Origin of the sequence: Dethiosulfatibacter aminovorans DSM 17477, assembly GCF_900142005.1 — a bacterium.
Lineage (GTDB): Bacteria > Bacillota > Clostridia > Tissierellales > Dethiosulfatibacteraceae > Dethiosulfatibacter > Dethiosulfatibacter aminovorans.
Genome location: NZ_FQZL01000008.1, coordinates 57,672 through 115,342 on the forward strand (window position 1 = coordinate 57,672; position 57,671 = coordinate 115,342).

59 protein-coding genes, 1 pseudogene and 1 riboswitch (1 of these 61 only partly in view) are annotated in these 57,671 nt (G+C 40.5%); of the genes and pseudogenes, 46 read left to right on the forward strand and 14 right to left on the reverse strand.

The window, feature by feature from the left end:
- The 4 genes from lpdA to trhA form a co-directional block, all read left to right on the forward strand.
- Positions 1-837, forward strand: the 3' portion of a protein-coding gene (lpdA, locus tag BUB05_RS06560; protein ID WP_073048795.1) for a dihydrolipoyl dehydrogenase. It extends 570 nt beyond the left edge of the window; 837 of the gene's 1,407 nt are visible here — the last part of the coding sequence; the start codon falls outside the window, past its left edge; its stop codon occupies positions 835-837.
- Between the two features lie 208 nt (positions 838-1,045).
- Positions 1,046-1,130, forward strand: a riboswitch (cyclic di-GMP riboswitch).
- 126 nt (positions 1,131-1,256) lie between these two features.
- Positions 1,257-1,604: a hypothetical protein gene (locus BUB05_RS06565; protein ID WP_073048796.1), complete on the forward strand. Its 348-nt coding sequence runs from the start codon at positions 1,257-1,259 to the stop codon at positions 1,602-1,604.
- 33 nt (positions 1,605-1,637) lie between these two features.
- Positions 1,638-2,546, forward strand: a complete 909-nt coding sequence (locus BUB05_RS06570; RefSeq protein WP_094762772.1) for an HD-GYP domain-containing protein — start codon at positions 1,638-1,640, stop codon at positions 2,544-2,546.
- A 183-nt stretch (positions 2,547-2,729) separates the two neighbouring features.
- The gene (trhA, locus tag BUB05_RS06575) at positions 2,730-3,359 is read left to right on the forward strand and encodes a PAQR family membrane homeostasis protein TrhA (protein ID WP_073048798.1); all 630 of its coding nucleotides are present in this window, start codon (positions 2,730-2,732) and stop codon (positions 3,357-3,359) included.
- A gap of 146 nt (positions 3,360-3,505) precedes the next feature.
- Here trhA and pepT read toward each other — a convergent pair whose 3' ends face one another.
- Positions 3,506-4,732, reverse strand: a complete 1,227-nt coding sequence (gene pepT / locus BUB05_RS06580) for a peptidase T (RefSeq protein ID WP_073048799.1) — start codon at positions 4,730-4,732, stop codon at positions 3,506-3,508.
- Between the two features lie 246 nt (positions 4,733-4,978).
- On the opposite strand from pepT, the gene BUB05_RS06585 reads away from it, so the two are divergent.
- On the forward strand, positions 4,979-5,479 hold the full coding sequence (locus BUB05_RS06585) for a GNAT family N-acetyltransferase (RefSeq protein ID WP_073048800.1): 501 nt from the start codon (positions 4,979-4,981) through the stop codon (positions 5,477-5,479).
- 52 nt (positions 5,480-5,531) lie between these two features.
- On the opposite strand, the gene BUB05_RS06590 is transcribed toward BUB05_RS06585, so the two are convergent.
- Together BUB05_RS06590 and BUB05_RS06595 are read right to left on the reverse strand one after the other, a co-directional pair.
- Positions 5,532-5,960 carry a Fur family transcriptional regulator gene (locus BUB05_RS06590; RefSeq protein WP_073048801.1) on the reverse strand — a complete coding sequence of 143 codons (429 nt, stop codon included), beginning with the start codon at positions 5,958-5,960 and terminating at the stop codon, positions 5,532-5,534.
- Positions 5,961-6,181: 221 nt separating this feature from the next.
- On the reverse strand, positions 6,182-6,724 hold the full coding sequence (locus tag BUB05_RS06595; RefSeq protein ID WP_073048802.1) for an NADH peroxidase: 543 nt from the start codon (positions 6,722-6,724) through the stop codon (positions 6,182-6,184).
- A 196-nt stretch (positions 6,725-6,920) separates the two neighbouring features.
- Between BUB05_RS06595 and BUB05_RS06600 the strand changes: the two genes are divergently transcribed.
- A complete protein-coding gene (locus BUB05_RS06600; RefSeq protein WP_073048803.1) occupies positions 6,921-7,139 on the forward strand; it encodes a hypothetical protein in 219 nt (72 codons plus the stop codon).
- A complete protein-coding gene (locus BUB05_RS06605) occupies positions 7,117-7,434 on the forward strand; it encodes a YbjQ family protein (RefSeq protein ID WP_073048804.1) in 318 nt (105 codons plus the stop codon). Before BUB05_RS06600 ends, BUB05_RS06605 begins: the two co-directional genes overlap by 23 nt.
- Before the next feature lie 239 nt (positions 7,435-7,673).
- Here BUB05_RS06605 and BUB05_RS06610 read toward each other — a convergent pair whose 3' ends face one another.
- Together BUB05_RS06610 and proB are read right to left on the reverse strand one after the other, a co-directional pair.
- Entirely contained in the window at positions 7,674-8,918 is a 1,245-nt protein-coding gene (locus BUB05_RS06610; protein WP_073048805.1) for a glutamate-5-semialdehyde dehydrogenase, read from the reverse strand.
- 1 nt (position 8,919) lies between these two features.
- Positions 8,920-9,729, reverse strand: a complete 810-nt coding sequence (proB, locus tag BUB05_RS06615; RefSeq protein ID WP_073048806.1) for a glutamate 5-kinase — start codon at positions 9,727-9,729, stop codon at positions 8,920-8,922.
- A 236-nt stretch (positions 9,730-9,965) separates the two neighbouring features.
- Here proB and BUB05_RS06620 point away from each other — a divergent pair, with 236 nt between their 5' ends.
- A complete protein-coding gene (locus BUB05_RS06620) occupies positions 9,966-10,478 on the forward strand; it encodes an ECF transporter S component (protein ID WP_073048807.1) in 513 nt (170 codons plus the stop codon).
- 101 nt (positions 10,479-10,579) lie between these two features.
- On the opposite strand, the gene BUB05_RS06625 is transcribed toward BUB05_RS06620, so the two are convergent.
- Positions 10,580-10,903: a cupin domain-containing protein gene (locus BUB05_RS06625; protein ID WP_073048808.1), complete on the reverse strand. Its 324-nt coding sequence runs from the start codon at positions 10,901-10,903 to the stop codon at positions 10,580-10,582.
- Positions 10,904-11,084: 181 nt separating this feature from the next.
- Here BUB05_RS06625 and BUB05_RS06630 point away from each other — a divergent pair, with 181 nt between their 5' ends.
- The 37 genes and pseudogenes from BUB05_RS06630 (at position 11,085) to BUB05_RS06815 (ending at position 49,185) form a co-directional block, all read left to right on the forward strand.
- The gene (locus BUB05_RS06630) at positions 11,085-11,777 is read left to right on the forward strand and encodes a Crp/Fnr family transcriptional regulator (RefSeq protein ID WP_073048809.1); all 693 of its coding nucleotides are present in this window, start codon (positions 11,085-11,087) and stop codon (positions 11,775-11,777) included.
- 329 nt (positions 11,778-12,106) lie between these two features.
- The gene (locus tag BUB05_RS06635; protein ID WP_073048810.1) at positions 12,107-12,529 is read left to right on the forward strand and encodes a MarR family winged helix-turn-helix transcriptional regulator; all 423 of its coding nucleotides are present in this window, start codon (positions 12,107-12,109) and stop codon (positions 12,527-12,529) included.
- A gap of 9 nt (positions 12,530-12,538) precedes the next feature.
- Positions 12,539-14,266 carry an ABC transporter ATP-binding protein gene (locus tag BUB05_RS06640; protein ID WP_073048811.1) on the forward strand — a complete coding sequence of 576 codons (1,728 nt, stop codon included), beginning with the start codon at positions 12,539-12,541 and terminating at the stop codon, positions 14,264-14,266.
- Complete coding sequence (locus BUB05_RS06645; protein WP_073048812.1) at positions 14,263-16,140, forward strand: ABC transporter ATP-binding protein; 1,878 nt, start codon at positions 14,263-14,265, stop codon at positions 16,138-16,140. The genes BUB05_RS06640 and BUB05_RS06645 overlap by 4 nt, the downstream gene beginning before the upstream one ends.
- Before the next feature lie 137 nt (positions 16,141-16,277).
- Positions 16,278-17,666, forward strand: coding sequence for a sigma-54 interaction domain-containing protein (locus BUB05_RS06650; RefSeq protein ID WP_073048813.1), 1,389 nt, complete (start codon positions 16,278-16,280; stop codon positions 17,664-17,666).
- A gap of 479 nt (positions 17,667-18,145) precedes the next feature.
- The gene (gene nhaC, locus BUB05_RS06655) at positions 18,146-19,570 is read left to right on the forward strand and encodes a Na+/H+ antiporter NhaC (protein ID WP_073048814.1); all 1,425 of its coding nucleotides are present in this window, start codon (positions 18,146-18,148) and stop codon (positions 19,568-19,570) included.
- 67 nt (positions 19,571-19,637) lie between these two features.
- The gene (locus BUB05_RS06660) at positions 19,638-20,306 is read left to right on the forward strand and encodes a cobalamin B12-binding domain-containing protein (RefSeq protein ID WP_073048815.1); all 669 of its coding nucleotides are present in this window, start codon (positions 19,638-19,640) and stop codon (positions 20,304-20,306) included.
- Positions 20,307-21,728: pseudogene (mtbB, locus tag BUB05_RS06665) on the forward strand ([dimethylamine--corrinoid protein] Co-methyltransferase).
- A 171-nt stretch (positions 21,729-21,899) separates the two neighbouring features.
- The gene (gene pylSc / locus BUB05_RS06675; protein WP_073048817.1) at positions 21,900-22,742 is read left to right on the forward strand and encodes a pyrrolysine--tRNA(Pyl) ligase large subunit; all 843 of its coding nucleotides are present in this window, start codon (positions 21,900-21,902) and stop codon (positions 22,740-22,742) included.
- Between the two features lie 15 nt (positions 22,743-22,757).
- Complete coding sequence (gene pylD, locus BUB05_RS06680; protein WP_073048818.1) at positions 22,758-23,561, forward strand: 3-methylornithyl-N6-L-lysine dehydrogenase PylD; 804 nt, start codon at positions 22,758-22,760, stop codon at positions 23,559-23,561.
- 101 nt (positions 23,562-23,662) lie between these two features.
- Positions 23,663-24,724, forward strand: coding sequence for a methylornithine synthase PylB (pylB, locus tag BUB05_RS06685; protein WP_073048819.1), 1,062 nt, complete (start codon positions 23,663-23,665; stop codon positions 24,722-24,724).
- Positions 24,717-25,853 (forward strand): 3-methylornithine--L-lysine ligase PylC, encoded by a 1,137-nt coding sequence (gene pylC, locus BUB05_RS06690; protein WP_073048820.1) that lies wholly within the window; start codon positions 24,717-24,719, stop codon positions 25,851-25,853. The genes pylB and pylC overlap by 8 nt, the downstream gene beginning before the upstream one ends.
- 82 nt (positions 25,854-25,935) lie before the next feature.
- On the forward strand, positions 25,936-26,274 hold the full coding sequence (pylSn, locus tag BUB05_RS06695) for a pyrrolysine--tRNA(Pyl) ligase small subunit (RefSeq protein ID WP_073048821.1): 339 nt from the start codon (positions 25,936-25,938) through the stop codon (positions 26,272-26,274).
- A 66-nt stretch (positions 26,275-26,340) separates the two neighbouring features.
- Entirely contained in the window at positions 26,341-26,640 is a 300-nt protein-coding gene (locus BUB05_RS06700; protein ID WP_073048822.1) for a hypothetical protein, read from the forward strand.
- Positions 26,641-26,645: 5 nt separating this feature from the next.
- On the forward strand, positions 26,646-27,410 hold the full coding sequence (locus BUB05_RS06705; RefSeq protein ID WP_073048823.1) for a helix-turn-helix transcriptional regulator: 765 nt from the start codon (positions 26,646-26,648) through the stop codon (positions 27,408-27,410).
- An 80-nt stretch (positions 27,411-27,490) separates the two neighbouring features.
- Positions 27,491-28,639, forward strand: coding sequence for an amidohydrolase family protein (locus tag BUB05_RS06710; protein WP_073048824.1), 1,149 nt, complete (start codon positions 27,491-27,493; stop codon positions 28,637-28,639).
- Positions 28,640-28,780: 141 nt separating this feature from the next.
- Positions 28,781-29,938, forward strand: coding sequence for a M20 family metallopeptidase (locus BUB05_RS06715; RefSeq protein WP_073048825.1), 1,158 nt, complete (start codon positions 28,781-28,783; stop codon positions 29,936-29,938).
- Between the two features lie 112 nt (positions 29,939-30,050).
- Complete coding sequence (locus BUB05_RS06720; protein ID WP_073048826.1) at positions 30,051-30,743, forward strand: response regulator transcription factor; 693 nt, start codon at positions 30,051-30,053, stop codon at positions 30,741-30,743.
- 3 nt (positions 30,744-30,746) lie between these two features.
- Positions 30,747-32,117 carry a sensor histidine kinase gene (locus BUB05_RS06725; RefSeq protein ID WP_073048827.1) on the forward strand — a complete coding sequence of 457 codons (1,371 nt, stop codon included), beginning with the start codon at positions 30,747-30,749 and terminating at the stop codon, positions 32,115-32,117.
- A gap of 344 nt (positions 32,118-32,461) precedes the next feature.
- The gene (locus tag BUB05_RS06730) at positions 32,462-32,707 is read left to right on the forward strand and encodes a hypothetical protein (RefSeq protein WP_139257950.1); all 246 of its coding nucleotides are present in this window, start codon (positions 32,462-32,464) and stop codon (positions 32,705-32,707) included.
- A 20-nt stretch (positions 32,708-32,727) separates the two neighbouring features.
- Positions 32,728-34,482: a TolC family protein gene (locus BUB05_RS06735; protein ID WP_073048829.1), complete on the forward strand. Its 1,755-nt coding sequence runs from the start codon at positions 32,728-32,730 to the stop codon at positions 34,480-34,482.
- 132 nt (positions 34,483-34,614) lie between these two features.
- The gene (locus tag BUB05_RS06740; RefSeq protein WP_094762774.1) at positions 34,615-35,727 is read left to right on the forward strand and encodes an HlyD family secretion protein; all 1,113 of its coding nucleotides are present in this window, start codon (positions 34,615-34,617) and stop codon (positions 35,725-35,727) included.
- Entirely contained in the window at positions 35,727-36,908 is a 1,182-nt protein-coding gene (locus BUB05_RS06745; RefSeq protein WP_073048830.1) for an ABC transporter permease, read from the forward strand. Before BUB05_RS06740 ends, BUB05_RS06745 begins: the two co-directional genes overlap by 1 nt.
- Positions 36,859-38,043 carry an ABC transporter permease gene (locus BUB05_RS06750; RefSeq protein ID WP_073048831.1) on the forward strand — a complete coding sequence of 395 codons (1,185 nt, stop codon included), beginning with the start codon at positions 36,859-36,861 and terminating at the stop codon, positions 38,041-38,043. Before BUB05_RS06745 ends, BUB05_RS06750 begins: the two co-directional genes overlap by 50 nt.
- Before the next feature lie 129 nt (positions 38,044-38,172).
- The gene (locus tag BUB05_RS06755) at positions 38,173-38,397 is read left to right on the forward strand and encodes a 4Fe-4S binding protein (protein WP_073048832.1); all 225 of its coding nucleotides are present in this window, start codon (positions 38,173-38,175) and stop codon (positions 38,395-38,397) included.
- A 145-nt stretch (positions 38,398-38,542) separates the two neighbouring features.
- Complete coding sequence (locus BUB05_RS06760) at positions 38,543-39,205, forward strand: DUF6144 family protein (protein WP_073048833.1); 663 nt, start codon at positions 38,543-38,545, stop codon at positions 39,203-39,205.
- 33 nt (positions 39,206-39,238) lie between these two features.
- On the forward strand, positions 39,239-40,375 hold the full coding sequence (locus BUB05_RS06765; RefSeq protein ID WP_073048834.1) for a DUF362 domain-containing protein: 1,137 nt from the start codon (positions 39,239-39,241) through the stop codon (positions 40,373-40,375).
- A gap of 133 nt (positions 40,376-40,508) precedes the next feature.
- Complete coding sequence (locus tag BUB05_RS06770) at positions 40,509-41,336, forward strand: EFR1 family ferrodoxin (protein WP_073048835.1); 828 nt, start codon at positions 40,509-40,511, stop codon at positions 41,334-41,336.
- A gap of 108 nt (positions 41,337-41,444) precedes the next feature.
- Entirely contained in the window at positions 41,445-41,765 is a 321-nt protein-coding gene (locus BUB05_RS06775; RefSeq protein WP_073048836.1) for a nucleoside triphosphate pyrophosphohydrolase, read from the forward strand.
- A gap of 20 nt (positions 41,766-41,785) precedes the next feature.
- Positions 41,786-42,982: a hypothetical protein gene (locus BUB05_RS06780; RefSeq protein ID WP_073048837.1), complete on the forward strand. Its 1,197-nt coding sequence runs from the start codon at positions 41,786-41,788 to the stop codon at positions 42,980-42,982.
- A 193-nt stretch (positions 42,983-43,175) separates the two neighbouring features.
- Positions 43,176-43,580, forward strand: coding sequence for a PadR family transcriptional regulator (locus BUB05_RS18845; protein WP_073048838.1), 405 nt, complete (start codon positions 43,176-43,178; stop codon positions 43,578-43,580).
- Positions 43,581-43,595: 15 nt separating this feature from the next.
- A complete protein-coding gene (locus BUB05_RS06790; protein ID WP_245819772.1) occupies positions 43,596-44,567 on the forward strand; it encodes a biotin synthase BioB in 972 nt (323 codons plus the stop codon).
- A complete protein-coding gene (locus BUB05_RS06795; RefSeq protein ID WP_245819774.1) occupies positions 44,557-45,531 on the forward strand; it encodes an ABC transporter substrate-binding protein in 975 nt (324 codons plus the stop codon). The genes BUB05_RS06790 and BUB05_RS06795 overlap by 11 nt, the downstream gene beginning before the upstream one ends.
- An 80-nt stretch (positions 45,532-45,611) precedes the next feature.
- Positions 45,612-46,403, forward strand: a complete 792-nt coding sequence (locus BUB05_RS06800) for an ABC transporter permease (RefSeq protein ID WP_073048840.1) — start codon at positions 45,612-45,614, stop codon at positions 46,401-46,403.
- The gene (locus BUB05_RS06805) at positions 46,393-47,163 is read left to right on the forward strand and encodes an ABC transporter ATP-binding protein (protein WP_073048841.1); all 771 of its coding nucleotides are present in this window, start codon (positions 46,393-46,395) and stop codon (positions 47,161-47,163) included. The genes BUB05_RS06800 and BUB05_RS06805 overlap by 11 nt, the downstream gene beginning before the upstream one ends.
- A 472-nt stretch (positions 47,164-47,635) precedes the next feature.
- Complete coding sequence (locus tag BUB05_RS06810; protein ID WP_073048842.1) at positions 47,636-48,439, forward strand: 4Fe-4S binding protein; 804 nt, start codon at positions 47,636-47,638, stop codon at positions 48,437-48,439.
- 11 nt (positions 48,440-48,450) lie between these two features.
- Complete coding sequence (locus BUB05_RS06815; RefSeq protein ID WP_073048843.1) at positions 48,451-49,185, forward strand: hypothetical protein; 735 nt, start codon at positions 48,451-48,453, stop codon at positions 49,183-49,185.
- 48 nt (positions 49,186-49,233) lie between these two features.
- Here BUB05_RS06815 and BUB05_RS06820 read toward each other — a convergent pair whose 3' ends face one another.
- From BUB05_RS06820 to BUB05_RS06830, 3 genes are read right to left on the reverse strand one after another with little or no spacing between them, the layout of a single operon-like run.
- A complete protein-coding gene (locus tag BUB05_RS06820; RefSeq protein ID WP_073048844.1) occupies positions 49,234-50,037 on the reverse strand; it encodes an ABC transporter ATP-binding protein in 804 nt (267 codons plus the stop codon).
- Positions 50,030-50,935, reverse strand: a complete 906-nt coding sequence (locus BUB05_RS06825; protein WP_073048845.1) for an ABC transporter permease — start codon at positions 50,933-50,935, stop codon at positions 50,030-50,032. Before BUB05_RS06825 ends, BUB05_RS06820 begins: the two co-directional genes overlap by 8 nt.
- Positions 50,936-50,950: 15 nt before the next feature.
- On the reverse strand, positions 50,951-51,931 hold the full coding sequence (locus BUB05_RS06830; protein WP_073048846.1) for an ABC transporter substrate-binding protein: 981 nt from the start codon (positions 51,929-51,931) through the stop codon (positions 50,951-50,953).
- Between the two features lie 520 nt (positions 51,932-52,451).
- Here BUB05_RS06830 and BUB05_RS06835 point away from each other — a divergent pair.
- Positions 52,452-54,092, forward strand: coding sequence for a GGDEF domain-containing protein (locus tag BUB05_RS06835; protein ID WP_073048847.1), 1,641 nt, complete (start codon positions 52,452-52,454; stop codon positions 54,090-54,092).
- Between the two features lie 40 nt (positions 54,093-54,132).
- On the opposite strand, the gene BUB05_RS06840 is transcribed toward BUB05_RS06835, so the two are convergent.
- From BUB05_RS06840 to BUB05_RS06860, 5 genes are all read right to left on the reverse strand, one after another.
- The gene (locus BUB05_RS06840) at positions 54,133-55,017 is read right to left on the reverse strand and encodes a damage-control phosphatase ARMT1 family protein (protein ID WP_073048848.1); all 885 of its coding nucleotides are present in this window, start codon (positions 55,015-55,017) and stop codon (positions 54,133-54,135) included.
- A gap of 93 nt (positions 55,018-55,110) precedes the next feature.
- On the reverse strand, positions 55,111-55,746 hold the full coding sequence (locus tag BUB05_RS06845; RefSeq protein ID WP_073048849.1) for an iron-sulfur cluster assembly scaffold protein: 636 nt from the start codon (positions 55,744-55,746) through the stop codon (positions 55,111-55,113).
- Between the two features lie 2 nt (positions 55,747-55,748).
- Complete coding sequence (locus BUB05_RS06850) at positions 55,749-56,918, reverse strand: cysteine desulfurase family protein (RefSeq protein WP_073048850.1); 1,170 nt, start codon at positions 56,916-56,918, stop codon at positions 55,749-55,751.
- A 10-nt stretch (positions 56,919-56,928) separates the two neighbouring features.
- Positions 56,929-57,348, reverse strand: a complete 420-nt coding sequence (locus BUB05_RS06855; RefSeq protein WP_073048851.1) for a DsrE/DsrF/DrsH-like family protein — start codon at positions 57,346-57,348, stop codon at positions 56,929-56,931.
- A gap of 12 nt (positions 57,349-57,360) precedes the next feature.
- A complete protein-coding gene (locus tag BUB05_RS06860; protein ID WP_073048852.1) occupies positions 57,361-57,582 on the reverse strand; it encodes a sulfurtransferase TusA family protein in 222 nt (73 codons plus the stop codon).
- Positions 57,583-57,671: the final 89 nt, after the last annotated feature.

Here is a 57,671-nt window from a genome sequence, read left to right on the forward strand (position 1 = left end):
AGACTTGGGGTCAAGGTTACTATAGTGGAAATGCTTCCTGAAATAATCAGCAATATGGACAGGGATATAGTCAAATACCTGGTTTATGAATTGAAGAATCTGGGAGTTGAAATACTGACGGGAACCAAGGTAGAGAAATTTGAATCTTCAGACGAGAGAGTTAAGATATATGTATCATCAGGTGATGGGGAAAAAATAATCGAATCTGAGAAAGTGCTTCTTTCCATTGGAAGAAAACCTGTAGTTGATAATCTTGGACTTGAAACCATAGGTGTAAAGGTTGACAGGGCAATAACAGTCAATGAAAACATGGAAACCAATGTGGATAACATTTATGCGGTGGGAGACTGTATTGGTGGAGTTATGCTTGCCCATGTAGCATCTGCCGAGGGAGTAGTAGCGGTGGAATCCATATTAAAAAAGAGATCAAAAATGGATTTCAAAACAGTTCCATACTGTGTTTATACCAAGCCTGAGCTGGCATCAGTCGGGATGACAGAAAGAGAAGCTAAAGAAGCAGGCATTGACTATTCTCTGGGATGCTTTCCTCTAAGAGGAAATGGAAAATCACTCATTCTTGGTGAAACTCATGGGCTTGTCAAGTATATAGCAGACAATTCGACGGGAGAAATAATCGGAATTCACATTGCAGGGCCAAAGGCTACGGAACTCATAGTGGCAGGTTCTCTTGCAATTAGGCTTGAAGCTACCGTTGATGAAGTGCTTTCGACAATTCATGGTCATCCTACAGTCGCGGAATCGCTTCAAGAAGCTGCCCATGCAGTATTTGGCCAGGCAATACATATGCCTACAAAAAATCAAAACAATATCAGGTAGGCAGAATCGGTGTTTTCGGCTGCCTGTCTGGGTTGTTTGATCTGAAGAAAGTTAAATGTGAAGAACTCACTTAAGCGTTGGAATTTTGGTTATAGAATACTGTGAATAATTGTAAAATTTCATAAGTAATATTGATTTACTGTTCATAATACGTTATAATGATTGATGAACCAGAAAAGTTCATATATTTCTTCATTTATTTATTAAATGTGGAAAAAGGCAAATCCGGTGAAAACTGGAGACGCAAAAACACAGGTCTAAGGAGTAATATCTATGACGGCTGGTTTACCCAATTTAAGCAGTGGAGATTTTCTGTACATTGGGTATCCGATGTATTTTTTTGCAATGAAATTTATTGTCAGAAAAATCAGAGGATATCTGTGAACCGGGAGATTTCGCTCGAAAAACTAGGAGGAAGTATGAAAAAAAGAATTTTGGTATTATTTATGGTGGTTGCAATGCTTTTGGCAACCTCGGTTAGTGCGTTCGCTGTAGACATAGAAGCACTTGCCAACGAAATGGTAGCCACGGCAAATGCAGAAATCGATGAATTGATTGCTGACGCACAATTAGAAGCAGAAGCAGTTGAAAGTAATGGTGAGCTTAAGGAAATCATTGCTCAATTGGTAGAGGATACCAATGGAATCTCAGAGGCGGCAATTGAAAAAGCGGCAGAAGAAGGGATAATTCTCGAATGTGTATTGGTTAAAGTTGAAATTGGTCACAAAAATGTAAAAATCGACCCACTTGTAGTAGGGGGCTGGTAAAAAGCATATGCGGGGGTAATATTCAGAGGTGAAATGATGGAAGGATTGCACATTTGTAAAAGAGATGAATATTTGGAAAAAAGTGCACAGGAAAACGGATCGATTTCGTTGCTGGCAAAAGGTCACAACAATGAAATCATGAGGCAGATAATCAAGAAAGGAAACATGGCATATATCAATCCGGGAAATTCCGATGAACTTCTTGAATTTCTGTATATTCTGGATGGCAGCATAACTCTGCATGTAAAGGATGAAAAACTTGTACTGAAAACCGGAGACTACTTTTACGTAAACAGGCTCAAGGAACTTGCCCAGTTTGAAACCAATGAAGATACGGAGATGCTGTATTTTTCCAATCAGCCGGTATTCTTCAATATCAGCAAGAGGCTTAACGACCTGAGAGAAATTGCAAAAAAAAGTCAGGAGAAGGATTTGTATACCCATGACCATGGAGCAAGGGTGCAGCATTATGCGGTTATAATCGCAAACAAGCTGAATCTTCCCAAAGAAAAGATTGAAAATATTTTCTTTGCATCCCTGTTTCATGACATAGGCAAGATAGAGGTTCCTGATTATGTGTTGAACAAGCCGGGAAAACTCACCGAAGAGGAAATGGAATACATAAAAAAACATCCAATAACGGGTATGGAAATGGTCAATGACACATATTATGAAGACCTGAGCAAAATAATTCTACAGCACCACGAGTGGATGAACGGTGGAGGATATCCCAACGGCATAAAAGGGGATGAAATATGCATTGAGGCTAGAATAATTGCAGTAGCAGATGCCTACGATGCACTGACAACAAACAGGTCATACAGGAAAGGATTTACAGCACAGAAAGCCGTAGAAATACTGAACTCGGAAGCCGGCTGGAAATACGATCCTGAAGTACTCGGAAAGCTCATGGAAGCATTGAATGAAGAAAAAATAGTCTAAACATTAAAGTACTTGTACCGCCAGCTCGTCAGTTGGCGGGTTTTTTATAGCTTGGTTAAAAATTAACTGAAATTCATTCTAATTCTTTGCATATATTATAACCTGGTAGTATAATTAGGATGTAAGAAATAAGAGAACATTCCAGCTTCGAAAAGCTGAAATTCATAATCGGAGGGGATTTAGATGAGGGAGCCAGTTTCTACAATAACGCATTTTGTTGGTGCCATACTTTCAGTAGTGGGACTGGGATTTTTAATATATAAAGGATACATGTCGGGAAGCACAGTGGTCCTTGTCAGTTTTATTATCTTTGGAATCAGCATGATACTTTTGTATTCGGCAAGTACAACCTATCACTGGATTAAGGTGAAGGACAGCATAATCCAGGTGTTTAGAAAGGTAGACCATATGATGATTTTCGTATTGATAGCAGGTACATATACTCCAGTATGCCTTGCAGTCCTTAAAAGCACCTTGGGATACGTCATACTGTCAATTGTATGGGGACTAACTGTAGTTGGAATAGTACTGAGCTTAGTTTGGATAAACATGCCCAGAAAGCTTACAGCAACCATCTATATTGCAATGGGATGGCTCTCTGTAATATTGATCTACCAGCTTGTGAAAGTGATGCCCGTTGCATCCTTGGTATTCCTCATACTAGGCGGTATTGCATATACCATAGGAGGAGTCATCTATGGAGGGAAGATTCCCATATTGAATTTCAAGGGATTCGGGTTCCATGAAGTGTTCCACCTATTCGTACTGGCAGGAAGCACCTTCCACTATCTTATGGTAATCAGCTTGGTGTAAATAAATCATAATACTAAACTTCAAGAGGTAAAACTTTTAAGTTGTGTCAAGAAAGCGCTTATAAAGTCGAGAAAGAAAGTTTTCTTAAGCTGGAATAAAAAAACGGCATGATCAATGAAATTAATCAGCCGTTATTTTTGTTGAGTTTATTGGGCATATTTACATATGATTCCCTTGATGACTTCCACTGCTTTTTCCATGGACTGGATAGGTATATATTCGTATTTTCCGTGATAGTTGTGCCCTCCTGTGAAGATATTCGGAGTAGGAAGTCCCTTGTATGAAAGCATGGCTCCGTCTGTTCCACCCCTTATTGGCTTTACGATCGGTGTTATTCCAAGCTCTTCCATTACTTCCTTTGCGGTTTCGACTATATGGAAGGTGGGTTCTATCTTTTCCCTCATGTTGTAGTATTGTATCTTAAGATCCATTTCAACGGTGTTTTCACCGTATTTGGAATTAAGGTAGGATACGGTATTCTCAATGAGTCCGTTTCTTGCATTGAACTTTTCAATGTCGTGATCCCTGATTATGAATCTCATATTGAAGCTTTCAACATCTCCTCTGCAGTCCAGAAGGTGGAAATACCCTTCATATCCTTCAGTGTATTCAGGTTTCTGTTCCTTGGGCAGCATTCCCTCCAGTTCAAATCCTATTCTTTGTGCACTTATCATCTTGTTCTTTGCAGATCCCGGATGTACGTTTCTCCCGTTGATCCTGATTTTTGCCTGGGAAGCATTGAAGGTTTCGAACTCAAGCTCTCCAATTCCGCCTCCGTCTACTGTATATGCAAAGTCCGCATCAAATTTTTCAAGATCAAAATGGACAGTTCCTCTTCCTACTTCCTCGTCTGGAGTGAAGGCTATCTTTAGCGGACCGTGCTTTACATGGGGGTTTTCAATGAAATATTCAAGTACAGTCATGATTTCGGCTATACCGGCCTTGTCGTCTGCCCCCAGCAGGGTTGTCCCGTCAGTTACTATTATGTCGTTTCCAATATAATCCTTTATCTCAGGAAAGTCTGAGACCCTTATTGTTACACCTGTATCTTCATTCAATACTATGTCGCTGCCATCGTATTTTTCCAATATCCTTGGATTCACGTTTGCTCCAGTCATGTCTGTTGCCGTGTCCATATGGGCAATGAATCCTATAGAAGGAAGGGACTTGTCAGTATTTGCAGGAAGTACAGCCATTACATTGCAGTATTCGTCAAGGCTCACATCTTCAAGACCAAGCTCCTTAAGTTCTTCAACAAGAATTCTGGCAAGGTCAAACTGTTTTTCAGTACTTGGTGAATTTTCATTTTCTTCATTTGACTGTGTATCAATCTTTACGTATCTTAAAAATCTTTCAACTAGTTTACTGTTCATTTCATCCTCCAATTTGCCTTTAGTTCATGAAAGTTAATAACCTTATTATATATCAAAAGTAACATTAATTCATTAATGTTACGAATTGTTAAAATGAAAACGTATAATATTTCTTAATAGAAACAATTGTTTCAAAATATTAGCAAAAAGTTAATAGAAATTAAATTGGATTTATTTTTAACTGCTCTATAATGATTTTATAAAGAAATGACTTTGTAGAAATTCAATAATCAAGGGGTGATTACTTTGACTCACAACAGCAAGTTAATAATAAACAAGATGGACGGATTATCGTGGGAAGAAGTGTTGACCTGGGAATATTCGGAAGATTTAAAAATACTGGATTTTCATGAAAATGAGATAGATCATAAAAGATTGAGGAATGGGCAGTTTTATTCCGTAAGGGACTCAAACTACGACCTTGTGGGGTATTACTGTTTTTGTGAAGATGCAAAATTTAAAAAGGGATATGAATACAATGTCTATGATGACTTTACATGTACGGACATAGGCATAGCACTAAATCCCAAGCTTTGCGACATGGGATATGGATTCATATTTCTTGTAAAGGCGCTGGAATTTGCAAGGGATAACTTCTATACGGACATGTTCAGGGCCACCGTTCCCATTTGCAACAAAAAGATTATAAGGATTTATGAAAAAGCCGGCTTTTCCATAGGAAAGGTATTTGAACATGAGGTTGGCAATAAAAAAATGAAATTTGCCGTTATGACTGTTACTCTTTAAACGGAAAATTTCATCTATAGCTGGTTGTAATGTTTAAAAATATGATTGGAATTTAGTTTTCTGATTTTTTCTTGCAGGAGATACAGGTTCCTCTCATGAATACCTGGAATTCATCGATGTCATATCCTGACAGTTCCTTGAAATTGTGGGTTGTGAAGTCTACAGGAATATCATATACCATTCCGCACTTGTTGCATTTGAAATGGGCATGGTTTGTAATATCCGCATCGTATCTGACTTCGTTTCCCTCTACATGTATGGGAATTGCTATACCTTTGTCTACAAAGAGATGAAGCGTATTATAGACTGTTGTCTTTGACAGTGTAATGAGTTCCGGACTCAATTCGTTGAAAATTTCATCCACTGTAGGATGGGACCTGTTTGCTGACAGATACTTGTAGATCATTATTCTTTGCAGTGAAGGTTTTATTGAATAATCTTCAAGATAGGTTTTGATTTTTTCAATTGTTGTTGGATACATAATATCACCTGACTAAATTATTATTTGTTAACCCCGATAGTTTAATCTGAAATTCTTTTACTATTATAAATAATCAATAATGAACTGTAAATATCATAAGTTCAATACAGAGACAATTAAGACTTATGACAGCCTGATACTCATCTTGAATAACCTGATGCCATAAGTCTTTTAGTTCATTAACAATTCAGTTTTATTCAGCTGCAAAGGAGAGTGAAGTTTTACTTTCCGAAGTATCTTTCCAGAAGTCCTCTGAAGCCCATTCCGTGTCTTGCTTCGTCTTTGGCCATTTCGTGTACCGTATCGTGTACAGCGTCAAGGTTAAGTTGTTTGGCAAGAGTGGCAAGCTCTTTCTTTCCTGCGCATGCTCCGTGCTCTGCTTCAGCCCTCATCTTGAGGTTCTTCTTGGTTGAATCTGTTACTACCTCTCCAAGAAGCTCTGCAAACCTTGCTGCATGGTCAGCTTCTTCGAAAGCGTATCTTTTGAAAGCTTCAGCAATTTCAGGATAGCCTTCCCTGTCTGCCTGTCTGCTCATTGCCAGATACATTCCAACCTCGGTGCATTCTCCCATGAAGTTCTCTCTTAGTCCTTCAACTATTCTAGGATCTGCATCCTTTGCTATTCCTATTATATGCTCATCAGCAAAACTGTCGTCATCCTGCTTCTCCATAAACTTTTCCGGTCCTACCTTGCAAACTGGGCATTCAGCCGGTGGAGCTTCTCCTTCGTGAACATAACCGCATACTGTACATACAAATTTCATATTGATATCCTCCGTTGTTTTAAGTTTGATTTGTAATGATTACAAACTTATAATAACTACATTTTGATGAAATGTCAAGGGCTTTTGTGAAATTTTTCGTAATTTTTTTCTTTCTGAATTTGGAAAGGGAAACAAGTGCCTTTCCAAGTTGAATGGATGTTTACTTTAAGGTATAATTAGAAAAGGAGGTATGGTCATGAAATCTAAGCTAGGTTTGCTGATTGCACTGATTTTCATTGCTTTCTATATAATTGCATTCTTGTCGCCATGGAAGATATTCTATGACTTGGACAAAACATTCTATGTCATGTTTCTTGTCTGCTTCATATTGGCAATTATCATAGTTGTGATGATCATTTGTGAAAGAATAAAGGTATACAGGGAGGAAAAAGATGATATTGATAAATACAGATAAAATTCCCGGAAAGGAAATAACAGAGGTACTTGGTCTAGTGAAGGGAAGTACAATAAGGGCAAAGCATATTGGGAAAGATATAGTGTCAGGGCTAAGGATGCTTGTCGGTGGTGAGATGAGGGAATATGCCGAAATGCTTGAAGAGGCAAGGAGCATAGCTCTTGCAAAGATGGCAAAGCAGGCCGAATCCCTTGGCGCCGATGCAGTAGTCAACATAAGGTTCTCAACATCAGCGGTCATGCAGGGTGCTGCTGAAATACTTGTCTATGGAACGGCCGTCAAGGTAAGTGACTAGAATGGAAAGACATATCTCCAAGTCACGATTCATATTCATAGGACGTTCATTCGCTATATAATTATATGAATAGTCACAGGATGTCCGTATTTAAGAATTAAGGTTACGGGGTTAAATAACGAAAATAATACCGCAGGTCAGTGAGGTCTCGACTTCGAGGTTCGTTAATCATCATTAATGATTATAGATTAACGTTCCGAGGGAGTAGGGAACTGACCTGCGGTATTATTTGAGTGGCATTATCTTATCTGTCCGTTTCCAAAGATAATGTATTTCGTTGAAGTGAGCTCCTCCAGTCCCATTGGACCTCTTGCATGAAGTTTTTGGGTACTGATGCCGATTTCTGCACCGAAGCCGAATTCTTCACCGTCTGTGAATCTTGTAGATGCATTCACATAAACTGCAGCTGCATCAACTTCATCCAGAAATTTCTGTGAATTTTTATAGCTGTCTGTAACTATGGCTTCCGAGTGACCTGTACCGTATAAGTTTATATGGTCGATGGCTTCTTCCAGTGAATCCACTATCTTGACTCCGATAATCATGTCAAGGTATTCAGTAGACCAGTCTTCATCCGTTGCAGCAACAATGTTGTCGGAGAAGGGCTTGAGTTCTTCATCCCCTCTTATTTCAACTTCCTTTGCAGTGTAGACTTCAAATATCCTTGGAAGGAATTCGTCGGCAACATCCTTATGTACAAGAAGCTTTTCAGCTGCGTTGCATACCCCGGTTCTGTGTGTCTTTGCATTGTCTGCTATTTTTACAGCCATATCAAGGTCGGCACTCTTGTCGACATAGATGTGGCAGTTTCCAATTCCCGTTTCAATTACAGGTACCGTACTGTTGTTTACAACAGCCTGTATAAGACCTGCTCCTCCTCGTGGTATCAGAAGGTCCAGATACTGGTTTAATTTCATCATTTCGTTTGCAGTTTCCCTGGATGTATCTTCCACTATCTGTATTATTTCTCTTGGGAGATCCATTTCCTCAAGGGTGTTCTGGACTATATTAACCAAAGCGATGTTTGAATTGATGGCTTCCTTGCCGCCTCTCAGGATTACTGCATTGCTTGTCTTGAAGCACAGGCCGAAGGCATCTATTGTTACATTTGGCCTTGATTCGTAGATTATTCCTATTACTCCGAATGGAACTCTTTTCTTCCCTATCTTAAGACCGTTTGGTCTTTCCTTCATATAGAGTACTTCTCCCACTGGATCATCAAGGTCGGATATCTGAGTAAGTCCCGAAGCCATTCCTGCGATTCTCTCCTCGGTGAGAAGAAGCCTGTCTATGAGTGATTCCTTGATTTCAGCCTTCCTTGCATTTTGAATATCCATAGCGTTTTTTTCAAGTATATAGCTGCTGTTTTTTACCAGGTTTTCTGCCACCTTCAGCAGTATTCTGTTCTTTTCTGTTGTTTTAAGCTTTGACAGCACTGCAGATGCAGCCTTGCTGTTTTTTCCCTTTATTGTAAGTTCAGACATTTTATTCATCCTTTCCCTTTGTGCTGAAAAAAGTTCCTATTTCATTTCCAGCCAGAATATCATATATTATTTTTACATCCTCACCGCTTGCGATTACCGTATGAATTCCTTCCTTCATAAGGTGTTCTGCAGCGCGTATCTTCGTGTACATGCCACCTGTTCCAACTATGCTTGAAGAATCTCCTGCAATACTGTAAAGCTCCTTGTCAATCTTGTCAACAAATGATATGAGTTTTGCATCTGGGTTGTCAACGGGTGATGAATCGTACAAACCGTCAATGTCCGACAACATGAGCAATGCATCCGCCTTTACAAGTATAGCGGTCATAGATGAAAGAGTGTCATTGTCTCCAATCTTGCTTCCTTCCAGTTCGTCTGTAGCAACGGAGTCGTTTTCATTTGCTATTGGAATCACTCCCATTTCAAGCAGAGTGGAAAGTGTGTTTTCAACATTCCTTCTCTTTATTTTGTCGGTAATTACGTCTTTGGTAAGGAGGAGTTGTGCAATTGTCTGGTTGTACTCGTTGAAGAACTTCTGGTAGAACTGCATCATTAGTGCCTGTCCAACTGCAGCCGTTGCCTGTTTTTCCTTTAGTTCCACAGGTTTTTCCTTCAAGCCGAGTCGGCTCATTCCAGCACCGACGGCTCCTGATGATACCAGTACAATTTCCCTGCCGCTGTTTCTTAAATCAGTAAGGACCCTTGCAAGGTTTTCCAGCTTTTTGAAATTTATTGTTCCATTGCTGTATGTAAGGGAAGTTGTCCCAATCTTTACTACTATTCTTTTGGCATTTCTAAGTTCAGTTCTCATTTAAAATCCTCTCTAGTCCTAGCTCAGGAAAGTTAAATGGATACTTTCCTTTACAGTTTGAATAATACTAAATATATTACAATATTTTCATATTTTTTTCAATGGATATATTGATATTTACGCTATTTAAGAAATATTTGTAAAATAATGAACTTGCAGTAAATGGATGTTTACTTGAATTGTTGCATATGCTATTATATAAAAGCAATCATAATTTATTATATCTGGAGGATCAAATGTACAAAAGAAAAAGAAGAAGTTTAAAATCCACGGAATCACTGGTTTATCTGGCGGTGCTCATTGCATTATCATATATAGGATCATTGATAAAAATCGGTCCAGGAGGAAGCATAGCCCTTGACTCAATGCCTGCATTCTTTGCAGCACTTCTCATGGGACCTTCAGCCGGAGCTGTAGTTGGTTTTATAGGACATTTGCTTACTGCTGCAACCGGGGGATTCCCGTTTACCATTCCTATCCATTTCATAGTAGCATTTGAAATGGCTGCAATCTGCTGGATATTCGGAATAATGGCAGAGAGAATGAATATAGTAATACCGGCAGTAACAGCCACTGTACTTAATGGGGTTGTAGCAACGTTCATATCAGTTTATGCCATGGAGCTAATGGGAGTAGTACCTTCCGCGATTGGTATGTTCAAGATGCTTGTCGGACCGCTGACAATCGTGTCTGCAGTGAATGTTGTCCTTGCAGTAGTGTTGTACAGGATATTGAGGGACAGGATATAGTCTGGAAAACATATAAATGAAATATAGTGTTGGCAAGAAAGCAAGAGACAACAGTAGAAACTGTCATCTCTTGCTTTTTAGTTTGTAAATTATATATGTGATTATTTCGGGTAATTATACGGGCTTGGAGCCTTGATGACAAACATTTCCATTACTTCTTCATTTTCGTTGAATACATCCATCCTGGTATCATATGGAATATTGAGAATGGTTCCCTTTCCATACTTGTTTGGATCCTGGTCTCCAAGCTTGACTGTAAGGATTCCTCTTATTACGATCATATAAACGTTGGAATTGGAATTATGGATCGGAAGTGCTCCTCCCTTGGGTAATACCATATGGTTAAGGTCTGTATTTCCGTCGCTTATTATTCTTTCGATTGCCTTTGTGTCTGCTGTAGAATATTCAAATAATTTTTCTATCATTTCTTCCTCCTGGTTTTATATTACAGCTTTAGTTGAATTAGCACGAAACTTGTTCTAAGATAAAATGTCATTATTATTCTTTTAGTCATAACAAGATATTTATATTGTTTTCCTGATTTGAGTATATTATAATGTGACCAAAGAATCTGTAACATACGTTACGGAAATGGAGTTGGTATTAATGTATGAAGAGTGGGTAGATGTATTGCATAAAACCGATTTATTCAGAAACATAAACAAGGAAGAGCTTCTTGTAATGCTTCACTGTCTAAGTCCTAGAATAAGAAAATACGATAAAAATGAAATAGTCTCAATAGAAGGTCATGATATAGATGGCATAGGGGTTGTTCTATCGGGAGCACTTACCATATCAAAGGATAATTTTGACGGTTCCAGGGTAATAATCAACAAGTTGGATTCGGGCGACATGTTTGGAGAAATTGCAGCCTTTTCGGAAAGGAGACTTTGGCCGGCTACGGTACAGGCCCAGGGAGAGTGTCATGTGATGTTCATGCCTCCGGAAAAGATTGTTGGCTCCTGTCAAAATGCATGTCTCAGCCATAAGCTCCTTATTATGAATATGCTGAAAATCGTATCCAACAAGGCAATGAACCTTAATAGGAAGATTGAATATCTGTCCATAAAAAGCATCAGGGAAAAAATATGCAAATTCCTTATGGAACAGTACAAGAAGCAGCAAAGCACAACCCTGCATCTCAATATGAACAGGAATGAGATGGCAGATTTTCTCAACGTAACTAGACCTTCATTGTCCAGGGAAATGTCCTTCATGAAGGATGAAGGAATAATCGACTACTACAGGTCATCCATAAAAATCCTCGATCTCGACAAATTAGGCGAGTGCTTGAGTTAAAACTTCCATTTATATCTGATCAAGAGGAAGTTGAGCACCAAACAAGGCGAAGTTTATTACTTCGTCTTTTTTATAATTCAAGAAAGGTGAATGCGTACATTCCATTGAAACGTTGGCATTATCCGATTAAGGAAACTTTCTTTCGCTACTATACCGCTTCGACCTGGTTAACGAAGCATAGATGCGTTCTTGCGGTACATGACGTTCAATATATTTTAAGGACTTGAGGTCTTGGAAATTATATTTGCTTGGAGAATAGTTATGATGTATAATGGTTATGAAACATAATGGTTATAAAGAACAACTAAAAAGGGTGTGAAATAAAATACATGGACAAGTTGAAAATAGTTGAAAATATCCAGGATACCATGCCTGTAATACACAAGAAAATACTGGTTGGAATATCCATGGAAGGATTGACAAAGCATCAGACAAGGCTACTCATGATGGTCAGGAAATTTGAAGGACGTCCCATGAAGTTTTACGGCAACAAGATGATGATGAACAAGTCGAATTTTTCAAATCTGGTGGAGTCCCTCATAGTGGAGGAGCTTGTTGAAAGAAAGAAATCCCAGGAGGACAGGAGGGTCGTCAAACTCTTTATCACAGATAAGGGCAGGGATATCTGCAGCACACACAGGACAAAGATAAAGAAATTTCTTCTCGAAAAGATGGATGCACTGACCGAGGAGGAGCTTGAGACACTGGAAGAGAGCTTTGAAAACATCAAAAGGATTTTGGAGAAGATATAAGGAGAACATATGATTAAACTATTTAAAGGAATGAAAAAATACAAGTTCCAGGTAGTCCTTGTTTTTGTGTTTACATTCATGAAGGTTCTTGCGGAGCTCATGCTTCCCACCCTTATGGCAGACATAGTGAATATTGGAATCAGGAATGAGGACATAGCTTTCATAATGAAGACAGGTGTTGTAATGCTGGGGATAGCCCTGGCGGGCACAGGTTCTGATATTTTAAAGGCATACCTGTCGGCAAGGGTGAGCATGTCTTTTGTGACGGACTTGAGAAGGAAGCTTTTCACCAAGGTACAGTCTCTGTCTCCCGGTGAATTCGACGAGACGGGAACATCATCACTCATAACAAGAACTACAAACGATGTAACCCAGATTCAGAACCTTTCCATTATGGGCTTAAGGATGATGATAAGGGCTCCTCTCATGGCAATAGGTGGAGTCATCATGGCCGTATCGAAAAACCCGGGACTTTCTACCCTGATTCTTACAGTTGTTCTAGTACTGGCGGCGCTGATAGGAATTGTGGCATCCATAACAATCCCGCTTTTCAAAAAGATGCAGACGAAGGTTGACAACCTTAACAGGGTGTTGAGGGAACGCTTGACAGGCATCAGGGTTATAAGAGCCTTCAACAGGACAGCATATGAACGTGACAGATTTACTGAAGCCAATGGAGATCTTACGGATAATGCACTTAAGGTCAACCGGATAATGGCATCCATGTTCCCCATGATCATTCTCCTGATGAATTTCACTACTATTGCCATTGTATGGAGGGGTGCAGGAAGCATAGACGTTGGAATACTGGAAATAGGCGATATGATGGCATTTATCCAGTATGCAACAATGATACTGTTTGCGTTGGTAATGATGACCATGATGTTTACAATGATACCAAGAGCATCGGCATCCGCTGTCAGAATAAACGAGATACTTGACATGGAGACGGCAATAACGGATCCTGATGATGCAAAAACACCTGATGAAAAAAGAGGACTTCTGGAATTCAGGAATGTTTGCTTCAAGTATGAAGGAGCGGAAGAGAATGCCCTGGAGAACATATCATTCAAGGCAATGCCCGGCGAGGTTACGGGCATAATAGGGTCCACCGGGTCGGGTAAATCCACCCTTATAAATATGATACCGAGATTTTTCGATCCTTGCGATGGAAGCATATTTGTGGACGGGACGGACATAAGGGAAATGACACAAAGAGACCTGAGAAACAGGATTGGACTTGTACCGCAGAAGGCGGTCTTGTTTACAGGATCCGTAAGGGACAACATAATATTTGGAGACAAGACAATCGATGAAGACAGGTTAATGGTGTCTGCAGCTGTTTCCCAGTCAGAGGAATTCATTGATACATTGAGTGACGGGTACAATTTCCAGATATCCCAGGGAGGTACAAACCTGTCAGGAGGCCAGAAACAGAGACTTTCAATAGCGAGGGCACTGGCTGGAAGAAAGGAGATATACATCTTCGACGACAGCTTTTCAGCTCTTGACTTCAAGACCGATGCTGCTTTGAGAAGGGCTCTTAAGAAGGATACCGAGGATTCTACGGTTATCATTGTAACCCAGAGGGTCAATACCATAATGGATGCAGACAATATAATAGTACTTGAAAAAGGAAGGCTTGCAGGAATGGGAAAACACAGGGAACTTATGAAGGATAATCAAGTCTACAGGGATATTGTCCTTTCCCAGATGTCAGAGGAGGAATCGGCATGAGCACACAAAGGGAAAAAAGAGAAAACAGACCCCAGTACATGCAGAGTAGAGGCCCCGGAAGAAGGGGGCACAACCTTGCAATACCTGTAGAGAAGGCAAAGGACTTCAAGGGTACTCTGAGAAGGCTTTTAATCTATCTCAAACCCCACAGGATAAAATTGATTCTTGCACTGCTTCTGGCTTCAGCGGGAACCATATTCAATATTTTCGGTCCCAAGGTACTTGGAATGGCAACTGACAGCATATACGACACTGTAAAGGCCAGGCTGGGAGGGAGCGAAGCCGCCATGGATTACGGATATTTGACAAGGATTCTGCTTGTCCTCGTCGGTCTCTACATGGCATACTCCATCTTCAGTTATTTGACTCAGTACCTTATGGTGGGGATATCTCAGAAAACGGTATACAATCTGAGGGAGGAAGTGAGCAGAAAGCTTGAAAAACTTCCTCTGAAATATTATGATTCCAATACCCACGGTGAGATTCTCAGCAGGGTGACAAACGATATCGACAATATAAGCAATACCTTGCAGCAGAGTCTTAACCAGATACTGACATCTCTGGTGTCCCTTGTCGGAATAATTGTTATGATGTTGACAATCAGTACTATGTTGACTCTTGTGACCCTTGTTACTCTTCCCTTGAGCATGCTCATAACAAGGCAGGTTGCAAAGAGGTCTCAAAAGTACTTCAAGGAGCAGCAGAAGGTTCTTGGAAATCTCAACGGTCACATTGAGGAGATGTATACGGGACACAAGATAGTAAAGGCTTTCAATTATGAAAAAGATTCGGAAATAAAATTTGACGGATTGAATGAAAGACTTTGTGAAGTTGGTATAAGAGCACAGTTCATATCCGGTATCATAATGCCGTTGATGATATTTGTAGGCAACATAGGATATGTAATAGTCTGCGCCGCAGGAAGCTTTCTTGTAACGAGAAATATGATGACGCTTGGTGGAATACAGGCCTTCATCCAGTATTCAAGACAGTTTTCCCATCCAATAGTACAGATAGCAAACATAGCAAATATTATACAATCCACCATAGCTTCAGCTGAAAGGGTTTTCGAGATTCTTGATGAAGAAGAGGAAGTGGAGGAGAATAATTCTGAGATTGACGCAAGAAGCGTATCTGGCGGAGTTTCCTTTGAAAGCATAAGCTTCAGCTATAAAAAGGATTCCGAGCTTATCAAAAACCTGAACATTGATGTGAAGCCGGGACAGACCGTGGCAATAGTAGGTCCGACAGGAGCAGGTAAGACAACCCTTGTGAACCTTCTAATGAGATTCTATGAAATAGACGGTGGGAACATAAGGATAGACGGAAGGGACATTACGGACTATACGAGAGGCAGCTTGAGGAGCGTATTCGGCATGGTCCTACAGGACACCTGGCTCTTCAAGGGAACCATAAGGGACAATATAGCATATGGAAGGTTGGATGCTACCGATGAAGATATTGTAGAGGCTGCGCAGGCAGCCAATGCAGACCACTTCATAAGAACCTTGCCCCTTGGATACGACACAGTCCTCAATGAGGAGGCTGACAATATATCACAGGGACAGAAGCAGCTTATTACAATTGCAAGGGCCATACTTGCGGATCCTCAGATACTTATTCTTGACGAGGCAACGAGTTCCGTAGATACAAGGACTGAGAAATGCATTCAGAAGGCTACTGAAAAGCTGATGGAGGGAAGGACGAATTTCGTTATAGCGCACAGGCTTTCCACAATTATCGATTCGGATATAATACTGGTTATGAATGACGGTGATATAATCGAAAAGGGCAGCCACAAGGAGCTCATTGAAAAAGGCGGCTTCTATGCGGATCTGTACAACAGCCAGTTTGCAATGAACAAGGCTGGGTAAAGGACAAGTGTTGTTTCAGAAAACTCATAAAAATTCTTTTTAAAAGACGGATATCTTGATAGAATATTAATATTGGCGTCTTACATGGTGTAAATTAAGCATAAAACAGTAAATTTGGATTTCTAAGGAGTGATTAAATGGAAGAATTAGACCGAAAGCTGCTTCTTGATATAGTTCTGAACAATCTCGACAAGGGCATGGCAATCATAAATCGAAACGGGGAGTTCATATACTATAACAGGAAAATAGCAGAGCTTGAAGGTTTTGAACCGGAGGAGGTTCTTGGCCATCATCTTCAGGAGATGTTTCCGACTGATGAAAGTTCCATGCTGAATGTACTTGAAAACGGTATTCCAATATATAACAGTCTGCAAGAATATATTAATAAAAATGGCAAAAAAATCTTTTCCATGGTAACAGATGTTCCAATAATCTCTGAAGGCGAAATTGAGGGTGTAGTTGAATTTGTTCATGATATCGATCAGATTAAGCAAATATATCAAGCAATCCAAAGCTTTGAAAAATCTATAGATTCAGTAAAAAGAACAAAAAATGATGGGATGAAAAAACTCCATGAATTCAAGGACTACAAGACACTGAATTTTGAATTGTTGGAGCTGTTAAAGAAAATTGAAAAACTGTCTTTATCCAGATCCAATGTTTTAATATATGGTGAAACCGGTACTGGGAAGGAGATTATAGCTCAGAGTATCCATACTTCAAGTGAAAGGAAAAATAAACCTTTTGTTGCTCAAAACTGTGCTGCAATTCCAGAAACACTCTTGGAGTCAATACTTTTTGGGACAGTAAAGGGAAGTTTTACCGGATCTATTGAGAGAAAAGGCCTGTTTGAAAAGGCTGATGGAGGTACATTGCTCCTTGACGAGTTGAATTCCATGCCTATGCATCTTCAATCAAAATTGCTTAGAGTAATACAGGAAGGATACATCAGACGTGTTGGCGGCAGTAGTGAAATAAAAGTTGATGTAAGAGTTGTGGCGACTGTAAATGCAGATCCAAATGTTCTCATTGAAAATTGTAAATTGAGGGAAGACTTGTTTTACAGGCTCAGTATAATATCCATATACGTGCCGCCATTGAGAAGCAGAAGTGAAGACATTGAATATCTTTCAAAGCTTTTTATTGATGCAGAGAATAAATTCAAGAATATGAACTTGAAATTGTCCCATGAAGTGTTGGAGCTTTTCAATACCTACGATTGGAAGGGGAATGTAAGGGAGTTGAAAAATATTATTGAAAGTGCCTGCAACGTTGCAGGTGATGATAAGTATATCAAACTGGAACATTTGCCTTGCTATCTGATTGAAAGATTGAGAAGCAGGAATCTTTTATCCGACGATAATCAGGTTAAGTCATCTTATTCGGATATGGTTGAATCCTTTGAGAAAGGGATTATATCAGAGATGTTGAAGAAAACAGAGGGAAATGTATCAAAAGCATCAAAGCTTTTAAAAATAAAGAGGCAGACTCTTCAGCATAAAATTAAGAAACTTAATATTCGGTAAGGACTAAACGGTAGCTGCCCATATATTTGCATTGAGCAAATATATGGGCAGCTTTTTTGTTATGCCATATAGGTTCATTTTATGGGAAATCTTTGGAAGTGAATTGTCGAAAGTTTCCATACGAGATAATAAGTGCCCATATATGGGCAAATTTCTTTATGGAGATATTAAGTTGCGTTGCTGAAATAATAAAAGTTATAAAAATATAAATCTCGAAGAGGTTGAAAAAACTGGAGATGTAAATAAAAACACAAAAATGTTGAAAAAAATTGTAAATATTTTGTTTTAGGTATGAAACTTGCATTTATCATTTTAAACAAATAGCCATTCTAATAATAAAAAGGAGGATATGAGATATTCGGTTAAAATATCAATAATAAAAGTGCATAAACTAGTAATCAATTTGACATAATGGATATCAAAATTGAGCAGTATAGATTTAAAGAGACTTGATTATTAATATTTTAAGGAGCGAGTTTATGAATTTAACAACAAAAAATGAAAGAAAGCCGTCTTTACTTATTGCAAGCATTCCTTTTTTAAGCATGTTGCTGTTTGTAACAGTAGGTATTATCAAACTTGGTGTTGATCCTCAAATACCTTTGCTTGCAGGGACTGTGGTAGCTACTATTGTTGGAAAGTATCTGGGTTATTCATGGAAATCAATGGAAAAGTCAATAATCGATTCGATAGGTCTTGTTATGCAGGCTTGCTTGATAATTATGATTATTGGATGTTTGATTGGAGTATGGGTAGCAGGCGGTATTGTACCGGGCATGGTTTATTACGGGCTTAAGATATTTACACCAAAATTCTTCCTTGTAATAGTCGTATTGCTATGTTCCATCGTTTCCATGGCTACAGGAAGTTCATGGACAACTGCTGGAACCATAGGTGTTGCAGCAATGGGTGTAGGATCTGGACTGGGAATTCCGCCTGCAATGACAGCTGGAGCAATAATAAGTGGAGCAATATTTGGAGATAAGATGTCACCTTTGTCAGACAGTACAAATCTGGCGCCTGGGATTGCCGGAGCGGATCTGTTTGACCATATAAGACACATGGTCTATACTACAGGACCAAGTTATATTATTTCAATAATACTGTTCCTGTTTCTGGGATTGAATTATCAGAGTGGACAGGTAGATGCAGGTGCGATAAATGATATATTGGCTACGTTGGAAAGTGAATTCTGGATCAGTCCGTTATTGCTGATAGCTCCAGTGTTTGTAATTGCCATGGTTGTTTTGAGAATACCTGCAATTCCGGGAATGATAGGTGGAACTTTTGTAGGAATTATCTTCTCAGCCATACAAGGACTTGGATTCAGGGACATATTATCCGTGTTGCACTATGGATATGAAATAACCACACAAAACGAACTGGTCAATACACTTCTTAACAGAGGTGGTCTTGATTCAATGATGTGGACAATTTCTCTAGTAATATGTGCATTGTCATTTGGAGGAGTCATTGAAAGAACGGGGTGCCTTGAAACCATAATTACAGTAATAATGAAATTCTGTAAAAGCAGAGGGTCAATCATTCTCTCGAATATTCTGGTTTGCATATCCATGAACTTTATTGCAGCAGATCAATACATGGCAATAGTAATACCGGGTAAGATGTACAAGCCAATATACAAGAGACTTAATTTGAAGCCCAAGAACCTTTCAAGAGTATTGGAGGACTCAGGGACTTTGACTTCACCGCTGGTGCCTTGGTCCACCTGTGGAGCGTTTTATTTTGCAACGCTTGGAGTGCATGCCTTTGACTATCTTCCATTTACGTTCCTGGCGCTTATCAATCCCATAGTTTCAATCATTTATGGATTCACAGGAATAACAATGGAAGAATTTGAAACAGCTGCAGAAACAGAGGGCAGCAATATTACTAATGTATAAATCATCATTCAAAAAATGATTTATAAATAGAATCGGCTTATTTGTTAATGATGTAATGGAGGTACATATGAACAAGGAAAATATATTCAGCATGGCAAGTGAATCTGTTATAAATTCAGATGACAAGCTTGCATTAGAGGCTTTGGAGATGGCCAAAAGTAAAAATATTGATTTGATGGAACTGCTCAGCGGCGGTTTCAGTGCAGGCATCAGGGAAATGGGGGAAAAATATGCAAGTGGTGAAGTGTTTGTTCCGGAACTTCTTATGGCAGCCAGGATTATGAAAATAATCACAGCCGAAATTGAAGAGTTGATGGAAACTTCGGATATGCCTAAAAAGGCTAAACTGGTAATAGGTACTGTAAAAGGAGATGTACATGATATTGGCAAGGGTATAGTCTGTTCAATTGTGAAAAGCAATGGGATTGAAGTTTACGATCTGGGAAGAGAGGTTCCTCCTCAAACTTTCATAGACAAGGCGGAAGAAGTAGGTGCTGATTTCATCGGCAGTAGTGCCTTGTTAACGACAACAATGGTTAATCAAAAGGAAATCGAGAGGCTTCTTGTTGAACAGGGACTGAAGGACAAGTACAAGACTCTTGTCGGAGGTGCTCCGGCTACAAAGAGATGGGCTGAAAAGATTGGTGCATATGCATATTGTGAGGATGCGTCAGATACTGTTGAAACTATACTTAAATGGGTTAATGAAAGAGAAGCATTAAAGGAGATGGTGTAATTGGCGGAAGAGAAAAAATTTAGAACCAGTATGGGTGATGGATTTATCGTCCATATGACTGAAGAAGAAATAAGAAGCGATATTGATGCCGGTGTTGCCGATGCAGTGAAGAGAGGAAAAATAAGTCCTTTGACAGAAGAAGAGAAGAATCATCTCTACAACATAATCATTATGCCAGGCAAGGTAGTGGGAGTCGAGCCAGGCAGGGAAGTCGTTTCGACTAATGATTCGGGCTCGTATAAAGTGAGTTCAAAATGCATGATATCAATTAGAAGAGATGAGCAGGCTGCAATAGCTGAAAGAGTGTGGGGGTGTGACTCCATAGACATAGGAAATACTGACTATAATTATAAGACAGTGAAAGGTATAGCGGACAGGGAAGCCAGTACAATGAGAATGGCGCTCCAGAAGACTACAATGCCCCTTTTCTATGGTGCAATGGCAAATCTGGGCTTTTATACAAAGCCGGACGGTCCTGTCGAAAACTGGTCAATGCTGCTTCCGGATGGAAGAATTGAAGAAGCTATGGAAGCGCAAGAAGAGGCAATTGAGCATTCGGTACGAGATATAGTGTTTGTTGCAGAACAAATATATAATGCTGGAGGAGACGGAATAAACCTTGATACTACAGGCGCGGCTGGTGATGCTGATTTTCTTGCAGCTCTGAAAGCCACTGAAATCATTAAGAAGGAATACCCGGATCTTGCCGTGGAAATAGGAATGGCAGGGGAATTTGTCCTGGGAATGCATGGAAAACTTGAATATGATGGAAAGAGACTGGCAGGCATGTATACGCATGATCAGGTAAAAGCCGTTGAAAAAGCAGGAGCTTCTATTTTTGGTGCAGTTGTCAATACAAATTGCAACAAGTCGTTCCCTTGGAATATTGGGAGGGTCTGTACATTCATTAAAGCATGTACTGATGTTGCAGAAATTCCTGTACATGCAAATGTAGGCATGGGCGTGTGTGGAATTCCAATGAATGAAATACTACACACGGATATAGTTTCAAAAACCGATAAAGCGTTAATAGAAATTTGTAAGATAGACGGGTTGTAGATAGGCGTAGGCGATCCTTTAGCTCAAGAAGCAAATCATTCAATTGCATCATGCATGGGTGGTGTTCGTACTGCAGGAGATCTTGTTTTACGTATGCAAATGACCCATAAGATGAAAATTGATGATGCGAAAAATTACATAGCTGACAAGTTGGGAGTTAATCTGGAGCAATTGAGTGATGCGGTATATATGTCCGAATTGAGAGATGATTTGGGAATAGGTACTCAGGAACCTTTTGTAACAGATGCCAACTATGGAATGGAAGCAAAATTCAATATATCTGAAAAACTTGGATTGAAAATTAATTCGGTTGAAAGATTCAAGGAAAGAGCAGGAATCAAAAAAGCTGAATTGATGGTTTAATTTAATATGGCTTCAGGCAGTTTGTCTCATGTTTTGCATAGGTGTGCATATCGTATTCAAACTGTCTGGAGCATATGAATTAAAGCTGTGATTTTAATAATCATATTTCTAAAGAATTTGCTTCCATAGACAGATTCTGTAGAAATATGATTATTTTTTTGGAGGGATAATATGTCTGAAAAATTCACCGTATCTCAGGTACAGAGACTCAAGGAGTTAGATGCACCAAATGAACTTTTTGATTCATCATTCGAATCAAAGAAGGAAAGGGACGAAGAATTTAAAATCAATGAAAAGCAGCTTGCAAGGAAGAATAGGGAGCTTATATTGAACCTGTTGGAAAAAGAAAGAGTGCCTAAGGTTTGTCGGATAGAAGACCAGCTTGTTGAATGGCTGACGGGAAATGAAAGATTTACAAGGGTAACGACACCAGTGATAATATCATCAGGAATGCTGGATAAAATGACTATAGATTCTGATCATCCTCTTCGTTCGCAGGTCTTCTGGCTTGATTCAAAAAAATGTTTAAGGCCTATGCATGCACCGAGTCTGTATACTGTCATGAGGGATCTGTACAAGCTAACTAAACAGCCGGTGAGGATCTTCGAATCAGGTCCCTGTTTTCGAAAGGAAACACAGGGAGCAAACCATATGAATGAATTCACCATGTTGAATCTTGTGGAACTTGCAGGCGTAGAGGAAGGAGAACAGATGGACAGGCTTGTAGCCCTGGCAAAGTCTGCAATGAATGCAATAGGACTTGAAGGATATGAATTGAAAATTGAATCGTCTGAGGTTTATGGCGAGACTCTGGACATAGAATACAATGGTATTGAGCTCGCATCGGGTGCATATGGTCCCCATGTTTTGGATGCAAATTGGGGAATATTCAATACTTGGGTAGGAATAGGCTTTGGACTTGAGAGAATTGCCATGGTCATGTCGGGATACAGCAATATAAAGAGGACGGGAAGGAGCCTGTCGTATATTAATGGTGCCAGATTAAATGTATAAAGGGGGAAGCGAACAATGACTAGGCTGATAGAAGACTGGATTATTGATATAAGGTATAATATGAATTCACTTGAAAATGACCTGAAAATGAAGACGAATATGGGATATGTGGAACTGGCTGCCAAGTCCTGTGGAAATGAAATACAAGGATTTTCAAGATTTGTTGAAAGTGCCAGCATTGCTGTAATCCCTGTTACGACTGGTCAGGGTGTTATAGGTTCTTTTACGGATTCCGTATGTTCAATTCTAAGCTATATGGGTTTTCAAGCATTCATAACGGAAGGAACTGATGTCAATGGGCTGTATGAAGCTTTCATGAAGGGTGTTGATATAGTATTCATGGCTGATGATGACAGGTTCATAGCCATAAACAGAAAAAACGGATCGGTTTCAGACAATATCATTGCCACAGCCAGGGGGTTTGTCGTGGCAGCTGAGGGATTTTGGGGTGGAATTGAAGATAAGGATGTATTGCTTGCAGGTTATGGAAATGTAGGTAAGGAAATGTTTGGAATGATTAAAAGCAAAAAAGCGAAGGTTTTTGTATATGAACAAGATTTGAAAAAGCACGAAAGGATTCTGGAAGAAGGAGGTATTCTAGTGGACAGGGATGAAATTAAAAGATTTAAATATGTCCTTGATGCTACAAATACCGGCAACTGGCTTTCAACGGATCTGATCAAGGATGATGCAGCCATAGTTTCGCCTGGAGTTCCGATATCACTGAATGCTTCATCTTATGAGCTTCATGGGAAAAGGATGATCCATGACTATTTGCCAATAGGAGTGGCTGTCATGGCAGGAATGGTTTACAGATAAATGTCAATATGGGGGGTTGATCGTATTGATCGCGTAGACTCTAAATCTATGTAGCAGGGTGAAACTCCCTGACTCCTCGCCAATAAAATGGAGAGTAGGATATGATGGATAGTAATTTGGATAAGATAATATATAAGGCTCTGGAAGGGGCTGAACTTGAAAAGGAAGAGATTGTAGAATTGTTGCTTCTTGATAAAGAAGACGACCTGAATAAGCTATTCGGAGCTGCCAGAAGAATAAGAAGCAGGGAGTTTGGAAATAAAATATTTTTATATGGATTTGTTTATTTTTCGAACTATTGTAGAAACGGATGCAGTTTTTGCTATTCCAGAAAATCAAACGAAATTGAACGATACAGGAAGAACACTGAAGATATAATGGATATTGCTGTGAAGCTGAAGGAAGCAGGAGTGAACCTTATAGATCTGACCATGGGAGAAGATCCATATTATCACAGCAGCGGTTTTGAAGATGTTCTTGAAGCGGTTGTCAGGACAAAAAAAGAGATGGATATTCCACTGATGATATCACCGGGAGTTGTTGAATATGACTTGATTGACAGATTCAAGTCTAGTGGTGTCGAATGGTATGCCTTGTATCAGGAAACCCACAATAGAAGACTGTTCAAGGACCTGAGAAAAAATCAGAATTATGATAAGCGGATGGATACTAAGCTTTATGCCAAAAATATAGGCATGCTCCTTGAAGAGGGCATCATGGTAGGTGTAGGTGAAAAGATTGAGGACATAGCAGATTCGATACTGGAAATGAAAAGCATGAAAGCAGATCAGGTACGGGTCATGACCTTTGTGCCGCAGGAGGGAATACCGCTTCAAGCATCTGCTGAAAATGATGAATATCTTGAGCTCAAGACCATAGCTGTATTGAGACTTGTATGTCAGAAATCTCTGATTCCTGCATCCCTGGACATTGAAGGAATAGATGGATTGAAACCAAGAATCGATTCAGGTGCAAATGTAATAACTTCAATAATCCCACCGAGCGAAGGTCTTCATGGTGTCGCCCAGAGCTGCAAGGATATTGACGATGGCAACAGAAGTGTAGTGACTGTGGAAAAAATTCTTGATTCAATGGGATTGAAGGCTGCAACAAATATGGAATACAAAGAACATATAGATCAAAGGATGGTTCAGCATGTATAGCCTGGCCATAATCGGAGGTAAGCTTCAGGGAGTAGAAGCTGCCTACCTGGCTGGGAAAGCGGGCATTAGAACCATGCTTGTCGATAAGAATCCATATGCTCCGGCCAGGAATCTATGTGATGAATTCCTGTGTATGGATGTTCTTGAAATGGATGAAATGCTGATTGAAAGGCTGAAGGAGGCGGACATTGTTCTTCCGGCGATTGAGAATTGTGATGTCCTGGAAAAATTGAGGTGCCTGTCTGAAGAAGAGGAGATAATCATGGCTTTTGACTTTGAAGCTTTTGCCGTAACGGCTTCAAAAAAATCTTCAGATAGACTGTTTCATAAATATGACATACCTTCGCCAAAATACTATCCTCACTGCAAGGCTCCTTATATAGTCAAGCCTTCGTCCGGGAGTGGAAGTTCAGGAGTGAAGTTTGTCGGGAACGAAATAGAACTTTCAGAAATTTTAGAACAGTATAGCAAAAGTGATGAACTGATAGTTCAGGAATTTTTGGCTGGAAAATCCTATTCCATCGAAATAATCGGCAAGCCTGGATTTTACAAGACCTATGAAATTACCGAAATAATCGTAGATGAATCCTATGACTGCAAAAGAGTCACTGCGCCTTGTTACATACCTGAAACGCAGAAGGAACAGTTAAGGAATATTGCCGCCGGAATTGCTGAAAGGATTGGATTGAAGGGGGTAATGGATGTTGAGGTTATAGATGATGGCGGGATTATGAAAGTTTTGGAAATTGATGCCAGAATTCCAAGCCAGACTCCAACCGTCGTATATCATTGCACTGGTGTGAACCTTGTCGAGGAACTCTTTCATCTCTTCCTTACAGGTGATCTGAGTGATGCAAAGGGAGGCAGGTACAAGAATGTCTCATATGAACACATCTTGGTTGAGAAAAACAATGCGAGCATTCTTGGAGAGCATATTATGGGAGAATGTGAGTATTTGGAACATATCTTTGGTCTTTTCGGGTCCGATGAGGTATTGACGGACTATAGGAAAAGCAGTGAATGTTGGAGAGGAACTTTCATAAATGTTGGTGATGATATTGAGGAAGTTGAGAGCAAAAGAAAACGTGTAAGGAAAAATATATACAGGGAGGAAGACCTGAGGGTTTGAATTACTCTGACGTAACGACTGTAACGTCAGATAAATCGAAGGACTCGATGTCCTGAGGATCTCAATCGGGTTTAATAATAAAATGGCGGTAGAGATTAAGCGGTATTATAGAAAGCATGTGGATTTTTTTGACTTGCTGCAGAAAGTCAAATTATGGCCATCCAGGAACGGTACCTTGCATGGGATAAAGAAAATGCAGATAAAAGGAGATTATGCTGAAATAACCACTCATTGCAATGAAAAATTTATAGTTAAAAGATCAAAAAATTCTCATTCTGCCAGATGGTTAAGGAATAAGTGGTACAGGCAAACCTGCAAGAAATGCAGAATTCCTGATTGGAAGCTGGAAAAATATTCAACGACTTGCTTCAATCAAAACTTCGGGAAGGATTTGAGCAGAAAGAATTACAATGGCATTTAGACGAAGATGCAAGGCTTGGTTTTCGGCATATTTTTGGTATAATAAAAATAAAGCCTGGAGATAGTTATGAGTATTGATGATTTTTGTTATTCTGACAATATGAAAATACTGAGATTTATTGACGAGATGATTGTCGAACCTGCAGATTTCAGGTGCAAGGTTCTTGATCTTTTTTCGGATATATTCAACTATGATAAAACCACGTTCTGGCTGATTGACGATTCAAAGGATATACATTCGCCTTTAGTCAAGAATTTGGATGATGAAGCCATTGACAAGTACATGGAAGGTTACTACAGGGATGATTTTTTTCATCCTGAAAATATGAACAAGAATCTGGTGTTGAAAAAAACGTTCTACTTTTAGAGGATGTGATATCGAGAGAAAAGTATGAAAATTCAGGATACTATTGCGATTTTCTTTCAAATTACAATATCTACAATGAAATAGGAGTTTTTTTCACTGAGAAGGACAAGTTGATTGGTGGAATGGCATTGCTCAGATCAAGGGAAGAACGACCGTATACTAGAAAAGATGCCATGATTCTTGAGTTCTTATCAAAGCATATATTGACATATTTGAACAAAAACAAAGAGTTGATTCAAAAGGACCTTATGAACAATATATTGATGAATTTCACCAAAGACAGCAGGGACGGGTTGATTGTAATTGATGAAAAATCAAATCCTATATTTGTCAACGAAGCTTCATATGAGATACTTGATGAGATTTTTGGTGAAAACAAGAATATTAAATTCCTGCTAGGATATCTTGACTGCAATTATCCAAATTGGAAAAGAGGACTTTCGGTTGAGTTGGTATCCAGAGATATGTCCAGATTTCAATTAAGGACAAGGAGTTTGCCAGGAAGAGAATCATATAATGGCAAAGGTGTTGTTGAATTAAGAATCTTTGAAATTGCTGATAAAAACAAAGCAGGGAATAAATTGATAGGTGTGACAAGACGGGAAAGAGAAGTACTGAATCTCTTGAGTAAGGGATTTAGCAATGAAGAAATATCAGCGGAATTGATTATCAGCATATATACAACAAAAAAGCACATAAGAAATCTTTTTTTCAAGCTTGGTGCAAAGAGCAGGACTGAGTTGATTTGGAAGGCTTTTAACAGAATATAGAAGTACAAAAAAATACTCCTTTTGACTGATTTTAATAATCCTTGAGATGAATTATAATCTGGAAAAAAGGAGGTTTTTTTATGAACAGAATTGATTTGAGAGAATTCAAAACCGTGGATAATCACTGCCATCTGTATCTGCCAAGCAAAGAGGATCAGCCATTCGAGAGGTATTGGAATTTCACATTTGATGATTTCCCGCTGGAGGATTGTAAAAGCATGCTGATTTATAAGTCAGCCATAGGTGAAATGGCAAGACTTTTTGGAATTGACTCCATTGACGACGAGAAATCCGTTATTGAAAAGCGTAATGAAATGTTCAAGAGTAATCCGACAAAATACTGGGAAATGCTTGCTGAAGATGCAAAGATGGACAAACTGATCATTGATACCGGTTATCCTTATGAGCCTGTTCATGGATACTCCATAACTCCAGAAGAATTCATGGATATCAATCCTACGAATGCTCAGCATATCAATTTGAGAATTGAGGTATATTATCATCAGTATGTTGAAGAAGGATTGGCTTTTGAGGAAACAGTGGATAAAACTATGGCTGACCTGGAAAGGGATATAGAAAGATACGACGCAGTGTCTCTAAAATCGGTTGCCGGGTACTTTACAGGCCTTGGATTTGAAGTATTGGAAAAAGAAGAAGCAAAAAAAATGTATTATGAATATCTCAAGGATAAAACCAATAAGGTTGCAGAAAAGGGAGTAAGAGATTATATGCTTCTTATGGGTCTTGAAATCTGTCTGAAACACAACCTTCCAATGCAGATTCATTGTGGATTTGGCAATGGCCCGATTATGGACCTTAGAAGATCGAATCCTCTCATGCTTTTTGACATTATCACACATCCTCACTATGGGAAGGTAAAAAAGGTTATATGTCATTGTGGATATCCATATGTTGCTGAAACCGGCTACCTTGCCAGTCAGTACAAAAATGTATGGGCTGATATTTCGGCAATAACTCCTTTTGCAAGCATTGGAGCAGACTCGAGACTGGTGCAACTATTTGAAATGGCTCCCCTCAATAAGGTTATGTTCGGAACAGATGGACACAACATACCGGAACTTTACTGGTTTGGAACGGTTTATTTCAAGCAAAGGCTTGCAAATGTATTGGATAAACTTGTTGAAGACAATGTAATGTCAGAAAATTATGCTTATAATATTGCCGAAAGAATACTGTCAAAGAATGCAGAGGAGTTCTACAGGCTATAGAAATTAAAATGCTCCTGAACTTCAATTGAAAATGGGTTTAGGAGCATTGTTAATTTGATTCTAGCTTGATCCTGTCAGGTTATATATGATGGAAATAAAACGATTAGAAATCAGAAAATATACTTGCATTGGAGGGTTTTGATGAAGAATGCAATAGAAGTAAAGAACGAAGTATTTGAAATGACGAGAAAGTACAAGGAGCTAATGCAAAAGATAACACAGGATCTTTACGACAATCCTGAATTGGGAGGAAAAGAGTATTTTGCACAGAAGTTAGTCGGTAAAATTCTTGATGAGAATGGTTTTGATGTTGAATACGGAATACTTGATTTTGAGACTGCATTTACTGGTAGATACAGAAATAGTTCTAATGGTGCAAATATAGGTTTGCTGGTAGAGTATGATGCATTGCCGGAGATTGGGCATGGGTGTGGACACAATGCGAGTTGTGCCATAAGTATAGTTTCAGCTGTCATACTTAAGGGTATAATGGATAAATATAACCTGGAGGGAACAATAACCGTGTTTGGGACTCCTGGAGAAGAAACAATATGCAGCAAGGTTAGGATGGCGGAAGAAGGTGTATTTGACAAGCTTGATATTGCCATGATGGTTCATGCTTATGATAAATGGATGATAGACTGCAGGACAATGGCTCTTGATTCAATAGAAATAGTATTTAAAGGAAAGTCGGTTCATGCAGCTGCTGCACCTGAAGATGGTGTTAATGCGCTTGATGCAATAATGCTTACGTTTAGCGGAATTAATTGTTTGAGGCAACATATAAAGGATGGCAGCAGGATTCATGGGATTGTGTGTGATGGTGGCGAAGCACCAAATACAGTTCCTGGATATGGTAGAGCAAGATTTTATACAAGAGCAGAAAAAAGAGATTATCTTGATGTGATTTCTCGGAAGTTGAAAAACTGCGCTGAAGGAGCAGCGATTGCAACAGGATGTAGTTTGGAAATAAATAATTTTGAAACCAGTCTTGATAATATAAAGCCATGTGACAAATTGATGGAGCTATTTGCTGCAAACTTGGCTGAAATACATGATGATTCTGGAATAGACATGTCTCCGATTATGATAGGGTCTACGGATGTCGGTAATGTAAGTCAAATTGTACCTACAATACACCCATTGATGGGACTTGTGAAAAATGGATGTATTCTTCATACAAAAGAATTTGCTGATGAAACTATCAAAGAATATGCATTTGAGAATATTGCGGAAGCTGTTTATGCTGTAACTTGTACAGCTATTGACAGAATAATTGAACCAGATGATATTATATAGATCTAGATTATGTCATTTCGTTTTCAATCATGCGGATATAAAATGATTTTAGATTTGTTTCTATTGTGCTATAATGCTTTTTGAGAAGTGAAATCATATTAAGGATATTATAATGAACAATAAAGAAACCATACTAATCTGCGATGACGATCCTGTAGTCCACGAATCACTGAAGATATATCTGAATAACGAAGGCTTCGAATTCATTTCCATATTCAACGGCGACGATGCCCTTGAGGAACTTGAAAGATCCAACCCTGCCCTTGTTGTTCTGGACATAATGATGCCGGGGAAGAACGGTCTGGAGGTATGCAAGGAAATCAGAAAGACAAGTTCAATACCCATAATCATGCTGACAGCCAAGGGAGAGGAGATTGACAGGATACTTGGACTTGAGCTTGGGGCGGATGATTATATAGTTAAACCCTTTAGTCCAAGGGAAGTGGTGGCCAGGATAAAGGCAGTCAGGAGAAGAGTTGTTGAAAGTTCAGAGGAAGGAAAGTCTTCAACACTTAACTTCGGCAGTCTTGAAATTAGCATAAAGAAATACCAGGTGAAATATGATGGAAAGGTAATCATATCCACTCCCAAGGAAGTTGAAATACTTTATCTCATGGCCTCAAACATAGGCCAGGTATTCTCAAGGGAGCAGATTCTTGACAGGGTCTGGGGATATGACTTCTATGGAGATACGAGAACTGTGGATACCCATATCAGGAGAATAAGGGCTAAGCTTCCTCAGGAAGGAACGAACTGGAGCCTTCAGACTGTTTACGGTGTAGGCTACAAGTTCGAGGTGGAATAGGATATGAAGAATTACATAGTCAAACGAATCACCATACTTATTTCAACTGCAATCTTCATGTCGGCATTTCTGGTGGCATATCTGGAATCGTTGTTATCAAACAATATTTTGCCTGAACTTAGCGATTTCCAGTGTCTTATTGTTTCAATGATAATTGTAATACCATTCGTAGCGGTTCTTTCCCATATGGTCCTCAGGAGAATAGTCAAACCTATAAGGAACGTCATAGCTGCAGGGATTTCCATGATTGAAGGAGATTTTTCCGTGCAGGCGGATGAGACCCTTGAAGGGGAAGTTGGATTGCTAGGGAAGACGTTGAACAAGCTTTCCGTTGAATTCTACAGGAATGTATCCCAGCTCTATATTGAAAAGAACAGGCTGCACCAAGTACTCAACAGCCTTGAAGAAGGTATGATAGCAGTAGATGAAAACAAGACAATCACACATTACAACCAGGTGTTTCTTGACATGTACGGATTGAAAGAAGAGGACGTACTTGGAACGAGTGTCGACCAGGTTGATGCCTTGGACCGGGAACTCAAGGAACTTTCCCAGGCAATAGAAGGGAAATACTCCGTTATGAAGAATGGCGCCAGGGATGAAACGGTATTAAGAATCATAATTGCATCAATAGAAGATGATCACAACATGCCGGCAGGAGCCGTTGTGTTGTTCAGGGATATTACGGAGTTAGAGAAGCTGGAAAACATGAGGAGGGACTATGTGGCGAATGTATCCCATGAGCTGAGGTCTCCTCTTACTTCCATAAGGGGACTCATTGAACCTTTGATGGACTCCATTGTGACGGATGAGGAAGATGTCAAAAGATATTACAAAATCATCTACAAGGAAAGCTTGAGGCTGTCGAGGCTTGTTGATGATATAATGGAATTGTCAAGGCTTCAGACAAGCGATGCAGAAATAAGAAAGTCATCGGTTGATCTGAGTTCCATTATGGAAATGGTTTATGAAAGATACAGGATGATGGATGAAGATATAGAACTCGTCTATGATCCCGTAGAACTGCCGAGGGTATATTCAAACTACGACAGGATCGAGCAGGTTCTTGTCATACTCATTGATAATGCATATAAATTCACTCCAAAAGGAGGAAGGATAGAAATAAGAACTGATGTCAGGGAAGAGGATATACTGGTAACGGTAGAGGATACGGGTAAAGGCATAGCAAAGGGAGACATCGATTTCGTATTCGACAGATTTTATAAAGGAGACAGGTCTAGAACAAAAAAAGGTACAGGTCTGGGACTCTCAATAGCCAGGGAGATAATGGATATTATGGGAGAGGACATAAGCGTCAAAAGCCAGGAAGGCAAGGGAAGTGCCTTTGAATTCACCGTACATAAGGAAATGTGAAATGAATAGAACAAAAAACAAGACTGTGTTGCAGATGGATGCCATTCCATGTGTGATGCAGTTTTTTTCATGACATAGCATAGCTGCTTTGCTTTAGCTTCAGAAATTTGTTTCCTGTTCACAATTGTTCACAATTGCATCATACTGGTGTCATTTTTTATATATATTATTGCTTCAAGAGAAAATTAAGGTTTGGATAGGATATGGACGAAAGACTCGAGCAGACTGAAAAAACTGAATATTCAACAATGGTATTTGTCAGGGCGAAATTAGATTCGGGATGACTGATCAAAAAGGGCAGGGAAATAGCAGAAATCACCGATACGAAGCTGGTTGTGGCAAATGTGCAGAAAAAAAGGCATTGGGGAAAGACATTCTCAAGGGAAATCGACAATATTTTTGCCGTTGCCAGGAAATCGGAAGCTGAGATGATGATATTCTTTTCGGACAGCCCTGCTGAAATACTTAAGGATTGCATTGCAAGAAGCAATGTGAGGCAAATTGTCCTTGATAAGAATGATTATGAAATTATGGACCATGTTGAAGAATTGAGTGAAATGTCTGAAGATGTTGAGGTACATATCCTATAATCTAAGAGAGGAAGAAGCAAATGAACATGAAGAAAATAGCATCATACGTATGTATAATTACAATTCTTTTTTCTGCCGTCAATTCGGCAAATGCTGAAACGGCAACTGCAGAAGAAAGTTATGAATTGGCTCCATACGAGCTTCCGGGTTTTATCACAGGAGATAAAGCGGTTGACGGATCGGAAGAAATAATTGATTTACCGTTAGATGAAGAAGGCAGTAAATTGCCTGTTGAAATGACTGTTGACCAGGCAGTTGAATATGGGCTTGATAATAATCCCAACATTGGAAAACTGGACAATGCAATAGACCTGGCTCTGGTAGCTGTAAGTTATGCCGAAGGTAATATTGAAGATCTCGAAGATGCCCAGGAACAGCTTGATGAAGCTGAAAGCGATTTGTTTGATTTGGGTGTTGCCCTTGATCAAAACCAGAAGGATCTTGACACTGCCTATTATTATCTTTCGTTGGGGAAATCACCGGTAAAGATAACCTACACCGATATTTGCAAGTATGTTGATAAAAATATGCTTAGCATGCTTGCATATTTGGGGATATCGGGGGATGATGCCGTACTTGTAACTGGAGCCGATATTCTCAAAACCCTTGAAGATATGCTTGTGGGAGTTGGCTATTCCGAAGCAGAAGCTGAGTATGCAGCTTCAGAATACTATGACGATGTTCATTCAATCATTGAAGCACAGCTTGATGAAAGCCAGGCAACCCTTGATGAATACAATGCAGCAATGGATGAAGCCCAGGAAACATTCGACTACAATCAGGACAAGTTTGAATCGGTACTTGACGACGTGGCAGACAAGCTGGATGCAAAAATAAACTACGGCAGTGTTGTTCAATTGGAAACCGACGATGCTGTGGACCTTATGATAACCATGGCGGATGTAAATCTTGATGTTACAAGATATGCAAAGGGAATATACAAAAATCAAATAGCAATGCTCATCCAAAAAAACTATTATGATGCCCTTTATGCGGGAAAAATGGTTGATTTGAAAAAAGTAGCCATGGAAAGAGGGGAAACGCAGTACAATCTGGTTAATCTTTCATATGAAAACGGAATGAAGGCAAAGGACGACATGCTCCTTGCCAAGATGTACTATGACGGTACCAAGGTGGAATACAGACTTGCCCAGGCAACTTACAATAATGCCATTTACGAGCTTAAGAAAAACATGAATTGCGACATGGATACGGAAATTGTCCTTGTAGAACCTGTTGTTCAGGAAACTCCTGTGGAGTCTTTGGAAGAAGCCCTGAAGTCGGGTATGAAAAACAGGATAGAAATGCAGATGGCGCTGGGACAGTGGATGATATATGTATTGAATGAAGACATATTGAGCTCTTCACAAACATACAAAAATGAGGAAGATTCCCTGGATGAGGCTGAGTTGTTGAGGGAGGGTGCGGAACTTGAACTCGAGGCTGTCAAGAAAACCGTAGAATCTGAGATATGCCAGGCTTATGAAAACCTTGAGGCAACCAAGTATATGCTTGAAGTGTCTTCAAATCTTGTTGAAGATGCACAGGAGGTTCTTGCAATAGCTGAATTGAAATATGAGCAGGGTCTGGGAGCTGAAAACTCATTGCTTCAGAAGATGAATCTTGAATCAAGTACCGGAACCATTGTGGAACTCATAGCAGCACAGGAAAATCTTGCGGATATGGAAGCCAATGCAGCTAAAATAAAATACAACAACATAATGGCAAAGGTGAAATACCTGAACGATGCCGGAATACTTGTTTACAAGGAATAAATGCGTAAGCATTTATTCTGACGCGAAGAAAAGTTACCTTAAACGTATAACACCAACGATTCAAGGTGTTATACATATTTAACTTTTCAGAGCTGTAGAAAGCACTAAAATATAGAAGGAAGGGTTTTAGAAATGGATGACAAGAATAAAAAAGTGGCAAATATTAGAACTAAAAGGAAAGATGGTTCAAACTGGTTTGGAAGAAATGTAAACAAGTTGGTCATAGGAGTGATAGTGGCTGTTGCAGCATTTGCGATTATATCCACTTCCAGCGGAATCAGTGGAGAAAGTGCAGAAAAGGATGTGTTCCAGGGAATAGTTGCAGCAAAGGATGTAAGCATAAACACCAAGATTCCTGGAAGGGTGGCTGAAATCAAGATTGAAGAAGGCCAGAGTGTAAAGGCTGGAGATGTAATCCTGGTGATAGCAAGCGACGAACTTCAGGCAAAGGAAGATCAGCTTCTGGCCATGGTTGAACAGGCTAAGGCCGGAGTGGAAGCTTCCATAAGCCAGAGGGACATGGCAAAGGCTGTCAGCGACATGGCGGAGAATGGAGCTAGAAGCCAGGAGGTTATTCAGGCCGAAAGTGCCTACAAGCTTTGGAACTCCACATACGAAAGGGCCAAGGTCCTCTATGACGGTGGAGCAATATCCCTTCAGAAGCTGGAAGAGATAAGGACACAGAAGGAAGTATATGCACAAACTCTTGACATGGCCAGGGAAGGAGCGAGGATAGAGCAAAAGGATGCTGCTGCGGCACAACTAGCAATGGCTGAAGCCGGACTTGAGGCTGCAAAGGGGAAATTGGAGCAGGCCGAGGCAGGATTGGCTGAAGTTCAGGTGTATCTTGAAGATACTGAAATTAAGGCAGCCATAGACGGAGTCGTTACATCCTTGAATGTTGATGAAGGTGAACTGGTATCGACAGGAATGTCCTTGGCAACTGTGAGCAATCTTGAGACATGCTGGGTGACTGTAAACGTAGATGAGGATGAAATTTCAGAGATTAAAGAAGGACAGGAAGCAAGAGTTGAACTTCCTGCATTCAAGGACAAGGAATTCAAGGGAACAATTGCTACAATCAACAAGCAGCCGGATTTTGCGGTGAAGAAGGCTACTGCTGAAAATGGTGACTTTGATTTGGTTTCCTTTGGAGTCAAGGTAAAGCTTGAAAACAGTGAAGAGCTGTTGAGACCGGGAATGACTGCGGTCGTGGATTTTTCAGTACAGGAAGTGAATGAGTGATGACCGGGTCTTTCAAGGAAGAATTCAAGGCCCTTGTGGAAGGAAAAACAAATATTATTGTATTGTTTATATTGCCGTTACTGCTAGTGCTCATCCTTGGAATTGAATTGTCAGGAGAGGTTCTTACGGAAATGCCCATTGCAGTTGCGGACCACGACGGTTCTGCATTCAGCATGGATTTGATAAGACAGTTTGATTCAGATGAAACATTCAGCGTAGAATATCGAACAGACAGTGATGAAGATCTGGAAAAGCTCATTAGAAACAGCAAGGCAAGGGCGGGCATAATAATACCTGAAGGTTTTTATGATGACATGGCAGGGCTTGAATCTCCATCAATAGCAATGATATATGACGGAAGCAACATGTCAGTCACAAGTGTTGCAAAAGCAAAGGCTACAGAGATACTATTGACGTACAAGGCTGGAATAACCTCGAAGCAGTTAATGGGAAGGCTTGGAATGTCCTATGATGATTCCGTTGAAACTGCTCAGGGATTTATATTCAGAAGCAAGGCGTTGTACAATCCCGGGAAAAGCTTTGAAGATTTTCTGACGCCTATGCTGGTTGCAGGGATAATCCAGATAGCTGTTGCTCTTTGTGCGGCTGCATCTATAAGACATGAAATGCTTGATGTGGATAAAAAGAAAAGATTTGGTCATGTTTCAGGAAAGGTTTTATTCTATACTTTTTGCGGAACATTCATGTATATTCTGTGTACGGCACTTATGGCCACTGCAGCAGGAATCCCGTTTAAAGGAAGCCTGGCAGATGCTGTTCTGATGTCTTTTGGGCTTAGTTTTGCAGTATCGGCATTCTGTGTCCTGATATCTGCTGTAATAAAAAATAAAATGGTTGCACTTGTAGGTGCCGGATTGATGATTATACCAAATTCCATGATGGCAGGTACCACATGGCCTCTGATGTCAATGCCAACTGGATATCAGGCTTTTGCACATTACATACCTTTCATTCATTTTGTAGACAACTACAGGAACATTTTCCTGAAAGGTGCAACACTTGGCGATATGACAAATGATCTTGCATATATGTTTGGCTTTGGAGCGGTATCATTGATAATTGCAGAATTTGTAGTTATTGTTATGGAAACGGGAAAGGAGGACACTGTCGATGAAGATATTTCTGGAAGCGTTCAGAAAAGAGTTTCGGTCAATATTTGATTATGCAGGCATGATGATTCTTCTTTTCATAGGTCCGGTTTTTCTTACAATGTTCTTTGGTGGAGTATATGTAAATGACTATGTAAATGACATACCCGTTGCAATTTTAGATGAAGATGGTTCTGGATTAAGCAACACCATATCTTCAAGCTTCCTTTCCAATGAAAGGTTTGATGTTGAGTATTATCCTGACAACAGAAAGGATTTGGAAGAACTCTTGTATGACGGAGATGCCCATATGGGGATAATAATTCCCGAAGGATTTGAGTCCGGTGCATCCGTAGGTGACCCCAAAGAGATTCTAGTTGTAACTGACGGAACAAATATAGTTGTATCGAACAATGCCTATGCCCAGGCGGCAACAATAATACAAACCATAGCTGTCGGGGTGGAAATCAAGGTCATTGAAGCGAAGGGAGTACTTCCACAGATTACAAAAAATCTGGCTTTATCGTTTAATATTGGTGAGCGAGTTCTTTATGATTCCAAAATGAGGTATATGAATTATCTGATAGCCTGCTATCTGGCAGTGTTCTTTCAACAGCTTATGCTGTCATCCATGGGTTCAAAGTTTATAAGAAGCAAGGAATATATCGCTTCGGGCAATACGACACAAAAAGCCCTGGGCGTTATGGCATCCTGCGTTGCAGGTATAATGCCGTCAATGCTTCTTGGACTGGCAGGAATAAAGTATATCTTCCATGTCCCTGTAATAGGCAGTCTGTGGACAACAGTATTGCTGACAATTCTCTTTGCGTTTGCAATTACGGGACTGTCAATGGTACTTGCGTCATTTACCAAAGAAAGGGTTGAGTATGCCAAAATATCATATATGCTTTCACTTCCCACTTTTGTACTGGCAGGATGCGTATGGCCATTAGAACAAATGCCTGATGCATTGAGGATAACAACGAGAGCAGTCTGGCCTTTGATAGGTTATGCCAAGAATGTTCAGGAAATATTCATCAAGGGAAAGGAATTCGGTGCCGTTGTGCCTGATATAATCTACTTGTTCGTCTTTGGTGCAGTGTGGCTTTATATTGGTGTAAAAATATTCGACAGATCATTTGGAAGCGAGGAAGCTGTAATTGATTCAAATGATAATATGGATCATAGTCTTATGCATGCCAATTAGAGTTCAAAATAGATAAGAATAGAAAGAAGGCTTCGTAAAGGTGTATTTTGTTACTGGATCAAGAAGTGAAGAAAAACTTGACACATACCCCGTGGGGGTATATAATGTTAAAAAACATGGAGGTGCACCTTGAGTAAGGCAAACAAGAAAAATTCAAATAAGGAAAAGAAAGCTTATATAAATCAGTCTGTATGTGATAGATCGCCATTCTGCCCCGTAAAGAGAGTATGTCCGGTAAATGCAGTTGAAAAGAAAGGATTCTTCGGTGGGGAAATAACAATCAACAAGGAAAAGTGCATAGGTTGCAGCAAGTGCGTGGCATATTGTCCACATCATGCGGTTTCAATGAGGTAGATTATAGAGACACTGTTCATAGCAATATGGATGGTGTTTTTTGTCGCAGCAAAGCTTCTTTGTCTAGATGACAAATCTGTGTAAATAGTGTAAAATTAAGTGTTGATGAAATTAAATTCATATATAAAGGGTGTGAGGAAATAATATGGCTAATTCGGAATTTGAAAAGAATTGGAGAGACAAGATTTCAGAAGCTGTAAAAGGCATGAGAAAAAATGTTGAAGTCCTGTTTCCTGAAGATGACCGGGAGGATCTGGTTTTCTGGTCCAAAAACTTCATGAAAGGTTTGAAAGACAAGTTTACTCCTGATGAAATAAGGGAAATAATGTGTTCGGCATCCTGTCATTATCCTGAAGGCAGCCTTGCAGATCTTCACGAACTCTATGTGAACACAGGAGACCTTAAGCTTGTACATAAGACCTTTGAAAGCAATTTCAAGAGGGAAATTAAGGAATATAAAAATCTTACCGATGAACAGGTAGACATGATAATTGAAAAAGGATGGGGTGCGGCAGGCATCCTTGAGGGAAATACCATAGTTGCTACGAAGATACCCAAGGAGTTCCACAAGTACTTTGAAGCATGTACAAGTGAGGAAAGGAACTATTTCTATTGTCATTGCCCAAGGATAAGGGAAATGCTTTTGAAGAATGAAAGCATTGATATTGAATACTGTTACTGTGGAGCCGGTTTCTACAAGGATATCTGGGAGAAGATAACCGGGAAGAAGGTCGAAGTGAAGGTACTCAAGTCCATAATGAATGATGATGAAACCTGTTCGATAGAAATAAGCATACTGGAAGACTGATAATACAAACATGGAAAAGGAGAGTGGGCATATATGATTGTATCTCTGGTGAAATGCGAAGAATATGATTATGACAGGATAAGGGGAGCATTGCTGAGAACCTTTGACAACATTGGTGGAATAGACAGGTTTGTACAACCGGGAGACAGGATTCTCTTAAAGACCAATCTTCTAATGAAGAAAACTCCCGAGGAGGCTACCACTACAAATCCGGTTTTCGTTCAGGCGCTGGCGGACATTCTCATGTCAAAGGATGCCATTGTTGTCATTGGAGACAGTCCCGGAGGACCTTTCATGGAAGGAAGGATGAAAAACATATACAAGTCAACAGGCATGGAAGAGGCTGCTAAAAGGTCGGGTGCGTCACTTAATTTCAACCTTGCATCTTACTATACGGAATTTGACAATGCAGTGCTTCTTAACAAGGTGATTCTTACTGACATGATAAACGACGTTGACAAGATAATCAATCTTCCTAAGCTCAAGACCCATGGCTTTGCAGTATATACGGGAGCTGTGAAGAATCTCTTCGGACTGATACCGGGTACAATCAAGGCTGAGTACCATGTGAATATGCCTGATGTGAACAATTTCTGCAATGCACTCATAGATATCTGTGAACATGTGAAGCCTGTTCTTCACATAATGGATGGAATAGTGGGAATGGAGGGCGCGGGACCTTCAGGTGGAAGGCCCAGGAAAATTGGTGCAATACTTGCATCGGAAAACCCCTATGACCTTGACAAGACGGCCTGTGAAATAATTGGCCTCAAGGTGCAGGATGTACCGACACTTAGAAAGGCTGCTGAGAGGGGACTGAGCTCGGACAGCATGGAAGATGTCGAAATTGCAGGAGACAGGATTGAAGATGTTTTGGTCCCTGATTTCGAGAAGGCTCCTGCAATCAGCGGAAGTTTGAGAAACATACCTCTGCCCGTCATTAAATTCCTTGCCAAGAGGCTCAAGTCGAGGCCCGTTTTTAACTTTGATATCTGTGTAGGCTGCGGTGACTGTGCCGCCAACTGTCCTCCAAAGGTAATAGAGATGACAGAGGGCAAGCCCGTAGTGGACTATGTCGGGTGCATAAGTTGTTTCTGCTGCCAGGAGTTGTGTCCTGTGAAGGCCATAGAGATCAAGAAGCCGCTGTTGTCAAAATTGATATTCAGATAGATTTTTATAGCACTATCTTGCCAAAATTTCTACTTATATTGGCAAAATGGTGCTTTTTCAATTGATACACTTGAATAAGAATAAAGGGTGTTATATCATTATCATAAACAACAAATGGAAAGAGGAGCAGAAAATGGGAGAGACAGAAAGAAGGATAAATGCAGTATGGTTCAGCCCGACAGGCACAACACAGGTTGTTGCTGAAGTGTTGGCTCAATCGATATGCAGAAATTTAGGCAGCGATGCCGTGTTCAAGAGCAGAAGCTTTACTTTGCCTGGGGAAAGGGAAAAGCCTCTTGAATTCGGGAAAGATGACATTGTGGTGCTTGGCGTTCCAGTATATGCCGGAAGGGTACCAAACATACTTCTGAAATATCTGGATACCATGAATGGAGGAGGAGCTCTTGGCGTTCCCGTAGTACTCTATGGAAACAGGGATTACGACGATGCATTGATTGAACTGAAGGACATAATGGAAGGCAAGAATTTCAATGTCATAGGTGCAGGGGCATTCATCGGAGAACATTCTTTCTCTAGAATTCTTGCTGAAGGCAGGCCTGATGGAAAGGATATTGAATCGGTGGAAGGCTTTGGTGCTAAAATATCAGAAAAGTTAAAGGTTGGAAATATTAATGGTGCTGTTGAAGTAAAAGGAAACAAGCCATACAGACCATATTACAGACCTAGGGACATTGAAGGGAATTTCTACGACTTCAGAAAGATAAAACCAAAGACTAATGATAATTGTACGGACTGCAAGATTTGTGTCGATGTGTGTCCGATGGGGTCAATAGACAGCGATGACGTGTCGAAATTCACCGGGATATGCATAAAATGCGGAGCTTGCGTGAAGAAGTGTCCCGTGGAAGCAAAATACTATGATGATGTCAATTACCTGAAACATCAGCATGAGCTTGAAGATGAAAATAAGGATAGAAAGGAACCTGAACTTTTTATATAGTTCAGGTTCTTTCTTGTAAGCGAACAATAATTTAACAATGATTTGAAATTTATACCGAATAGGGATAAAATAGATGTAAGAACAAAAATACTATTCAGAGGTGATTTCATGAAAAAGACATACAACAAACTTATCAGGGATAAAATCCCTCAACTCATTGAAGAAAGTGGAAGAAAGCCGACAACTAGAAAATTGAATGATGAAGAGTATTTTGAAGCTCTCATTGACAAGGTGATTGAAGAAATTGAAGAATACAGGGAATCAGGCAATGAGGAAGAGCTGGCTGATGTCTTTGAAGTGATGGATGCAATAGTCAAGTTCAAGGATTATGAGCCAATGCACATAGACTATTTGAAGATCAAGAAAAAGGAAGCCCGTGGAGTATTTGACGAAAGAATATTTCTTGAAGAAGTGGAAGGCGACGAATAATCAATAATCGGAGGAAGTAAATGAATATTGGAATTGTTTCATTCAATTCATCCTTTGCAGATGCAGAAATACTCAATAAGTCACTGAAGCCCTTTGTTGAAGAACTTGAAAACAAGGCGGGATGCAGTTTTGAAGAAGTGAAAGATGAAGATTTCGACCGGTATGACATGGTGATATCCTTTGTCAAAACAGGTGGAACCGAGAATCTTTTCAAGAATGTGTACAGGAAAATAAGGGCACCCTATGTGATACTGTCTACAGACAACAGCAATTCTCTTGCTGCGTCCATGGAAATACTGTCATTCCTCAGGCAGAAAGGCCTGAAGGGAGAAATACTCCACGGTAGTACCGACTATATAGCTTCAAGGATAAAGATATTGTACAAGGTTGTAAAGGCTATGAAAAAGCTGAGGGGAGCCAGGTTTGGAATAGTTGGCAAGCCTTCGGACTGGCTAATAGCAAGTGATGTTGACTATGACAGGATACGCCATAAGGCGGGTATTGAGCTTGTAGACATAACAATAGATGAATTGAAACAGGAAATAGCCAACAAGCATGTTTATGAAAACAATTATGTCAATGATTTGAAGAGAAAGAAATTCGATGAAAAGGAAATCGAAGATGCCTTGTACATATACGGAGCACTAAAGTTTCTTACAGAGAAGTACAAGCTGTCTGGACTCACATTGAGATGCTTCGATCTCCTTGGCGACGATATCCACAATACGGGGTGCCTTGCGTTGGCAATACTCAATGGTGAAGGAGTCCCAGCTGGATGCGAAGGGGACATTCCCTCCCTCATATCAATGGCAATACTGCATTTCCTTACAGACAATCCCGTATTCATGGCCAATCCTTCAAAGATTGATGTAGATGAAAACAGGATAGTCTTTGCACACTGCACACTGCCTATAAACATGCCGGAAAGCTATGAACTTGATACGCACTTTGAGTCAGGCATAGGAGTTGCACTGAGGGGCAAGATATCACTTGGCGAAGGAACTGTATTCAAGGCGTCAGGCGACCTGGACAACTATTTTGTATCGGGATGCGAAATTGAAAGGAACCTGTCTGAGAACAATCTTTGCAGAAGCCAGATAGAACTTCTCATGAACAGGGATGTGAACTACTTTCTAAGAGAAAGCATAGGGAACCACCATCTCATAGTAAATGGAAACTATACTGGACTGGTGGACGAGTTTTTCAACTATATTTGATAAAAAGTTATAAATTTACAAAAAATGGATTCTTCTCCTTTGGGAGGAGAATTTTTTTGTTTGAGATGGACAAAAATTCCTTCCGTTTTGCAAAAGGATGTACAAAAAAATAACAAATGCAGTTATATACTTGATGCATGGTGATGAGTTAATCTATTATCAGACTAAGTCTGATGGTGGAGGTTGTCGAATAATGGAAGGTAAAAATGTAAATTCCAGCAGTGATACAATTGGCAATAAGTCGATAAAAAAATGTTCCTGTATGGGATATAATCTTGACAAGTTGATTCAGCCCCTTGTGTTGGAGATACTGATGGAGGAAAAACTGTATGGCTATGCCATACTCAAGAAGATAGAAGAAAGGTGGGGCATGAATGGAGATATTCCGGACAGCACCGGCCTATACAGGACCCTGGGTAATATGCAGAAACAGGAGATATTGACCTTTGAATGGGAAACACAGGAAACCGGACCTGCCAAGAAGGTGTATTCCATTACTGAAGAGGGGAAAAAATGCTACAGATCATGGATAGAGACCCTCAGGAGTTATTATGAGTATATAGGAAGCATTATTGAAGCAGGAGAAAATATGTCGTAAGGGAGAATGGAGATTATGAAAAACAAGATTGATATGGTTTACAATATGGCAATTGAAGGAAAGGAAATTGAAGACGGTGTACTGGTGGAAATGCTGGAGATAGATCCTGGTTCAGATGATGCTCAGTACCTGGGAAAGAAAGCAAGGCAGCTGGCAGACCGTGTTGTTGGAAACAAGGGAAAGATATGGGCGTCAATAGGAATCGACTACCAGACTTGTCCCATGAATTGTGACTTCTGTTCCTTTGGAGAGGAATGGAATCTTTTCCAGGGAAGGCACGAATGGACTGACGAGGAAGTCATAGGTCAGGTGAAAAAGTATGTGAATGAAGGTGCTTCCTGGATAACATTGAGGACAACACAGTACTATGGAATCGACAGGCTCAATGCCCTGGCGAAAAAGGTCAGGAAGGAAGTCCCTGGAGACTACGGCTTGGTAGCCAATACGGGCGAGTTTGGAAGGCTGAAGGCAAAGGAAATGATCGATGCAGGAATAGATACGGTTTATCATACCCTTCGCCTCGGCGAGGGCAGCAGCACGAAATTCAATCCTGAAGACAGGATAGATACGTTGAAGGCTGTCGAAGATACGAACCTCTCGCTGGCATATCTTGTGGAGCCCATAGGCCCTGAGCATACAAATGAGGAGATAGTGGAAATATTCAAGAAAGGACTGGAACATGGAGCCGTTCTTTCTGGAGCCATGGCAAGGGTTGCAATAAAGGGAACGCCTCTGGAGGAAAAAGGGGAACTATCAGCTGAGAGGCTGGCACAGATTGTAGCGGTGACGAGACTGGGCGCCGGGACAAATGCGCCTGATATCTGTGTTCATCCTCCAAGTAAACAGGCAGTGGAATGGGGGGCAAATGTAGTGGTTGTTGAGACAGGAGCTGTTCCTAGAGCTGAAAAGGAATGCTGCGGCGACTGGGACAGGTTCGATTCGAAAAAGGCTAGGAAATGGTTTGAGGAGGCAGGATATGAAATTTAGAGTTTATGATATGAAAAGAATAGTGTTGTTGTTGATTTCTACGATGCTGGTAATAGTATCTGCAGGGTGCAGCAGCGAAGCAGCTGAAGGCTATCGCGTAGGAACATGGAAGACTGCACAGACAATCCAGCCTTTCTATTATGAAAACTATCTGGAAGAGCATATTGAAGTGCTTCCATTTACAAATCCCGGCGACCAGAAGACTGCACTTCTGGCAGGTGATCTTGACATGACGGGAACAACCTTGGTCACGGCTATAACGGCAGCATCAAAGGGCGAGCCTGTCGTCATAGTGACAGCTCTTTGCAACAAGTGTTCGGCACTTGTGGTTGGAGCAGAATCAGGAATAGACAGTGTGGATGACTTGAAGGGCAAGAGGATAGCATATGTACCGGGAACCATGCACCATATACTGCTTCTGGAAACTCTGGAATCTGCTGGTCTTGACCTTGAATCGGATGTGGACCTGGTAAGGATAGACTTTTTTGACATGGGACAGTCACTGGCAAATGGCGACATAGATGCCTTCTGCAGTGGAGAGCCCTTTCCTTCCGTAGCGGAAATGGAAGGTTATGGAAGGGTGCTCGCTTATCCGTATTTCGATGATTCCATAGGCACGATCAATGGTGCAATGATAACCACCAGGGACAAGATAAATAATGCAAGAGACAGGATCCAGGCACTTGTGAATGCACATGTGCAAGCAAGTGAAGAACTTGAGTCGGATGTGGAATTCTGGCTGACCGAGGCTGAAGAATTCGGAACCGACAAAGATGTTTTAGCTAATGCATCAAGGAATATGGAGCTTGCCTGGAATATTGATGAAGATTATATAAAGAAGGCGGAGAAGCTGGCTGAAAGGATGCTGGAGCTTGGTATAATAAGCGACATGCCTGACATGGAAGTACTTTTCGATACGAGTTTCGTTGAAAATATTAAAACAGAAACTGAAGGGATCAACTAATAAGATCAGGATACGTTTCGGTTTTCAAGTCTAATATTGAATGTAAATAAGTAGAGAAGCGGCAAGAGGTGATTGAGAGGATGGAGACTAAGAAAAGAAATTTAAAAGGGAGTATTATACCTGTGATAGTACTGGTTTTGTGGCAGTATGCTTCTATCCGGGAACTGGTTCCTGAATACCTCCTTCCTTCACCTTTAAAATTGGCTTTTATTGGGTGGGACTTCATGACAGGAGCATTGGATCTGACTCCATATTCAGGCACTTTCTTTAAGCATTTTTCAGCAAGTGTAGGAAGAGTGGCTGCAGGCTTTCTTATTGCTTCGGCATTGGGAATTATACTGGGGTATTCGTCAGGCAGAAGCAGGACATTCAACGAACTTGTTAATCCGATTCTCAATGGAGTCAAGGCTGTTCCGGGAATCGGTTGGCTTCCTGTTGCCCTGGTATGGTTTGGAGTAGGGCAGAAGACTACGGTTTTTCTAATATCACTTGCAGCCTTTTTTCCTGTATACATGAACACTTGCATGGGAGCAATGAGGGTTCCTGAAATATACATAAAGAGTGCAAGAATGATGGGAGCATCAAAATCAAGGATCTGGACCACTGTAATCATTCCTGCTTCAATTGATTCTCTCCTTGCAGGACTGCGGCTGGCAATGGGAGTTTCATGGGCTTATCTTGTACTGGGCGAAATAACGGGAGTAGCTGAGGGTCTCGGTGCAGTCATGATGGATGGAAGGATGCTTGGTCACGTTGATGTGGTCATAATGACAATGATATTAATAGCTGTTTTGGGATGGCTATGTGATTGTATGCTGACGGGAATATTTAGACTATCTTCTAAGATTGGGGGAAGGCACTATGTATTGTGAAAAGATTCTGGAAATCAGAAATCTGAACAAGACCTTCGAGAGCAGAAGAAAGAAGAATACAGTCTTCAATGATTTCAGTCTGGAAGTAGGCAAAGGTGAATTTCTCAGTTTATTGGGACCAAGCGGCTGCGGCAAGTCAACCCTTCTTGAGATGATAGCTGGATTCGACATGGATTATACGGGTGATATGATTTTCAGGGGAGAAATCATTGCAGGAACTTCTGGAGAAAGGGCAGTTGTTTTTCAGAAGGATGCACTGTTCCCCTGGTTAAGCGTATTCGACAATATAGCCTATGGACTGAAAATCAAGAAGATGAACAGTGAAGATATCAAAGTAAAGGTCGAATATGTTCTGGATAAGGTAGGCTTGCTTGATTTTGTAGATCATTTCCCTGAAGAGCTTTCAGGCGGAATGAAGCAGAGGGTGGCTCTTGCCAGAGTCCTGGTAATGGAGCCGGAAGTGCTTCTGATGGATGAACCATTTGGAGCACTGGATTCATTCACTAGACTAAGGATGCAGGAACTGATGATTGAAATCAGAGAAAAATTCTCTATAACTGTTATATTTGTAACTCACGATATAGATGAAGCGTTGATCTTGTCGGATAGGATAGTGATGATGGATGCAGATAACAATGATAAATACAGGGAACTAAGACCGGTATTGGAAAAGCGCTACAAAAGTTTGACGGAAAAGATGATGGATGAGAAATATTTAAGATGGAAAAAGGAAATAATTGATTGGTTTCACTTGAAATGATGCTCTCTGGCTTAGGTCGGGGAGCTTTTGATTTACAGGATAATCAAATAAAAAAATTAACATTAGCATTACCTTATTTAACAGACAGATAACCACTTCGCAATAATGGATTAACAATAGCGAAGTATAATTTGCCTGACAAAAATAAAAGTGAGGTATATTTGATGAAAAGAAGCATTAGTATGATTTTAGCAATTATTGTTGTAGTTTCGTTACTTACAACAACAGCTTTTGCAGCTACTTATACTGTTCAGTAAGGTGACATGCTGTGGAAAATAGCGGAAAATTGTGGAGTTACTGTTGACAGTATTGTTGAAATGAAACAAGTTGCTAATATTGCAAAAAAGGGGTAATCTATAAGTAGCAAATATTGATTCATTTGATTTGGTTTAAGAATTTTTGCGAATTGCCACATGTTTGTCACAAAAGACCTGTATTATGAAAAATGAATAATAGTCGGAGGAGATGAAACATGAAGAAAAAAATCAATTACAGACTCATAAGCCAGATTTTCTTTTTTGCACTTGTAGCACTTATAACCATGAACCATTATCTTGCAGAATCAGGAGATGGACTGCCTTTCATTGGTTCCATGTCACTGCATGCAATCTGTCCTTACGGAGGAGTTGCAACCTTTGTAGCTCTTTTGAAGTACGGGGTTTTCGTGCAGAAAATCCATCCTTCATCATTGGTAATGCTTGGAATAATTTTGTTTGCCGGAGTGCTTTTCGGACCTGTCGTATGCAGCTATGCATGTCCTTTGGGAAGCATACAGGAATGGATTGGCAAGATAGGCAAAAGGGTTTTCAAGAAGCACAACAAGATAATTCCTTACAGTATAGACAGCAAGCTTAGGTACGTAAGATATTTCGTGTTGATTTTTACAGTATATGTTACGACAAATTCGCTGAAGCTAATGTTCCTCAACATAGACCCCTATTATGCATTGTTCAATTTCTGGTCGGAAGAAGCAGTGGTTGGAGGAATAGTGGCACTGATTGCAACCCTTGTGTTGTCACTGCTTGTTGAAAGACCGTGGTGCAAGTATTTCTGTCCCTTTGGAGCACTCATGGGGCTTACAAACTTCATCAGGATATTCAAGATAAGAAGAAAAAGCGAAACCTGCATAGATTGTAAGGCTTGCGACCGTGCGTGCCCAATGAATATCAAAGTGTCTGATAAGGAAGTTGTAAGGAATCACCAGTGCATTAGCTGTGGAGAATGTACATCCGATGCAGTCTGTCCTGTGGAAGACACTGTTGAGATGAAGATGTAGGGGGTGTGGGAATGAAGATTAACAGTAAAACGTTGTTGATAAGCTTTGTATTGATACTTGTTGTAGGAATAGCTGGAGCAAAACTGACCGGAGTATGGATAACGGAATCCACAAAGGAACCTGTGAAGTTCAGTGAAGGCGAATTTGAGGGACAATACGATCCAGAAGATATAAGAGGTTCCTATACATTCTGCGACATTGAGGATGCCTTTGGGATAAAGGCTGAACTCATTGCAGAGGCATTCAATATTAAGACCGACGATCCATGCAGTGTGAAGGCCAAGGATCTTGAAACAGTTTTCGGATACCTGGATGAAGATACAGAGATTGGAACGGGAGCCATAAAGATGTTTGTTGCATTCTATACGGGACTTCCTTATGGAGATATAGAATATCTTCCCAGCACTGCAGTGGATGTGCTAAAAAGGGAAGGGAAATGGACAACAGAGATGGAATCTCTGCTTGAAGGTCATGTAATTGATGTGGATTCCGGCGAGTCTGTTGTGATTGAAGGGACAGAAGAACACTCCGAAGAGACTTCCGATTCCAACGATGAAGTGGTTATGGAGGTGAAGGGTAATACTACCTTTGCAGATGTCATTTCATGGGGGATTGAGAAGGAAAGGATAGAGGAGATTGTCGGCTTTGAGATAGAGAATGTCAACCTGTCCATAAGAGATGCCTGTGAGGAGAATAATGTACTTTTCAGCGAAGTGAAGTCAATAATAAATGAACTGCTTGAATAGAAAAAAACTGGATTCCAATTGGAGTCCAGTTTTTTTCTATATTTTTTTCTAGCTGTCCCTGGAGAGAAGCATCCTGTCGTTGTCAAGCTCCTTGTGGCTTTTTACAGAGTACATTTCCACAAGCTTTGATACGGTCATGTTAGACCTTTCCTCTCCTGAAATATCAAGCATTATCTTTCCGGCGTTCATCATTATGGTCCTGTTGCCCATTTTCAGAGCTTGATTGATATTGTGGGTAATCATGAGGGTTGTCAATCCGTTCTTTTCCACAATTTTTCTTGTTATTTCCAGCACTTTCTTTGCAGCTGCAGGATCCAGAGCAGCTGTATGCTCATCCAGAAGAAGAAGTTTTGGCGAAGCTATTGAAGACATTAGAAGGGTTACAGCCTGACGCTGTCCTCCTGACAATAATCCTATCTTTGTCTTCATCCTGTTTTCAAGTCCCATTCCAAATTCCTCAAGAGCTGTCTTGAAATAGTCCCTGTCAGACTTTCTTATTGCAAGATTGAGACTTCTTCTTTTGCTGCCCGAATATGCCAGTGCCAGATTTTCCTCAATGGTAAGATCCGGAGCGGTACCCTTCATGGGATCTTGAAAGAGTCTTCCTATTGTCTTTGCACGGTTGTGCTCCCTCATGTATGTTATGTTCTTTCCATCCAGCTCGATTTTGCCGTTGTCAAGCCAGAAGGATCCGCTTATTGCATTCATCAAAGTGGATTTACCTGCTCCATTTGAACCGATTACCGTAACAAAATCTCCCTTTTCAAGATAGAGATTCAAGTTGTCCAGTGCGGTATGTTCATTGGCAGTGTTTTTAGAGAATGTTTTTGTTATATTTGTCATCTTAAGCATTCTTTCTGTCCTCCCTTCTCGTCCTGTAGAATTCCATATGTTCCTTGATGGCAGGGATGGAAAGTGCGATTCCGACAATTACAGCCGAAACAAGTTTCAGACCGTATGCCGGGAATACATTGGAGCTAAGGGCCAGAGCTATTATTAGCCTGTAGATGGTGGAGCCGATGATGGCAGAAAGAAGACCCAATGTTACGGATCTGTGTCCCATGAAAACTTCCCCGATTATTACGGATGCCAGACCTATGACCAGTATTCCCACTCCGGAACTGATATCCGCATATCCCTGGAACTGTGAAATAACAGCTCCCGAGAGGGCTATGCATCCGTTTGATATTGCCAGTGCTATGGTCTTTACTACATCGACGTTGATTGACGATGATCGTACCATGTCCTCGTTGTTTCCCGTTGCGCGTATGCTCAGACCTATATATGTCTTGAAGAACAATGACAGAAGTCCCCAGATGGCAAGGCTCATGAATATGGCAATGGCCGACTTTATTAAATTGTAGTCAATTCCCTGCAGGCTGCTTCGGATTATTGTAAACATGGTGTCCTTGCCTATGAGGGATACGTTTGAGCTGGCACCCATTATGAACAGGTTGACGGAATACAATCCACTCATTGTGATTATACTGGCAAGTATGGGATGTATCTTCATCTTTGTCTGGAGGAATCCTGTGATGCTTCCGGCAATGCATCCTGCAACTACTGCTGCAAGCAAGGCCAGGAATGGATGACCTGCAGTTGTCATTACTGCAGAAACAGCCAGTCCAAGGGTGAAGCTTCCGTCTGCCGTCAGGTCGGGTATGTCAAGAAGCTTGAAGGAAATATATATTCCAAGAGCCATCAATCCATATATCAGTCCCAGATGAAGGGAGCCGATCGCTAAAGTCATTTCTTCTTCCTCCTGTTATTCCTCTATAAGAACGGCTGCATCCAGGATGTCCTGAGAAAGTTCCACTCCAATCACTTCAGCCGTTTTTGTATTGATTACTGTAGTGAAGTCTGATACCACTATCGCAGGTATTTCGCTGATAGGTGTTCCCTTGAGCACCTTGTCGGCCATGTCTGCGGATATTGCGCCTATCTGTACATCGTCTATGCTTATTGTAGCAAATGCTCCCGATGCAACCATTACTGCAGAACTTCCGTATACAGGGATTCCAGCTTCCTTGGCGGCTTCTGCAACCTGAGGCATTGCACTTTGGATTACGCTGTCGTTTGGTATGAAGATTGCGTCAACCTGGTCGACAAGAGACTGTGCAGCCTGCTGTACCTCTGAAGAGTTGGCTACTGTCTTTTCAACATAGCTTAGACCTCTTGAATCAAGGTATTCCTTGGCATTTTTTATTGTATTTACAGAGTTGACCTCACCAGTGTTGTAGAGCATGCCGTATGTTGTCTTTCCAGGTGTAAGCCTGTCTGAAAGTTCGAAAATCTCACTTATTGGAATTGCATTGGATGTTCCTGTTGCGTTCTTGTCAGGTTTTTCCATATCTGTTATTACCCCTGCAGCCAACGGATTAGAAAGAGAGATGAATATAACTGGAATATCTGTTTCCATGTTTACAATTGCCTGGGCTGCAGGTGTTGCTATAGCTGCAATGAGGTCAACGTCTCTGTTCACCATTTCCTGGCATATGGAGTTCAGGTTCGTCATGTCTCCCTGGGCATTTTTGTAGTCGAACTCTATCATGTCCTCTGTATATCCAAGTTCCTCGAGTCTTGCCATAAAGCCGTTTCTCATGTCTTCAAAAGCCCCGTTGTCAACAATCTGGATGATTCCCACCTGGATTTTTTCGCTTGTTGCTTCCTCTGTTTCCTTGGCGCCGCATCCGGCCATTCCCATCATCAAGGCGATAATGAGCAGAATTGATACTAATTTTTTCATTCTTCTTACCTTCCTTTTCAATTTAGTTTTTGTTTTGATGGTTAGGAGGGTCTTTCGATGCATAAAAAAACACCTGTCCTGTATAAAGGACAGATGTATTATCTGCGGTACCACCTTAATTGACCAGTCCGGCATATGCCGAAACAGTCCCCTCAATAGAATGCCATCACATTCTTCACCCTTTAACGCTGGCGTTGCGTCGCAGAATACTCGGATAATCCTTTCACTGCGCCCTCAGTGGTCCATTTGTCCAATTCGCTTTCTGTCGGGCTTACATCATCCCCGGCTTGCTGTAAGTGCGCTTTTGGTTTTACTTCCACATCATCGGTTGTTTGAAGTATACCACTGCGGTAGAACGTCTGTCAATGGAAAATTGTGTAAAATTAATTCCTGATAATTGTTGGTTATACAAATTTTGCGAAAAAAATGCCAAACTGAATAATTTGTGTTATAATGAATAGATATTAAGGTATATTTAGTTCTTGTAGCGTAAGAAAGTTGAAGTATTGGGGGGACGGTTATGGTTAACAAAATCAGGACAATGCTTTCTGAATCAAAGGACCTTGCTTTGGAGAATCCAAGGAAATCTTATGATCTGGCTGTCAAGGCTTATGAACTGGCTGAGAGATATGGCCTTGAAATCGAAAAGGGGATGGCTTGCTTTAAGATGGCCTATGCCTGCAGAGTGATGTCAGACTATTCAAACGGCCTTGACTATGCATTGAAAGCTCTTGATATTTTCAAGGAAAACAATCATATTGACGGTATAATAAAAGTAAGGAATATCATAGGTATAATCTATTTTTACTTTGGGGATTATTCAACTGCACTTGAAAATTTCTCGCAGGCTCTTGAAGATCTGGAATATCATGAAAATATGAATCTCAAGGCTTCAATACTCAACAATATTGGAGAAATATACCGGGAAGCAGGTCAATATGATAGAGCCATTGAATATTTCGAGGATGCACTTGATATATCCATAGAGTTTGACTTAAGGAACAATATTTCTTCAATTTATCTGAACCTGGGAGAAGTCTTTGGTCTTGATAATCGAAATGAAGAATCCATGGAGTGCATAAAGAAATCCTATGCAATAGCAAAGACAAGCAGGAGTGTCATAATACAGGGTGAAGCCGAGACTAAGCTTGGCAAGGCAATGTGTAACAGAGGGGATTATCAGAAAGCCCAGGACTACTATTTTTCTGCTCTGACTAAATACAACAAGGTCAACAACAAGTTCTATCTGGTAGAATTGCTCATAAACATGGCGGAGCTTGATGAAACCATGGGAACAAGTCCCGTCAACAACCTTAGGGAAGCTTTGAACAATGCCCTGGAGATGGGTTTGGAATCCAAGGTCAGCAGTGTGTATAAGCTTCTGGCCGAGTATTATGAAAGGAACCATGAATACAAGCATGCCCTTGAATATTTTAAATCCTACCATTTGAAGGAAAAGGAGCTTGAAGCTACAAACCTTGCAAAGAAACTTGAAATCATTTCAATCGAATTCGACTATTTCAGGGAAAAAAGTGAGAATGACAAGTTCAAGGCCCTGAGTGAAAAGCTGAAGAGAGAGGTTGACGAATCGGCTGTAGAGTTGGAAAGGATTAAGGCGCAGAACGCCAACCTTGTAAAAGAGACCCTTATAGATGAGTTGACCAAGCTTTACAACAGGAGAGGAATACGCAGCATGTTTTCGAAGGTTCTTGGGGAAATATGTGATGAAACATGTGCCATCTTTATAATCGACATTGATTTTTTCAAGAAATACAATGATTCCTGGGGGCATATACAGGGAGATGTGTGTCTAAAAAAGATTTCAAATTGCTTGAAGAATCTGCCTTATGAGAATTATTTCGCGGGAAGATTTGGAGGCGAGGAGTTTTTGCTCTATATTAAGGTTGAAAGTTTCGAGGAAGCTGTTGAAAAGGGAGAATATGTCAGGCAGGCGGTTGAAGCATTAAAGCTTTCATATTCCAAGGAAGAAGACAGCAGCCACGTTACTGTGAGCCTTGGAGGCAAGACTGGCATTGTTGACATGAACAATGTAAACAGAATTATTGATGAAGCGGACAGGGAGCTTTACCTTGCCAAGGAGCAGGGAAGGAACAGGTTGTCCATAAGCATGATAGAGAAAAATAATATAAGGTATATATAAATGATGAAAATCCTGAATCCATTACGGACTCAGGATTTTTTTAGAATATATTTGCAGCATCATCCTCGTGCATGAAAACAGGTGACAGCTTATCGCAGCTTAGTTGTCTGGTTAGAAGATCGCATTTGCACAAAAGGAGATAGTAGACGTTGTGGCAGCAGCCAGGCAGTGATTCAAAATTTCCCTGACCCTTTGAAAGTACCAGGTCGGATTCATCGAAAATTCTTCTGAATTCATCGGAAACCTCAAGAAGGTCCGTTCCAGGAAGGTCCGAGCCGCTGCTGAGTATTTTCGCGTATTTATCCATTCCCACCATCAATGCATCTTCCGAGGTGGAATCGTTGAGGATGGGTTCGCCCCTTACTGCAAAATGTATTTCAAGGTCAGGGTATTCATCCCTGATTTTCTTTATGAAAATCTTGTCGAATACTATTTCTCCTGTATTGTCTCCTATATAGAGAAGTTTTTTGCTCCTTTCAAGTGACTTCTTGAAGTCCAAAAGTGTCTGTTCCTTGAACTGAACATGGAATGCTTCATCGATTACTTTTTTCACAAACTCATAATCTACATCATCAAAGACTCCGAAATCTATGATATTGCCGGCAAGGGCTATTTTAAGACCGTTGAGTATCCTGTCTTCCGAAGTATCGACTATCTTTTCTATTTCATCTTCCAACTTCATTAGTTTCTTGGTGAAAAACTGTTTTTCTTCATAATAAATGTCTTCGATGCCTGTTTCTTCACGAAGAAGCCTCATCACTTTCGCTACAAGATATGGAGCGGTTCGTTCGAATTCTATATCCACTATTTCCTTAAGTACATTTTTCATGAATGCGTGCTTTTTATTTTTGTCTGTAATGTATTTGTCAGCCAGCGAATTTGCCTTGGCTACAACGCATGATATGCAGTCTGTATGTGATTTCATGGTATTCTCCTGTATTTCCTGTTATCTTTCGCATATGATTACTTAGGATATTATATAGGGTATATGATGAAAATGCAATGATTTCAGAATTTCTCACTCGGCGAATTCGATGTCTATTTTATCTATATCCCACAAGGTTTCAAGTTTCTCCCTTGTTTCTTCCTTGATTACATTGGAGAACTGGTGGGATTCTGGAAGGTCGATTACCAGATGTATGACTCCTTCATTGACTTCTACTTTTTTGATAAGATCCGTGGCGACCATGTCAAGGCCCTTCATGGGGTTCATGACCCTTCGCAGTCTGTTTCTGACTATTTCTACAGTAGTAGGTTCCAGGTTTTCCACAAGACCGTGTTTTTCCTCGTAATTCTTTATGGCACTTCTAAGTCCTTCAACTGCAAGGACAGAGCAGTGGACCTTGATTGGGGGAAGTCCTCCCAGTGCTTCCGATGCATCCTTCCATGTTATTTTCTTTGCTTCATCTATTGTCATTCCCTTTGCTATTTCTGTAATTATTGATGCTGTTGCAATATTGGATGCACAGCCATATGATTCGAACTTGATGTCCTCTATGACCTTGGTATCATTATTTACCCTCAAATATATGGACACCATGTCACCGCAGGCTGGACTTCCTTCCGTGGCTTTTCCGTCGGGGTTTTCAATTCTTCCTACATTCCTTGGATTCTTGAAATGGTCAAGTACTGTTTCATTGTATGGAAATGCCATTCTTACACCTCCTTATTGCTTAGTGGGCTGATCAATCTCAGCTGATTAACGATTTTCTCAATTGCATCGACTGTTTCATCTATATCTTCCCCGGTGTTGTATCTTCCCAAGGTGAATCTGATGGATCCATGTGCTCTTTCGTGGTCTCCTCCTATTGCTGCTATGACATGGCTGGCTTCAAGAGACCTGCTGAAGCAGGCGGAACCTGTGCTGACAGAGATGCCGTACATATCCATGTGGAGGGTAATGGATTCTCCCTCTACATGATGGAATGTTATGTTTGCATTCTGGGGAGTGCGTTTTTCAGGATGACCGTTGAGGGTTACATCCGGTATCCTGTCAAATACCAGTTCGATTATTCTGTCACGTAGTGTTTGGAGTCTTTCATTCTCCTCATCCGTAACAAGCTGGACAGCCTTTGCAAAGCCCATTGCACCGGGTATGTTCTCTATACCCGGCCTCAGGTCGAATTCCTGGAATCCTCCATCCATGATTTTTCTGATTTCAGTATTTTTCCGAACGTAAAGTCCTCCTATACCCTTTGGACCGTGTATGGTGTTTGAGCTTACAGTGACAAGGTCCAGGTTGAGTTCATCCACATTTATTGGCATTCTTGTAAAGGTATGAGTTGCGTCCGTATGGAAGAGAACTCCCTTTTCCCTGCAGATTTCACCGATGGATTTCAGATCCTGAACTGTGCCGATTTCCTGGTTGCCGTGTTGTATGGAAACCAGTATAGTTTCATCTCCGATAAGTTTGCGAAGCTGCTGGAGATCCACGAACCCGTACTGGTCCACATCCAGGTAGTCGATTGTGAATCCTTCCCGTTCAAGTTCCTTTGCAGAATGAAGAACGGGATAGTCTTCAATTTTTGATATTATCATATGCTTTCCCTTCTTGCCGCCCAGGGCCTTGGCAACTCCCTTGAGGGCAAGGTTTGACGATTCCGTGCTTCCGGATGTGAATATGAATTCTTCACTCGATGCGCCGAGCTTTTGGGCAAGTATCAGTCTGGCTTCTGCCAGTGCCTCCTTGGCTTCTATGCCGATTGAATATCCGAACTCCGAGGTTGCAACTGCATAGTTGTTAAAAAACCAGGGAGTCATTGCTTCCAGTACTTTTTCATCCAGTCTTGTTGCTGCTGAATTGTCCATGTAAATATTTCTTCCCATATTTTCACCTCTATATGAACAGGGTTATGGAAGAATCCCTGGCTTCCTGTATATATGTGCCTACGGCTCCATATTCATCTATCAGTTCTTCAGCCATGTCCTTCCTTTCTATTCCCATGATTTCCATTGTCATTTCGCATGCGATGACTTTTCCGCCAAGTTCCTTGAAATCTGACATGAGCCTTTCAACCGGTGCCACATTTTTCTTTTTCATCCTCATTTTCATTATCAGTTTTCCAAGTCCAAGAAAATTCATTTTTGACAATGGGCCCTGGGACAAGCCGTTTTTTTTCAGTCTCAACAATCCCCAAAATGTAAAATACAAGGATGCCTCCATACCCATTGCAAGAGCTCCATTAGCGACAATGAGGGAGCTGTTGAGTTTGTCCATGTCCCCGCTGTGTACTATAATGGTAGCTTTTTCACTCATGAAGAAACCTCCTTATTTCCTTATTACTATTATCCACTCATCTTCATTTTCTTCTATGCTTTCAACAATGACGGACAAGGCTTCTGCCGCCATTGGTATCTCTTTTTTTGATGCGGCGTGGGTGCCCCGTATAATTATTCTGTCTCCTGGAGAAGCCTTCCTGTGGGCTTTTCGCATCTCTACCAGTGGAACGGGACAAGTTTCTCCTCTAACGTCAATATTAATGTCAGCCATGATATCCTCCTTTCTGAATATTGTTGATTATTTAGTATTCAAGCAGCATATTTTCATCTACATTTACTGTATTTTGTTGTCTATATTAT

Bases quoted from the DNA above. Each gene is read 5' to 3' on its own strand.
- BUB05_RS06820 (WP_073048844.1), bottom strand. From the start codon at position 50,037: ATGCTTAAGATGACAAATATAACAAAAACATTCTCTAAAAACACTGCC.
- nhaC (WP_073048814.1), top strand. From the start codon at position 18,146: ATGAATTTAACAACAAAAAATGAAAGAAAGCCGTCTTTACTTATTGCA.
- BUB05_RS06735 (WP_073048829.1), top strand. From the start codon at position 32,728: ATGAACATGAAGAAAATAGCATCATACGTATGTATAATTACAATTCTT.
- BUB05_RS06770 (WP_073048835.1), top strand. From the start codon at position 40,509: ATGGGAGAGACAGAAAGAAGGATAAATGCAGTATGGTTCAGCCCGACA.
- BUB05_RS06635 (WP_073048810.1), top strand. From the start codon at position 12,107: ATGGACAAGTTGAAAATAGTTGAAAATATCCAGGATACCATGCCTGTA.
- pylSc (WP_073048817.1), top strand. From the start codon at position 21,900: ATGTCTGAAAAATTCACCGTATCTCAGGTACAGAGACTCAAGGAGTTA.
- BUB05_RS06825 (WP_073048845.1), bottom strand. From the start codon at position 50,935: ATGACTTTAGCGATCGGCTCCCTTCATCTGGGACTGATATATGGATTG.
- BUB05_RS06650 (WP_073048813.1), top strand. From the start codon at position 16,278: ATGGAAGAATTAGACCGAAAGCTGCTTCTTGATATAGTTCTGAACAAT.
- BUB05_RS06765 (WP_073048834.1), top strand. From the start codon at position 39,239: ATGATTGTATCTCTGGTGAAATGCGAAGAATATGATTATGACAGGATA.
- pepT (WP_073048799.1), bottom strand. From the start codon at position 4,732: ATGAACAGTAAACTAGTTGAAAGATTTTTAAGATACGTAAAGATTGAT.
- pylC (WP_073048820.1), top strand. From the start codon at position 24,717: ATGTATAGCCTGGCCATAATCGGAGGTAAGCTTCAGGGAGTAGAAGCT.
- BUB05_RS06600 (WP_073048803.1), top strand. From the start codon at position 6,921: ATGAAATCTAAGCTAGGTTTGCTGATTGCACTGATTTTCATTGCTTTC.
- BUB05_RS06570 (WP_094762772.1), top strand. From the start codon at position 1,638: ATGATGGAAGGATTGCACATTTGTAAAAGAGATGAATATTTGGAAAAA.
- BUB05_RS06860 (WP_073048852.1), bottom strand. From the start codon at position 57,582: ATGGCTGACATTAATATTGACGTTAGAGGAGAAACTTGTCCCGTTCCA.
- BUB05_RS06795 (WP_245819774.1), top strand. From the start codon at position 44,557: ATGAAATTTAGAGTTTATGATATGAAAAGAATAGTGTTGTTGTTGATT.
- BUB05_RS06830 (WP_073048846.1), bottom strand. From the start codon at position 51,931: ATGAAAAAATTAGTATCAATTCTGCTCATTATCGCCTTGATGATGGGA.
- BUB05_RS06565 (WP_073048796.1), top strand. From the start codon at position 1,257: ATGAAAAAAAGAATTTTGGTATTATTTATGGTGGTTGCAATGCTTTTG.
- pylSn (WP_073048821.1), top strand. From the start codon at position 25,936: ATGGCGGTAGAGATTAAGCGGTATTATAGAAAGCATGTGGATTTTTTT.
- BUB05_RS06740 (WP_094762774.1), top strand. From the start codon at position 34,615: ATGGATGACAAGAATAAAAAAGTGGCAAATATTAGAACTAAAAGGAAA.
- BUB05_RS06845 (WP_073048849.1), bottom strand. From the start codon at position 55,746: ATGGCATTTCCATACAATGAAACAGTACTTGACCATTTCAAGAATCCA.
- BUB05_RS18845 (WP_073048838.1), top strand. From the start codon at position 43,176: ATGGAAGGTAAAAATGTAAATTCCAGCAGTGATACAATTGGCAATAAG.
- BUB05_RS06625 (WP_073048808.1), bottom strand. From the start codon at position 10,903: ATGATAGAAAAATTATTTGAATATTCTACAGCAGACACAAAGGCAATC.
- BUB05_RS06590 (WP_073048801.1), bottom strand. From the start codon at position 5,960: ATGTATCCAACAACAATTGAAAAAATCAAAACCTATCTTGAAGATTAT.
- pylD (WP_073048818.1), top strand. From the start codon at position 22,758: ATGACTAGGCTGATAGAAGACTGGATTATTGATATAAGGTATAATATG.
- BUB05_RS06605 (WP_073048804.1), top strand. From the start codon at position 7,117: ATGATATTGATAAATACAGATAAAATTCCCGGAAAGGAAATAACAGAG.
- proB (WP_073048806.1), bottom strand. From the start codon at position 9,729: ATGAGAACTGAACTTAGAAATGCCAAAAGAATAGTAGTAAAGATTGGG.
- BUB05_RS06720 (WP_073048826.1), top strand. From the start codon at position 30,051: ATGAACAATAAAGAAACCATACTAATCTGCGATGACGATCCTGTAGTC.
- BUB05_RS06620 (WP_073048807.1), top strand. From the start codon at position 9,966: ATGTACAAAAGAAAAAGAAGAAGTTTAAAATCCACGGAATCACTGGTT.
- BUB05_RS06800 (WP_073048840.1), top strand. From the start codon at position 45,612: ATGGAGACTAAGAAAAGAAATTTAAAAGGGAGTATTATACCTGTGATA.
- BUB05_RS06700 (WP_073048822.1), top strand. From the start codon at position 26,341: ATGAGTATTGATGATTTTTGTTATTCTGACAATATGAAAATACTGAGA.
- BUB05_RS06715 (WP_073048825.1), top strand. From the start codon at position 28,781: ATGAAGAATGCAATAGAAGTAAAGAACGAAGTATTTGAAATGACGAGA.
- BUB05_RS06790 (WP_245819772.1), top strand. From the start codon at position 43,596: ATGAAAAACAAGATTGATATGGTTTACAATATGGCAATTGAAGGAAAG.
- BUB05_RS06850 (WP_073048850.1), bottom strand. From the start codon at position 56,918: ATGGGAAGAAATATTTACATGGACAATTCAGCAGCAACAAGACTGGAT.
- BUB05_RS06815 (WP_073048843.1), top strand. From the start codon at position 48,451: ATGAAGATTAACAGTAAAACGTTGTTGATAAGCTTTGTATTGATACTT.
- BUB05_RS06640 (WP_073048811.1), top strand. From the start codon at position 12,539: ATGATTAAACTATTTAAAGGAATGAAAAAATACAAGTTCCAGGTAGTC.
- BUB05_RS06710 (WP_073048824.1), top strand. From the start codon at position 27,491: ATGAACAGAATTGATTTGAGAGAATTCAAAACCGTGGATAATCACTGC.
- BUB05_RS06595 (WP_073048802.1), bottom strand. From the start codon at position 6,724: ATGAAATTTGTATGTACAGTATGCGGTTATGTTCACGAAGGAGAAGCT.
- BUB05_RS06630 (WP_073048809.1), top strand. From the start codon at position 11,085: ATGTATGAAGAGTGGGTAGATGTATTGCATAAAACCGATTTATTCAGA.
- BUB05_RS06840 (WP_073048848.1), bottom strand. From the start codon at position 55,017: ATGAAATCACATACAGACTGCATATCATGCGTTGTAGCCAAGGCAAAT.
- BUB05_RS06750 (WP_073048831.1), top strand. From the start codon at position 36,859: ATGAAGATATTTCTGGAAGCGTTCAGAAAAGAGTTTCGGTCAATATTT.
- BUB05_RS06855 (WP_073048851.1), bottom strand. From the start codon at position 57,348: ATGAGTGAAAAAGCTACCATTATAGTACACAGCGGGGACATGGACAAA.
- BUB05_RS06775 (WP_073048836.1), top strand. From the start codon at position 41,445: ATGAAAAAGACATACAACAAACTTATCAGGGATAAAATCCCTCAACTC.
- BUB05_RS06660 (WP_073048815.1), top strand. From the start codon at position 19,638: ATGAACAAGGAAAATATATTCAGCATGGCAAGTGAATCTGTTATAAAT.
- BUB05_RS06780 (WP_073048837.1), top strand. From the start codon at position 41,786: ATGAATATTGGAATTGTTTCATTCAATTCATCCTTTGCAGATGCAGAA.
- BUB05_RS06810 (WP_073048842.1), top strand. From the start codon at position 47,636: ATGAAGAAAAAAATCAATTACAGACTCATAAGCCAGATTTTCTTTTTT.
- trhA (WP_073048798.1), top strand. From the start codon at position 2,730: ATGAGGGAGCCAGTTTCTACAATAACGCATTTTGTTGGTGCCATACTT.
- BUB05_RS06835 (WP_073048847.1), top strand. From the start codon at position 52,452: ATGGTTAACAAAATCAGGACAATGCTTTCTGAATCAAAGGACCTTGCT.
- BUB05_RS06805 (WP_073048841.1), top strand. From the start codon at position 46,393: ATGTATTGTGAAAAGATTCTGGAAATCAGAAATCTGAACAAGACCTTC.
- BUB05_RS06610 (WP_073048805.1), bottom strand. From the start codon at position 8,918: ATGTCTGAACTTACAATAAAGGGAAAAAACAGCAAGGCTGCATCTGCA.
- BUB05_RS06725 (WP_073048827.1), top strand. From the start codon at position 30,747: ATGAAGAATTACATAGTCAAACGAATCACCATACTTATTTCAACTGCA.
- BUB05_RS06745 (WP_073048830.1), top strand. From the start codon at position 35,727: ATGACCGGGTCTTTCAAGGAAGAATTCAAGGCCCTTGTGGAAGGAAAA.
- BUB05_RS06645 (WP_073048812.1), top strand. From the start codon at position 14,263: ATGAGCACACAAAGGGAAAAAAGAGAAAACAGACCCCAGTACATGCAG.
- BUB05_RS06760 (WP_073048833.1), top strand. From the start codon at position 38,543: ATGGCTAATTCGGAATTTGAAAAGAATTGGAGAGACAAGATTTCAGAA.
- pylB (WP_073048819.1), top strand. From the start codon at position 23,663: ATGATGGATAGTAATTTGGATAAGATAATATATAAGGCTCTGGAAGGG.